We start from the raw sequence: 49,542 nt of genomic DNA, 5'->3' as shown, positions 1-49,542 counted from the left end.
TCGGCCCAATAGCGAATTGATTTTCGCTGTTGGAGAACGAAGGTTCACGGATAGCGAAGCTAGCTTCGCTGCAGCTCGCTGCGCTACACAAAGTACCGTCGAAGAACGAAGTTAGTTTCGCTAAAAAGCGAAGCAGGTTCGTTGTAAGGTGACGTGCTGCTGGGAGCTTGGGAAGAGCGAAGCAGGTTCGCAAATTAGCGAACCTAATTTCGCTGTAGACCTCTGAAGCGGGAAACGTCGGCCCAATAGCGAATTGATTTTCGCTGTTGGAGAACGAAGGTTCACGGATAGCGAAGCTAGCTTCGCTGCAGCTCGCTGCGCTACACAAAGTACCATCGAAGAGCGAAGTTACCTTCGCTAAAAAGCGAAGCAGGTTCGTTGTAGGGCAGTCTGCTGCTGGGAGCTTGATAAGAGCGAAGTTAGTTTCGCTAAAAAGCGAAGCAGGTTCGTTGTAGGGCGGTCTGCTGCTGGGATCTTGGCAAGAGCGAAGTTAGTTTCGCTAAAAAGCGAAGCAGGTTCGTTGTAGGGCGGTTTGCTGTTGGGGAGCTTGGCAAGAGCGAAGTTAGTTTCGCTAAAAAGCGAAGCAGGTTCGTTGTAGGGTGGCGAGCTGTTGGGAGCTTGGCAAGAGCGAATTTAGTTTCGCTAAAAAGCGAAGCAGGTTCGTTGCAGGGCAAGATGCTGCTGGGAGTTTGGCAATAGCGAAACAGGTTCGCAGTAGAGCAGCGTGCTGCTGCTGAATGACTAGCAGGTTCGCAAACAATAGAAAAAAAGCTGGAACACCTGTAAGGGGTGATTCCAGCTTTTTTTAACTAGCCAATCATAATTTTCCCTTCCGAATAGCGGTACAGCTCCTTTTCCCCAGGAGCGAGCGTGAAGGCGAGGGTGAGGGGCCCCAGACGGCCGATGAACATCATCGTAATGATGAGCACCTTGCCGAGCAGCGTCAGATGGGGCGTTAAGCCCATCGATAACCCTGTCGTGCCGAATGCTGAGGTGACCTCGAACAGCGCGGTCAATATTTCAACGTCCTCCGTGGCGCTTATTAACATCGTGAACAGGACGATGGCGGACAGCGCAACGATGGAGATCGTGAGCGCCTTGTGAACGCGGTCCTTTGCCAGTCTTCTTTTGAAAAAGACGACGTCCTCCTTGCCGCGGATCATTGTCATGACGGCACCGACGAGAATGGCGAAGGTCGTTACTTTAATACCGCCGCCCGCCGAGCCGGGCGAAGCTCCGATGAACATCAGCAGGACGATCAGAAACTGGGTCGCGCTCCGCATTGCGCCGATGTCGAGCGTACTTGCCCCGCCAGAACGCGGGGAGATCGATTGGAACAGCGAGCTGTAGAGCTTGCCGGTGATGCCGAGCGGCTCTAGCGTTCTAGCATTCGTAAATTCAAAGATGAAGATGAGAACCGCACCTGCGAGAAAAAGGATACCCGAAGTGGTCAGTACCACTTTGGAATGCAAGCTGAGCTTGCGAACCTTCGAGAAGTCCCACAGTTCTGCCAATACGATAAAACCGATGCCGCCGAGAAAGATCAGCATAATAATGACGAAGTTGACGATCGGATCGTCAACGTGGCCGACAAAGCTGGAGAATGGGCCATGCACCGTGCCTAATATGTCGAATCCAGCATTCGTAAACATGGAAATACTGTGGAAAATACCAAAGTAGAGCGCCTTGCCAAAGGGCATTGTCAGCGAAAACCGCATCGCGAGCAGCAGCGCGCCAACGATTTCGATGACGAATGCATAGACCAGCACTCGCCGGATAAACCGGACGATCCCTTCAAGAGAAGCCTGATTCATCGTCTCCTGAAGCAGCAGTCTTTCCCGCAAGGAAATACGTTTGCGGAAAGCGAGCGCGAGCATCGTTGCCATCGTCATAAAGCCAAGGCCGCCAATCTGCATCAGTGTTAATATAACGACTTGTCCGAAAATCGTAAAATGGGTGGCCGTATCCACGACGACAAGGCCGGTCACACATACCGCCGAAGTGGCGGTGAACAGAGCGTCGATGAACGGAGTGCGCATTCCATCGGTGCTTGCGGCAGGAAGCGAGAGCAGTATCGAGCCGATACTTATAATAAGAATGAAGCCCAGTGTTAAAAATTGAGGCGGCGTTATTTTAAGCAAAATTGCTTTTGTCTTAGTCAATGTAATTCTCCTTTTATCCAATAAAAAAGACGCATTGCGCCAGATTGAAATGTTCACTTTATTATCTGGTATAATTAGGTTAGATGCAACCGAGATTAACGCTGACCGCATGGTTTGCAGGACAGTCGTTCCAGAAGGGAAGTAAGCTTGATGAGAACAAGATATATCGCAACGATTTCGCTGGCCGCTATGGGTGCGGGATTTATTGCCACCAAATATTTTCTGCCGGATACAGGCTGGGTCAGAATGCTCGAAAGCGGCTTTGAGGCCGGGCTTGTCGGCGGTATTGCCGATTGGTTCGCGGTGACTGCTTTATTCCGCCATCCGTTTGGCATTCCGATTCCGCATACGTCGCTGCTGCTCAAAAACCGCAATAAAATCGTAAATTCGCTTATTTCAGCAATGGAGAACGAGCTGCTGAACAAGGACAGCATCAGCCGCAAGCTTAGCGAGCTAAAGCTGTTCAACGGCCTGGCGTCTTCAGTTGTCCGGCTCATCGGCAAACGAAAAACGAGGCTGAGTCTCGTCCAATTCGCGCAAACCTCGTTGGACCGGCTGCCTTTGGAGCGTTTTAGCGGCATTATACGCGGACTGGTTGCCGATTATGTGCGGAAACAGGACATTCGGCCGATCGTGCAGAAGCTGACCGATAAGTTTGCTCATGACGGCTGGGATGAGAAAGCGCTCGATTATTTGCTTGACGAGGGCAAGCAGTGGGTGTCAAAGCGGGAAACAGAGCAATTGCTCGGCAAATTAGCCCATAGCAAGCTGGAGGAGCTGCAGGTTGGCGGCTTTATGGGATTTGCAGTACAAGCGTTTATCGGATTTATGAGTGCGGAAAAGCTCGGTCCAATGGTGCAAAATATGCTGCTCTCCGCTATTCGCGACTTGAGCCAGCCTGGCAGCGAGAACAGGACCAAGCTGTTGAACGAAGTGAAATCCGCAGCCGAGAAGCTGCATGAGAATGAAGCGCTCATGGAGCAGCTTAAGCAATGGCTGGAGAGCGGGGCTGACAGCGTGGAGCTGGAGCGGTTTATTCACCTGCGCCTGGAAGAGCTGCGTCAATTGCTGTTGGACAAGCTGGAGGAAGAATATAGCGGGGGCGGCCGCTCTGTGGTGAAGGGCGTCCGTTACTTGACGGATCGCGCCAAGGAGAAGGAAGAGCTGCTTCAGCAATGGGAGCGGACCATTCTCGATTATACGGTTCAGCTTATTGAACGCAATCATTATCGGATTGGCATGCTCGTTCGCGACAACTTGGATAAAATGGATGATAAATCGCTCGTCGAAATGCTGGAGCAAAAAATCGGCAATGACTTGCAGTGGATTCGCGTTAACGGCGCGATCTGCGGCTTCGCCGTCGGAATTGTGCTGTCCTTCTTCTAAGAAACCGTGTATAATTCAAAGCATTCAGGTATGAAAAAAGTGTTGTATAAAATATGTCATGCCGTATATTTATACATTTTTCAGCTTGAAAACAAAACGCAGCCATGGCGAGCTGATTCACAGCTTTGAGGAGCATACGTATGATCTGGGCATCGGTCTTGGCGTATACGACATTCACAGCCCTCGCGTACCGGCGGTTGCTGAGATGACGAACATGATCGGACGCGCGCTGAAGGTGCTGGATCCGGAGCTGTTCTGGATTAACCCGGACTGCGGATTGAAAACACGCGGCATCGACGAGACTGTAGCATCGCTGCGTACGATGATTGAAGCGACGGAAATCGTCAGATCGCAATTCGAACAGGCTAAAGCAGGCGTATAATAGATAAAAAGACTTGCCGATTCGCGAAGATTTAATCGTGAATCCGGCAAGTCTTTTTTATAATAACCTATTCGAAATGGACGAATTGTTCGGGATGCAGACGAATATATCGGGTAATTACGTTCCAGGTAGACGCTTCTACATAAAAATGATAAAAATGGCTCATCTCGGCATGAAGCGTAGGATCCGTCTCCATATCCTGCAGCGAGACGCCGAAGTTTGCCAGGCTTCGAGGATGATTCCGCTGCCTAAGCGATTGTTCTGTACGTTCCAGCAGAGCAAGCATTTCAGAATCATCGAAATACTTGAGGCTTTGCAGCAGCCCCTTCCACCTCAAAGGCTGGGCCATATAATAGGCCGTCCACCAGTAATAGTCAGCTTCAGACTTGATGGCATGCAGATAATGCGTTCGGAAGACGAACAGCGCTTTTTGACCTGAAGTCAGAAGCGGGTACAGCTCAGAGGAGAAATCTCCTCCCCGGCTTTCAATCTCCTTGTAAGCCGTAATTAATGGCTTAAAGCAAGCGGATGCCAGGCTTTCATCGTCATATGAGACCCAAAAGTCTGTTTGTTTATTGCTGTCAACAATACAATATCACTCCTTCTCTTTCATTATACGTAAAATAAAGAGCCGATAGAAGAGATATGCAAGATTAGCTTCTTCAGGTTTATAATGTAGCTATACCTATTATGGGACACACGAATTACAGGGGGAACAAACTTGGCTCCATTATTGAGCATGAATCAGATAAGTAAACGAAGGCCGGATAAAGCAGGGGAATGGCTGTTTCAAGGAGTCACGGCTGGCATAGATAAAGGGGAGCGCATTGCGCTGTTGGGAGCTTCAGGCACGGGAAAAAGCACGCTGCTGCGTATTGCCGCCTTGCTGGAATCGTTTGATGAAGGCGAGCTTCAATTGGAGGGCAAGGCACAGCGATCCTTTAAACCGGAGGAATGGCGAAAAAAAATCAGCTACGTCGCGCAGGCGCCAGTTATGCTCGCCGGGACTGTGGAACAGAATTTACGAACAGCCAGCATGCTGCATGGCACGCCGTTTGACGAACAGCTAGCCCGCCGCTATATGGCCGAGGCGGAGCTTGGACATTTAGCTTGGACAAAGCCTGCCGCTGAGCTGTCTGGAGGAGAGAAGCAGCGGACTGCGCTAGTCCGATCCTTGCTGCTGCGCCCCTCAATGCTTTTACTGGATGAGACAACTTCTTCCTTAGATCCAACTAGTAAAGAAGCAGTGGAGCAGATGCTTAACCGATTGGCAGAGCGTGAAGGAACTGCGATGGCCTGGATTACGCATGATATGGAGCAAAGCCGGTCAGTCAGCGATCAGATTTGGTTCATGAGCGAGGGAAAGCTGTTGGAACGTGGAGATACGAAAGCTTTTTTTCAAGGACCATCTACCGAGCAGGCACGGCGCTTTATTCAAAAGCCTCTTGAAAGAGAGGCGAATGGGGATGAGTAATTTAGCTCTGGCGAGTACGCTTGTTTTTGTCGCCATTACTGCTTTTTTGTCCATCTGGAAAAAGCTTGGCTTGGAGAAGGACATCCTTATCGGAACGGTCCGCTCCGCGCTGCAGCTTCTTTTTATCGGCTATGTACTGCATTTCATATTCGATACGCAGAATCCGTTGTTTATCATTCTTATATTAGTGTGTATGATTGGCGTCGCGTCATGGAATGCAGGGTCGCGAGCCAGGGAGATCCGTGGCATTCGCCTTCGAATTGCGATAACGCTGGCTTGTACGGAAGGGCTGACGATGGCGCTGCTGCTCGGATTCTCCATTATAGAGCCTACGCCTCAATATATCATTCCGGTGAGCGGTATCGTTATCGGAAGCTCGATGATTGTAGCCGGCATCTACTTGAATCAGATGAAACGCGAGCTTGAATCGTCGCGCGGCGAGGTCGAGACGCTGCTGGCGCTTGGGGCAACAGCCCGGCAAGCGATTCAGGGAGCCGTCAAACGGTCTGTCCGCTCCAGCATGATTCCGACGATTGACGGAATGAAAACGGTCGGACTCGTTCAACTGCCCGGAATGATGACAGGCATGATCGTGGCCGGAGCCGATCCGATCGAAGCGGTCCGTTATCAGATGCTGATTATGTTTGTACTCGCATCATCCGCAGCATTAACGGCAATATTGTTAAGCCAAATCAGCTATCGCTTATGGTTTACGAAGGATGTGCGGCTTGTGCCAAACCCGCAGCAGGAAACGAAGCGGGCTTAGCACGGGATATCAGTTTCTTTCTTCCAGAAACTTTCGGATTTTTTCCTTCGTTACCCCGTCATCTAGCGGAATGTGAATGGAAATTTTCAAATCCGGCTTGTCCTGCGGCTGGAACGAAATATAGTCGAATGCCAGCTCGCCAACAACCGGATGCTGCATAATTTTATGTGCCTGGGTATAGTCCAAGACGTCATGCTGTTCCCAGTAAGCCCGAAATTCCTCGCTGATCCCGGACAAGTCTCTGACCTGCTCGCCCCACCAAGGATCGTCGCCGTAACGGGCATAATCAGCACGGAATTGGGCGACGGTCCGGCGAGCATGCTCTTCCCATTCCGTTCCCTTTAATTTGCGGAAGTCGTCGTTTGTAAAGGTATACCATAGCAAATTCCGCTGTTGTTCAGACATCTTGTTTAGATCGCCATTCAGTATGCAGCTGGCCTCATTCCAAGCCACGATATTCATTCTGGCATCCATGGCACATGCAGGACTCAATCCCTGCGAATCCAGAAACCGCTGTAATACCGCACTCACTTTACTTTGCGCCCGTGATTGTTCGGGCGGAGGCTGCCGGTGTGCAAGCAGGAACATATGCTTGCGCTCCGCCGCGTCTAATTGAAGGGCAATCGCCAATCCTTCAAGCACTTCTGTTGACACATGAATCGAACGGCCCTGCTCCAGATAGGTGTACCACTCCAAGCTGACTCCGGCAAGCATGGCAACCTCTCCGCGCCGCAAGCCGGGTGTTCGCCTGCGGCCGGCCTCGGGAAGCCCGGCTTGCTTAGGTGTTAAACGTTCTCTGCGATTGCGGAGAAAATGGGCTAATTCGCTATATCGGTTTATTTCATTTTTGGCCAAATTCCAATCCTCCTGTTCATGAGCGGAAGAAGGTAGGAGTCGTAATACCAGTATAACCAGACACCTTCTTGATGCGTTTTTTCAGCTATACAATAGCTTATGTGAAGACGCCGTATAAATCAATTACACAAGAAGGAGAATGGATATGAAACAGGATTCCAACACGATTCTCATAACAGGAGGCGCGAGCGGCATTGGCCTGGCGCTTGCCTCGAGATGGATAAAGGCTGGCAATAAAGTAATCATCGTCGGACGAAGAGAGGACAAGCTGGCGGAGGCTAAGACGCTTTATCCAGAGCTTTATACGTATCGGTTCGATGTGTCCAAGGAAGAAGAGCGCATTGCACTGTTCGAACAGATTACACTGGAGCATCCTGATGTTAATGTTCTGCTTAATAACGCCGGTGTTATGCGGTTTATAACTGTCGATGGAGGGGAGCCTTGGAAGGATACAGAGGTTGAGCTGACAACAAATCTGGCGGCGCCGATTCATCTGGCCGCTCTATTTACGCCACATTTGAAAAACAATGAGCAATCGGTCATCCTGAATGTTACTTCCGGTTTGTCCCATGTGCCTATCGCGTCTGCTCCTGTTTATAGTGCCACTAAAGCGGCGCTTCATTCATTCACGCTGACGCTTCGGCATCAGCTGGCTCCGTATGGCGTTCAAGTCATTGAGATTTGTCCTCCGCATACGAATACCGATTTGGGGATACCTGGAGCCAACACCGCGGGCGTGCCGCTCGACGAGTTTGCAGATGCCGTTATGGAAAGCCTCGCGCAAGGCGAAGAAGAGATTACGTATGGCTGGTCCAAGCTTACCTCACAAGGTTCCCGCGCGGAACGTGATGAAATGTTCAAGCAGTTGAATAGCGCACAGCACGTCTAATGGATGATGAAGCCGGGCTGGTGTCCCTTTAAGGGCGCCAGCCCGGCTTTTTTGTGAAATGAATTTATGCGAGCAAGCACTTGTTAGATCATGTGCGCATAAAGCTTTTTGAGCGTGTCCAACGCTTTTTTCTCAAGGTGCATAATACCGCTAATGAGCTCGATGCAACGCTCTTTTTCCTTCAGTTCGCGTACGGGAGGCTCAGAGTAAGGATACATAGTCTCTAGTATCGAATAATTCGCAGCAATTTGGTTGTAGATGGCGATGCTGTCATCGAGCAATGAGGGATCTAATGCCGGAAGCTTTTCTTGCGCTTCAGTCAGAAATTGCACTGCATAACGTCTGGCTTCCCCTAATACTTCTATGAACAAGCTGAAGTAATAGGCGTCCACTTCGCCTGCTTTCAAGGAGGCCAGCCATTTCTGATAAGCCTTATGGCCAACGGTGTATGTTTTCCCGGCCGTGGTGTATTGCTCCTCATTATTTAAGCGGATGGCGTACGCCAACGTTTCCTTGAATGCAATATAGGGATCGGCAGCCGGAGCAGACGTTGCCCAGTGCAAAGAAATCAGTCTGTCTACAGGAAGGGGAGAGATTTCTGCTTTATCCCGGGATTGGACACAATTTATGCAGGTGCAGCGGCCAAAACCCAGATCAGTCCATGGGATGACGTTTTCTGCGAGCTTTTCTCCGGTATGCCACGAATCGGTATAGTAGCCGGCTTCATCATAAGCGGTAATGAGGGAAGTCTGATTGTTAATGTCCAGATTTTTGGCGAAGACAGGCTTTCCGGCATGGATGGCGAGTTTCGCCTTTTCCCACATCTCCTTCTGAAGCTGCAGCAAATGCTCACCGTTGGCATATTGATGAAGACCTTGAATATCGATTCCAATATTTCGTACTAGCCGAAAAACATCAGGTTCTACCTCACCGCCGTTTGGTTCTTTCAAGTTTTCGTCCAAAATATGCAGAAAAGCGTTGCCTGTTATGCCATACAGCCATGCGGTAGAAACATCGATGCGATAATAGTCTGCTGCTGATTTAACGGCGCCGACCAGAGAAGCATCCAATCCGCTGAATTTGTAGTCTTTCAGAGATTGAACGGCATGAATGTTGGTTTTATAGCGATCTGGCATAAAAGACACCTCCAATTTTTAGTAATCATTTCTACATTCTAGACGAAACCCCTCTATTGTATAGTTTATATCTTTCTGCCGCTCGTATGGCGAAGAGTAACGCCCCAGAATAGAAGAGCCATGCCGCTGACAGCTGCGCCAAGCCAGCAAACGCCGTGCCATCCGAAACTTCCGTATACAAGGGTCGAAGCGATGGAGCCTGTCGCGCTGCCTATCGAATAGAAAATCATATAACCTGCAGTCAGCCTGCTGCGTGCTTCCGGCCGAATGGACAGAATCATGCTTTGATTCGTAACGTGGACGGCTTGAACGGCAAGATCGAGCAAGATTATGCCTGCCACAAGTGCGAAAAGTGATTGAACGGCGAAACTGATCGGCAGCCAGGAAACGAGCAGCAGACTTAGTGCAACTCCGGTTGTCCACTGGCCATGCCCGCTGTCTGCAAGGCGTCCGGCTCGCGCAGCTGCAAGTGCGCCTGCCGCCCCGGCCAGACCAAACGCGCCGATTGCCGTATGGGAGAGTGAAAGCGGCGGACTGCTCAGCGGAAGCACAAGAGAAGTCCATAAAATGCTGAACGCACTGAAAATAAAGAAGGCCAATGCAGCGCGGATGCGCAGCACCTTTTCTTGCACGAATAGCAGCAGCACCGAATGGATAAGCCGCCAATAAGGCAATGCTTCCTGTTGACGTACTTGCTCGCTATTGGGCAATATCCGGAACAGAGTCACTGCCATAATAAGTGTAAGCAATGCGGATACGAGATAGACGGCACGCCAGCCTGCTAGGTCTGTCAAGGTGCCGGCAAATGTTCTGGCAAGCAATATCCCGATGACGATGCCGCTTGTCACAATTCCAACTACACGTCCGCGTTCAACGGGAGAAGCTAAGCTGGCAGCAAACGCAACGAGCGTCTGCGTGACAACCGCAAGCAGACCGACGGCTGCGACGCCAGCAAATAAGAAGGCTGCGTTGGGCGCGAGACCGACGGCGAGCAGAGCCGCAACGGACAAGAGCATTTGCCCGGAGATCAGCTTGCGCCGATCCAGCTTGTCGCCTAGCGGAACAAGCAGCAGCAAACCTAGCGCATAGCAGATTTGCGTAGCGGTGATTACGATACCCATGGATGAAGGCGCAAGGCTGAACTCGTTCGACATCGTGTCCAGCAATGGCTGTGCATAATAAATACTAGCTACGGACAAGCCGGCAGCTACAGCGAATAAAAAGGCAGTGAATCCGGATACAGCAGACACCGGTTCGGCACTTGATTGCGCGGGTTTTTCGAGCATGCTAAGGAAAACCTCCTATTTTTATACTGATTGGTACATAACAACTATTCGATAAATATATAGCGCATAATGATCTCATGTCAACTGTTTGACAATGAACGTGCTTATTCGTAGTATTTATATATACCTTTCAGTATGAAAAGAGGGATGGGAATGGTACGTCCACGGGAATTTGACGAGGAGAAGGCGCTGACTGCCGCAATGCAGCAGTTTTGGGAGAAGGGCTATGAGGCAACTTCCCTTACTGACCTGACTTCCAGTATGGGCATTCAACGGCCGAGCTTATATTCCGCATTTGGAGATAAAAAACAGCTGTTCGAAATGGCATTTCGCAAATATACGCAAAATCATGCTGCATCCATTCGGGCTAGTCTTCAGAAGCATACGTCGGTAAGGGCAGCGTTTCGCACGTTTTTTGAAAGCTTGGCGGATGAAGCTTATGAGCAAGCTCCGAGCAGGGGATGCTTCTGCATCAATACGATGGTCGAGCTTTCGCCCCATGATGAGAAGTTCGAAATTTTGACGCGGGAGCACCAGATGTACTTGTCCGTTATTTTTCAGGAGACGATTGAGCGCGGCATACGATCAGGGGAGCTGGATGAGACTGTAAACGCCAAGCAGACCGCTCAGTCGCTGATCATTCAGTTGATCGGGCTTACGGTTTTTTTGAAATCCCGGCCGGATCGTTCATTCGTTGCGAGTGCCATAGACACTGCGCTGAGCTTGATTAAGCCGGCTGAGAGCGAGGGATAATGTGGGGCTGTGCGGGGAATTGCTGTGCGTTTTGGCTCGAGCTGCCGTTCTTGATTCCATAGTCCTCACCGCATTGCGCTGAGTGATGGATTGAAGCTGCGAAAAGTCATCCCGAGCTCAAAACGCTTCGCGCATCCTAGGGTATGTAGCCGACCGTCAAGGAACCGTGTGAGTTGGCTGTGCGGGAATCACTGTGCGTTTTGGCTCGAGCTGCCGTTCTTGATTCCATTGTCCTCATCGCAATGCGCTGAGTGATGAATTGAATCTGCGAAAAGTCATCCCGAGCTCAAAACGCTCCGCTCATTCCAGGTAAGCACAGACGGTCAAGGAACCGTGTGAGTTGGCTGTGCGGGAATCGCTGCGCGTTTTGGCTCGAGCTGCCGTTCTTGATTCCATTGTCCTCATCGCATTGCGCTGAGTAATGGATAGAATCTGCGAAAAGTCATCCCGAGCTCAAAACACTCCGCTCATCCCAGGGTATGCAACTGGCCGTCATAGGAACAATTTCGAGGTTGATGCCGGTTGCAACGAATCAAAATGTAAAAGTGCAGGTTGGAGGCCGTGTTTTCGGAGATTTTAAGCATCAAAATGTAAAAGTGCAGTTTGATTGGCCCAAAAAGCCCCGATTAGGTGAAATGGAGCGATTTCAACTGCACTTTTGCATTTTGAATGCTGTTTTGGAGCTTTTGAGCGAAAACAACATGCACTTTTACATTTTGTTTACTCAAATGGTGCCGCAGCAAGCGGATAGCATGATTTATTAATAGTTCCGTTAGGCAAATGGAATCGTGTTGGCGATGTGAAGCAGCCATTCGCGATCGCTATGTTCAGCCCGCAGTTCATATTGCACAGCTCTTGAAGTCTGGGGAACTTCCATTGCCCAGATTAGCTGCCGCACCTCGTCGTTTTGCAAGTAAACGGCCTCCTGGCCATGGATGAGCAAACGCTCGATCGTTTGCTGTTCCATATCGGGCACATGGATCCGGCTTTTTGTCGTTCCGAACAAGCGGCATTCAAAGTTTCTGTCCGCTTGATCATACAGCAGTCTTGCCCCGACTATATTCTTATTTGGACGAAGATCGCGAACGACGACGGGCTTACTTTGCTGCTCACTTTCGGCTATCATTTCTTCAATTTCTTCTTCCGTTACATCATCGAAGCCGTAATAGACTTCAATGCGGCGAATTTCAGCTTCGACTGGCAGTGGAGGATTCCATGGTGCAGCCTCCTCGAACAGCTGCTCCAAGCTATGAGGCCAGAGGACAGCTGCATAGTTTGTTTGCTGGCTGACGGTACGATCGCCCTGAGCAGCGATATAAATCGCTTTTCCCATACCTGGCTTCAATTGCTGGATGATGGCATCCATCGGATCATCGGGCTGGAAGGTGTCGACGCGTACGGATGCCAGGACCTCGCCGTTGCCGTTGCGCATTTCGATTTGCTCCATAATTTTACGCTTCAATTGAGCTGGAGGCAGTATAGTTTCCGCCTTCGATTTCATCCGATTGATCCAAGCTTCCTCGCCAACATTTTCGAAATGATTCATATCGATTTCCCCTCCAATTTTTTTCTCATTTGCACAAGCGCCTGATTTAATCTGGACTTGACCGTCCCGACCGGAATAGCCAGCGCATCGGCAATTTCCTGCTGCGACAAGTCGTTGATGTAACGAAGCACAAGCACTTCCTTCAGCTTCACGGGAAGATTGTGCAATTCATCCATGACGGAATCATCTTGCGCTTCGCCAACAGAGACATCATTGTAAGCTGCAAGCGGTGTTGTATGCTGCTCTCGCTGCTTTTGCTCCTTCCGGTATTCCTTCCATCTTCTCCTCCTATGGGCGTGAAGCTGACGAATCGTAATGCCATACAGCCAGCCCTGCAAGCTGCGGGAATGATCGTATTTGTCCAAATTTCGATAAAGCTCCAAATATACATTTTGCGCAATATCCTCGGCATCGGTATGGCTGCCGCTCAAATAGTATAAAGTGCGGTACACTTCGTTGACCGTTTCGTTATAAAGCTGTTCGAAGGCTTCCTCCTGTCCGTTCAGCGCCAAGCCGACAAGCTCAGATATCGTTGTAACCGCCACAAATAACTCCCTCCTTTATCGCTATTTACTCTATTTGGCCATTTTTCTGAAAATCGTTCGTTTTCTTTTATTTTATTTCAAAATCCATACAAATGGGAAAATTTTACCTGTATAATAGTAGCTCTGCATCTTTACGAGATTGATATCCAATAGAGGAGGAAGTCTATGTTTCCCGATTTATCGGTTCATCCTGATTTTGTAAGCGGGCAAAGCATGCCCTGGTGTAAACAGTTGGCAGTAAGGACTGGAAAGTATGAATACCCATGGACGGCGAATGTGGAGGGGCAGGCGGCGGAGACGGTCTTGACTGAAAAACTCGCTTCTGCCGTACATGGCAGAGTACTTGATGTCGGCTGCGGGCATGGTGAGTACACGAACCGCTGGTCGGAGCAAGCGGTGGAGGTCACCGGTTACGATATGACAGAAGGCTTTATTCGGACAGCCAACGAACGGTATCGAAGCGCTAATGTCCGGTATGTAGTAGGCTCAACCAAGCAGGGGCTTCCGTTTCCTGATCATTATTTCGACGTTGCTTACACAAAGAAGGGACCAACAAGCTGGTATGAGGAAGGGAATCGGGTTGTCCGGCCTGGAGGCTCGCTAATTATGCTCCATCCGGGCGACGGTAATGGAGAAGGCGGTGAATTGGGGGAGGTGTTTCCCGGCTTATTCGCCGGACCTGCACCAGGTACGCCTACGCTGGATCGCATTCAAGAGCGGCTGGCGGTTAGCGGACTTACTGACATCCGAATGACGGTGTTGAAGGAGCTGGTATGGCTGCCTGCGGCTGAGGATATTTTGGCGTTGTTATGTTTTGGTCAAAGCGACAGTTTCTCGCAATATGTAAGGGAAACATGCTTCAAAGCTATTCAGACGCAGTTCGATAAGCATGCGGAGGCTCGGGGGATTAAGACGACCGGATTTTATTACTTTATTGAAGCAAAGGCATCAGCTAAATAGAATCGCATCATTTACAGATGAAGCCGCCTCGCATTTTCGTGAGGCGGCTTCATCTATGATCCAGACTAGGGGGACAGCTAGTATAAGGACAAATAAAAGACCGATTGACGGAATAGCTCGGCATATCCGGCCTGTGAAGGCTGATGTGATTCAGGATGGGACTGGCCGCGGCATACTTGGCGTACAGCGTCATCGAAGAGACTGCGCAGCTCGGGATTTCTGACGTTCTCCGAACGGGGAGAGCCTGCAGCGGTATGCAGGTTGACCCAGCCCATATAGTGAGGTGCAGAAGAGCACCAAGCGTTCCAGTCCGCAGGCTGCTCCTTCTGCTGAATGAATAGCTCGCCCCACCCGATGCCGATATTAGTTGATAAGCGCATATAGGCGCGATAACCGGATTCAGCCGGGATGATAAACAACTCGATGTGAAGCACTTTTAATGTTGACGGCAGCTGCTGAATGTCGGGCAGCGGTTCCGTTCCTTTGTATACTACAGTTATCATTTTGCAATTCTCTCCTTGATTTCGCTTACGGAGTTAGCTGACGGATTCGGGATAGAGAGCTTCCCTACAGACGTGCGCATTGCGCTTTCGTCCGATTCACCCCGTGCCCTACGATCATCGCATCTTATGACGATGAACGCAAGCGTTGGTTCCCCCGTTTCTGTCCGATCAGAATTCAGCGATAGATGTATGAGCCATGTTCTGGCATGGCGTTCATATTAAACCGGAATCGTCACGTTGTAAAATAACAGACGGGCGATATTGCCCTTCTTTTCGGCAAATTGCCAATATACCTGCCATTATCCTCGTAAAATACGCTTCTTTCTTTGAAATTCTCATTATGGCTTCCGTAATCGCATGCAATTAAAAGCAGGTTGATCAGTGACGGGAGCCACTATGTTATCCCTAGCGTCTAGTTTTTGAAAAGGAGAGAAAGAACGAGATAAATCGATTATTTTCAAGAAGTAACATTATGTAAGCGTTATAACCTATCCTTTTCCCTCGAATTTTCAACCTATTTGCACCCGCTATCGCTTTACACAAATATTGGCTGGGAGTATGATTCGATTCATGGTTACGTAATTTGTTTCCAATGCTGCACTTGCTGAGTTCCCGTTCATTGCAACGGGAAGCGGGGGAACCACAGCGGGATAACTCCAGTATTCTGGAATTTCCCGTTTATCGCGGCGCTGCGATCCGATGTGAGAGTCGGAGGACGGCGTTGCAGGGGTGAATCATCGACCGAAAGCCATGGACTTCGGCTGATGTAGGGCAACTCTCACTGCCCGAATCCGACAGCTAACCTCGTAAGCTTATAGTTGAGAGAGGCGACAATCAACGCGATGACTTTGTCATGGCTTGTTGGCCGCGTAAATCCAGCATACCCTTTAGCGCCTAATGAAGGCGGAAGGATGTATGCCGTTTGCGCTGTCCAAGCGATGTTCTTAAGAAGCCGCGGGTGAGCACCTCTGCTCCCTGCCGGCTTCTTTTTTGTTGCCTTTTTTCCTTGCGATTTCATAAACAGGAGGCATTTTTAGAAAATGGAAACGATCGCGGTAGCCGGTTTTAACGAAATTAGCGTTAATTTTATTCGTCAGCTGCTCTACCGTCAGCTTCCTTTCATCGTGTTGACCAACAGCAAGCTGGAGGCAAAACGTATAACGGAGGTCGTAGATACATCTCTAGTCAAGGTTCTGAGGGTTCGAACAACCGCCAGAGCGTGGAGTATCCCGGAGCTGCCGATTGCAAAAGTATATATTTTCGAAAGCAGTCTTCCGCTAAGCTGCCGCTATTTAAGATATTGCAGGTCCCATTGGGCCAGTGCCCATATTTGCGTAATTACGACTCACTGGCATCCGAAGGCGATCTATAAAGCGCTTGGAGCGGATGGGATTGTTTACACGCAAGGGGAAGAGGTCGGTTTTTTGCTTTCTTTTGCGGAACAAGCGCCAGACTTATAGGACAGGAGGCTATATTCATGATGGATTTCTATATGGTTGTACTGCTGCTGGGCGTGTTCGCTATGCTGGCAGGTTTTCTGGCTTGGTGCGCTGGAACGGTCGACGGCAAAGGAGGAGAGGGAAGGTGATTCTTATTGCCATTGTTACTCTGCTGATGTTCCTGTACCTTGTTTATGCTTTGTTGAATCCCGAGAAGTTTTAGCCTAGGAGGCCATATCGATGGAAATTGTTCAAATAGCGGTCGTGGTCGTGATTCTTATCGCATTAGTCAAACCGCTAGGCACTTATGTATATCACGTATTTTCGAATGAAGCCAATTGGACGGATAAGCTGTTTGGGCCGTTTGAACGGCTGCTTTATAAGCTGATCGGGCTGAAAAACCGGGACGGCATGAGCTGGAAAAAGTATGCGTTCAGTTTTATCGTGACCAACGCGGCTCTGACGGCGGCAGGCTACTTGCTGCTGCGGCTTCAGCGGCTGCTTCCGTTTAATCCTAACGGGATGGACGGAATGGAGCCCACGTTAACATTTAATACGGTAATCAGTTTTATAACCAATACGAATCTGCAGCATTACAGCGGCGAAAGCGCGCTTTCTTACTTTTCGCAAATGGCTGTCATCATGATGATGATGTTTACATCGGCGGCAACCGGCTTTTCAGTCGCGATTGCGTTCATTCGCGGATTAACGAGCAGAGGCAGAACGATCGGACATTTTTTCGAGGATTTCGTCAAAGCGCATACGCGTATTTTGCTGCCGGCATCCTTCGTTATTACGCTGGTGCTGGTTGCGCTGCAAGTTCCGCAGACGCTTGAGCCGACGCTGACCGTTAAGACGCTGGAGGGAGCGTCTCAGCAGATCGCGATCGGGCCGGTCGCCTCGCTGGAATCAATCAAGCATTTGGGTACAAATGGCGGCGGGTTTTTCGGCGTCAACTCGGCGCATCCGTTCGAGAATCCGAATCCGCTGACTAACGTGATCGAGATTTTGTCCATGTGGGCATTGCCGGCCGCGCTGCCTTATACGTTTGGCCGATTTGCCAGGAGCAAAAAGCAAGGCTGGGTCATTTTCTCGGCGATGATGGTGCTGTTTCTCATTTGTTTAACGACAGTCTACACCGCAGAGAAAGCCGGCAATCCCATCTTTAACAGTCTTGGCATCGATGCGTCTCAGGGCAGTATGGAAGGCAAGGAGGTCCGGTTTGGCATTGCAGGGTCGGCCTTGTTTACAGCTGTAACAACAGCCGCAACGACCGGATCGGTCAACAACATGCATGATACGCTGACGCCAATTGGAGGCCTCGTTCCGATGGCGGAAATGATGCTCAATGTCATTTTTGGCGGCAAGGGCGTGGGGTTAATCAATATGCTGATGTACGCCATTCTTGCGGTTTTCCTATGCGGCTTGATGGTGGGACGGACACCGGAGTTTTTGGGGAGGAAAATCGAGCCCAGAGAAGTGAAGCTGATTGCCGTCGCCATACTGGCCCATCCTTTCGTCATATTGGCTCCGACGGCGCTTGCTCTAATGACTGGCGCCGGCCAGGCAGGCATTACGAATCCGGGCTTTCATGGAATTAGCCAGGTGCTGTATGAATACGCATCTTCGGCGGCAAACAACGGCTCAGGCTTCGAAGGCCTTAGCGATAATACAACGTTCTGGAATATAAGTACGGGGCTGGTCATGCTGCTTGGCCGCTATATTTCGATTATCGCGATGCTGGCTGTGGCGGGATCACTGCTGCGCAAGAAGCCTGTACCGGATACGCTTGGGACATTTCGGACCGACAATGCCTTGTTCACAGGCTTGCTGGTCGGCACGGTATTGTTAATTGGCGCTTTAACTTTTATGCCGGCGGTCGCACTTGGACCCATTGCCGAGTATTTAACAATCCGTTAACGGATGAGGTGGATACAATGATGACGAATAACCGACAGAAACGATTACTGACGGCAGATGCCGTTCAGCGTGCTTTGAAGGAAAGCTTGCTTAAACTCAATCCGGTTACGATGCTGAAAAATCCGGTCATGTTCGTCGTAGAGATTTGCACCGTTATCGTCTTGCTAATGACAGTATTTCCGGACTACTTCCATTCCAGAGATCGTATAGGCTTTAATTTGACCGTATTTTTAATTTTGCTGTTTACCGTTTTATTTGCGAATTTTGCGGAAGCTTTGGCGGAAGGCCGGGGTAAAGCGCAAGCTGACTCCCTCAAGAAGACGAAGCAGCAAGTGATGGCAAATAAGCTGGCCGAGGGCAGCGGCATTCACGTCATAAAATCCACGGAGCTGCACAGGGGCGACTTGGTCATCGCGTCGCAAGGCGAGATGATTCCTTGCGACGGGGAAGTGGTCGAGGGCACCGCTTCCGTGGATGAATCAGCGATTACAGGCGAATCGGCACCCGTTATTAAAGAGGCGGGCGGCGATTTCAGTTCGGTAACGGGAGGGACGCGGGTTGTTAGCGACTGGATCAAAATCAGAGTGATCAGCGAGCCTGGGGAATCGTTTATCGATCGGATGATTTTGCTGGTGGAAGGAGCCAAACGGCAAAAAACGCCAAATGAAATTGCGCTTGGCACGCTCCTGACCAGCCTGACGCTTATTTTTCTAATCGTCGTCGTTACGCTGGAGCCGATTGCCAGCTTCGTCGGCATCGAGCTTGAAGTGCCGGTGCTGATTGCGTTGCTCGTCTGTCTCATTCCGACAACGATTGGCGGCCTGTTGTCAGCAATCGGAATAGCCGGAATGGACCGGGTCGCGCAGTACAATGTACTGGCCATGTCGGGGAAAGCGGTGGAAACAGCCGGCGATATCAATACAATGATTTTGGATAAGACAGGAACGATCACCTTCGGCAATCGGATGGCCAGCGAGTTCGTGACGGCAGGCAGTCAGGTGAACAGCGAGGAGCTGTTCCAATGGGCCGCTATTAGCTCATGGAAGGACGAAACGCCGGAGGGACGTTCTGTACTCGACTATATGAAACGCAACGGGTTTTCATTCGATACGCTTGGGGCGGAGAAAGGCGAGTTTATTCCGTTCCGGGCGGAGACAAGGATGAGCGGCATCGACTTGCCGGACGGGCGGCAGGTGCGCAAAGGCGCAGTGGATGCCGTGCGCGGCTGGGTGCTGTCGCAAGGCGGAACGGTTCCCGAAGATTTATCCCGAAAAGTCGAAGCCATCGCATCAGCCGGAGGTACACCGCTCGCTGTTGCTGTAGATAAAGAGATCGTTGGGCTTATTTATTTGAAGGATACCGTCAAGCCCGGAATGAGGGACAGATTCGAACAACTGCGGCGCATGGGGATCAAGACGATTATGTGTACCGGTGACAATCCGCTTACGGCTGCGACTATCGCCCGGGAAGCCGGGGTAGACGGCTTTATTGCTGAAAGTACGCCGGAGGATAAAATCAAGGTGATCCGCAGGGAGCAAGCGGAGGGCAAGCTGGTTGCGATGACCGGCGACGGCACGAATGATGCGCCGGCGCTGGCTCAGGCAGATGTTGGCATTGCCATGAACAGCGGCACGGCTGCTGCTAAAGAGGCGGCCAATATGGTGGATCTGGATTCCGATCCGTCCAAGATCATTGAGGTGGTCGCCATCGGCAAACAACTGCTGATGACGCGAGGCGCATTGACGACCTTTAGCATCGCTAACGATATTGCGAAATACTTCGCAATCATTCCGGCGATGTTCATGATTGTTATTCCGCAAATGAACGCGTTGAACGTGATGAAGCTGGGCTCGCCGTATTCGGCTATATTGTCGGCGTTGATTTTCAACGCAATCATTATACCGCTTCTGATTCCGTTGGCGATGAAAGGTGTCGCCTATAAGCCGATGAGCGGCTCCCGCCTACTGGGCCGCAATTTGCTCATCTACGGACTGGGCGGTATGATCGCGCCATTTATCGGCATTAAACTGATTGACCTTGTCGTGCATATCTGGGTGTAACGTAAAAATAGAAAGGATGATTGTTATATGCGTACCGATGCATTGCCAGCAGCTGCTAATAATGAATCAAAGTCTGGCGGTTCTATCATGTGGCAGGCTTTGCGGTCAAGCCTCGTATTTATCGTATTATGCGGAATGATTTATCCGCTTGTCAGTACAGGAGCAGCCCAGCTGCTCTTTCCTGAGGAGGCTGGCGGCAGTCTGGTGAGGGATGGAAACGGGCAAATTGTCGGATCTGCCTTAATCGGCCAGCCGTTTAAGGATCCGAAATATTTTCAAGGCAGAGTCTCAAGCATTGATTATAATGCGGCTGGTTCAGGCTCGAACAACTACGCGCCATCGAATCCGGCTCTGCTGGACCGGACGAAAGCTTCTATTTCACAATGGAAGACGGATAATCCCGATGTTCCCGTCGAACAATTGCCGATTGCGCTAATCACCAATTCAGGATCGGGACTCGATCCGCATATTACACCGCAATCGGCAGCCGTGCAAATTCCGCGAATCAGCAAGCTGACCGGCTTGGATGAAGCCGAATTGAAGCTGCTGGTGGAAGCCAATACAGAGGGGCGCTCGCTGGGGCTATTCGGAGAGCTTCGAGTCAATGTTCTAAAGCTGAATTTACAGTTGGCGGAGAGGCTTGGCGGCAAGTCGGCGGCATCGAATGTGAAAGGCTGATCCCGCTAGAAGAAGGCGGTCTCTATCTATAGAAGGAAAACACCGGAGAAAGCACGGTACAACTGCCCATAAAGCCCGTTCGGCTTGGTCTCACCAAGGCGTATTACCCGGCATACGATAATGCAAGCATCCCGATTGCATATCGCGGCGAAGCGGACTGAGCGAGCCGAGCTTGCGAAAACGAACCCGAAAGGAGCTCGGATGGCCGATGGGCAGAGAGTTTATCGAGTTATTCGATAATTGGTCGGAAGATTACGATCAGACGGTGGCGGGGCATGACGAGCAGTATCGCGAGGTATTTGAGCATTATGATCATATTTTGCAGACGGTTGCTTCCCGCAGTCATGGAACAGTCGTCGAATTCGGCGTCGGAACCGGCAATTTAACGGAAAAGCTAATTGCACTCGGCAGGGTAGTGTACGGAGTGGAGCCGTCATCCGGCATGCGCAGCCAAATCGCCAAGCGGGGCCTTGCCTTTACGCTGCTGGACGGGGATTTTATTCAATTTCCATCCATCAGCGAGCCTGTTGATTCAATTGTCAGCACGTATGCGTTTCACCATCTGACCGATGAGGAAAAGGAAGCGGCGATTTCGCTTTATGGCAAGCTTCTGAGCAGCGGCGGAAAAATCGTATTTGCAGACACCGTCTACCGCGATGCTGGTGAACGTGAGCTTATTCATGCATCAGCCCGGGAGGCCGGCTATAACAACCTGCTCTACGATCTGCAGACGGAATACTATACGACGATTGAGGCGCTGCAAGCGATGCTGGAGCGCAATGGCTTCAGCGTAACCTTCAATAGGCTTAACCGCTATGTGTGGCTGATCGACGCGACGAAAAACGGTTAATGGAGGAGCTGTCCAATGGCATACTACCGCAATGTCCAGCAAATCGTCGGCAACACGCCGCTCCTCGAGCTTACCCGCTATCCGCTGCCTAATAATGTAAGGCTGTTCGCCAAGCTGGAGTTTCTGAATCCTGGCGGCAGCGTTAAGGATCGTCTTGGCCTGCAGCTGCTGGAGCAAGCTTTTCATAACGGCAGCCTTAAACCGGGCGGGACGGTTATTGAGCCGACAGCGGGCAATACAGGCATCGGCCTGGCGCTGGCGGCAATCGGCCGGGGCGTCTCTGTTATTTTCGTCGTACCCGAGAAATTCAGCACCGAGAAGCAGCAGCTGATGAAGGCGCTGGGAGCTGTTGTCGTCAACACGCCTACGGAACAAGGCATACTTGGCGCGATCCGGAAAGCAGAGCAGTTAACCGCAGAAATCCCTGGCGGTTACTCGCCGGCTCAGTTCTCCAATCCGGCAAATCCGTCAACGTACTATGAGACGCTGGCCCCGGAGATTTGGCGGGATTTGAACGGACAATTGGATATCTTCGTGGCTGGGGCCGGTTCCGGCGGCACCTTTATGGGCTCGGCCGTGTATTTCAAGGATCAAGACCCGCAGATTCGAACAGTCATTGTTGAGCCGGAAGGATCAATACTTGGCGGCGGCAAGCCGGGCCCTCATAAAACCGAAGGCATCGGCGTCGAGAAGCTGGGGCCTTTCATGGATACGTCGTATTTCGACGAGGTACGCACCATTTCGGACGAGGATGCCTTTCTGCGGGTAAAGGAGCTTGCTCTGCTGGAGGGGCTGCTTGTGGGCAGCTCTTCCGGCGCTGCGATGCAAGCCGCTCTGCTGGAGGCGGAGAGTGCGAAGCCTGGCAGCCGGATTGTCACGATATTCCCGGATGGCAGCGACCGTTATTTGAGTAAAAAAATATATGAAGGAGGATCGGAATGAGAAAGCGGACAGAGCTAATTCACGGCGGCATCTTTGGCGATCCTCATACCGGCGCAGTCAGCGTTCCTATCTATCAAACGAGCACGTACGAGCAGGAAGAGATCGGCGTGCATAAAGGCTACGAATATTCCCGAACCGGCAATCCGACCCGCCATGCGCTGGAGGCGCTGATCCGTGATTTGGAGGATGGCGAGAGAGGGTTCGCCTTTGCATCGGGGATGGCGGCGATTACGGCGGTGCTGATGCTGCTCAGCAGCGGCGATCATCTGCTGGTGAACGATGATGTATATGGCGGTACGTACCGGATTGCGACCAAAGTAACCAATCGGCTTGGCATCGAAGCGAGCTTCGTCGATACCGCAAATCTGAATGCGCTGGAGGAGGCGGTTCGGCCTCATACCAAGGCGCTGCTGCTGGAGACACCGACCAATCCGCTGCTCAAATTAACGGATATCGCTGCCGTGGCCGCGTGGGCGAAAGCCCGCGGGCTTCTGCTGATTGTCGATAATACGTTCAGCACGCCTTACTGGCAAAATCCGATTCCGCTTGGCGCGGATATCGTCGTCCATTCGGCAACCAAATATTTGGGCGGGCATAGCGATGTGGTCGCCGGACTCGCTGTTGTTAATGATAGCGGGCTGGGTGAACGACTTCATTTTATTCAAAATGCGACAGGCGGCGTGCTTGGTCCTCAAGACTCTTGGCTGCTGCTGCGAGGGATGAAGACGTTAGGCTTGCGAATGGAGGCTCATGAGCGGAATGCGAAGGAGCTTGCAGCTATGCTGTCCGCTCATCCGGCTGTCAGGGCGATTCATTATCCGGGTCTGGAAAGCCATCCCCAGCATGAGCTTGCGAGGCGGCAAGCCCGCGGCTTCGGCGGAATGATCGCATTTGACGTCGGAAGCGGGAAGAAGGCGGCTGACGTCATTCGCAAGCTGCGCTATTTTACACTTGCTGAAAGTCTTGGCGCTGTGGAAAGCCTGATCTCGATTCCCGCCCGGATGACGCATGCATCCATTCCGAAGGAACGGCGGGAGGCGCTCGGCATCTCTGACGGTCTGATTCGTATTTCTGCCGGCATAGAGGACAGTGAGGATCTGATTGAGGATTTGGCGAACGGCTTGGCTGATTAATTGCGAAAATATTAGGGAAGAAGCCTGCGTCACGAATTGAACGCAGGCTTCTTCATGATGGCGGGGCAATTAATGTGTTCGGCGCTATAATTTTTGAATAGCCTCTTAGGCACTCTCTTTTCTCAATTCGTTGCGCTAATGCGCCGGATACAGCCAGGATACCCATAGGGCCAGCAGAACGAGCGTAAATACTAGCGTAGGCGGGATGACGAGGGCGGTTACCTTCACATAATCCTTCCATCCGATTTTCACCTTATACTGCTTGAGGATGTGCATCCAGATGAGGGATGCAAGCGTGCCGATTGGAAGCAGCAGCGAACCGATATCACTGCCGATGACGCTGGCCAAGTAGGAGATTTTCAGCGTAAGGGGATCTAGTCCCATCTGCGTTAGTGTGAGCGTTCCGACCATTAATGCCGGGTGGTTGTTGAACAAGGTAGACATTGCGGATAGAAGTCCGCCCATCATCAGGCTTGCGCTCATCAAATCACCTGACACGAGCGGCTCAAAGACAGAAACAAGCTTCTCGGTAAGCCCGATATTATTCAAGCCGTAAATGATGACGTACATGCCGAATGCAAAAATAAGAATATGCCAAGGGATTTTTGCCAAAATATCTTTCGGCGGCATTTTCAAATAAACCCAGCGCCAGCCAAGCAGCAGCAGCGAGCCTAGAACAGCGACCCACTCGATTGGAATATGCACATAGGATGCTCCGAATAAGCTTAACCGGACGGCAAATACGAATAGGAGTATGGATTGCATGAATCGGGTTGTGTAACGCGGGTCAGGTTCCGATTGGAGCGATCTGCTTAAAGGATGGCTGCCCCGTATCGATACAGTGCGGGGAATTTGCCTTGGCAGCTGGCGATAGAAGCAAAGAAAGAGCAGCGTAACGAGAAACAGCAAGCCGATTGTGGCTGGGACAAACATCATCATCGTATGCATGTACAAATCCATATGAACGATTTTGAGTGCGATGAGATTGACGATATTGCTGACGCCGATAGGTGCGCTGGATGCAGTGGCGACTAATGCACCCGACAGCAAATAGGGGATTTTTTGATGATTTTTAAGTCCCAGGTGCTGGAGCATAATGAGAAGTATCGGTGTTGTAATCAGGATGCTGCCGTCATTATTAAAGAAGAGGGTCATGAGAAAGCAGATAAGGTTGACGTACCAGAATAACCGGATGCCTGAGCCGCGAGCCCGCATAGCAAGTCCTTCTGCGGCCCATACGAAGAAGCCGAAGCTCTCCAGGACGATAGCCATTACAATGGTTGCCATTATCGTAATGGCTGCACCGCTGATCGTCTCCGTAATTTGCAGAAGATCGGGCCAGGTCACGGCGCCGCCGGCCAGGACAACGATTGCGCCGAATGTAGCGGGTATCGCTTCATTCAGTCCTCTTGGCCGCCATAAAATAAGGACAATCGTAAAAATAAAAGCAAACAGGGTCAACAGGACAGTAGCGGATAGCAACAAATAAGGATCACCTCAATTTCGATCTGACTGTCTGAATATCCGGAAGTTTTATTCGCCGACGGCCGAAGGCTGATGGGCCTCGAATCTCTCTCTGTCGTAGTAGATAGCGGACTGAACTGGCGGTTTGGCGACAGGCTGCTCTGCCGGATTCATCAGTGCGGCGGACGGCTTTAGCAAGAAATATAAGGCTAAGCCTGCTAGGGAAATGATTGAAAAGATGATAAGCATGGATACGGACTCCTTTCATTCAACCTTCATCTGTCTAGCATCTATCACTAGCAGATATTGATAGGATATATGTATGTGCCGGAATGATAGAGAGTGCTGGGTATTTGCTGCATCGGGCTGGAATTCCGCAGGGCAGCTGCATAAAGAGGCATAACAAAAAGAGCTTTCTGAATTGCCGCCACAATAAAAGCAGCGATTCAGGAAGCTCTGGCATATGTTGGCTTGAAGCCTTATTAAGGACAATGATGCTCCGGCTGCTCTTCGATCCAGTCCTGCGACCATCTTTGAATTTCCCGGACGATCGGCTCTAGAGCGAGCCCCTTCTCGGTTAAGGAATATTCAATCCGGACGGGAATTTCAGGGTAGACCATTCTCGCAACGATGCCTTCATTCTCCAAATCCTTGAAACGTTCGGACAGCAGCCTTCCGCTGATCGGAAGAGCGGCTTGGACGGTACAGAACCGTTGAGGCCCGGATAACAGCTGATAAATGATTAAGCCGATCCATCGTTTGCCGATAAGGTCCATTCCCTTCTGCAACCGTGGACAAAGATCGGATTGCTCCATTTCAATCACCTCGTTTAAGTCCCATTATTATATCTTTAATATCTATTTTATACAAGCAAACTTAAATATTGTCCATAACTTGACGTTACTTAATTTCGATTATATAATTAGTTACTATTAGTAAGTGAATTAAGGGAGGGAGCTTCAATGTCGCCTTTATTTTTAGCGCACGGATCACCGATGCTGGCTGTAGAAGACAATGATTATACCGCTTTTCTGCGCGATGCTGGAGCTAAGCTGCAGCCTGCTGCGATCGTAATATTTACTGCGCATTGGGAAACAGATGTTACAACAATCAGCTCGAAAGACGATATATATGATACGATCTATGATTTTCACGGTTTTCCTGATGAATTGTATCAAGTGAAATACAATGCGCAAGGCTCTACCCAAATTGCAGAGCTTGTGAGACAATTATTGGAGACGGAAGGCATACCTTCCGGTTTCGATACAGAGCGTGGTCTGGATCACGGATCGTGGACGATTTTGTCTAAAATGTTCCCGGAAGCCGACATTCCCGTCGTGCAAGTGTCCGTTAATCCATATTTACCTGCAGAAGAACAGTATCGCATAGGCAAAGCGCTGCGCGAATTGGCCGGACGCAACATATTATTAATCGGCAGCGGTGTGACTGTGCACAACCTGCGGGCTCTTAGATGGGGTCAGAAGGAAGCGGAGCCTTGGGCTGTCCAATTTGACGATTGGCTCATTGCAAAGCTGGAGCAGCATGCGCTCGAAGATTTATTTCATTACGAGAGCCTTGCGCCGAATGCAAAAGCCGCCGTTCCGCGTGCCGAACATTTTGTACCGTTTTATATTGCGCTGGGCGCCGGTCAACCGGATACTGCGCCGACCATTATCCATAGAAGCTACGAGATGGGTACGTTAAGCTATCTTTCATTCCAATTCTAAACTTTATACGGCTAAGAAGGTGCAATCAATGAACAAAAAAGACGTCATTTCAGTATTGAAAAATAAGATACGAACAATTGAAGACCCCGCTTATGATTTGCATGTAGTGGGGCCGATTCAACTGCCAGTGGAGCTTGACGGTCAGACTAAAGTGTTTCAATGGTACAGCTGGCTTCGCAAGGAGAAGCGCGAGAACGGCAGCACTGAAACGGCTGAAGAGCTTATCGGCAGCTTGAAGGATTTCCATTATGCCGATTTGCAGCAGTCCAGTGTGCTCGTATATGGCGATTTCGAGCATAGTCCTGAAGCGCTGATCCGGATGCATAGCATTTGCCACACCGGCGATATATTCGGCAGCCAGCGCTGCGATTGCGGCTTTCAATTGAAGCAGTCGATGCGAATGATTACGGAGCATGGCGCAGGGGCGCTGTTCTATCTGGCGAATCATGAGGGCCGGGGCATCGGATTGTTCAGCAAAGCAATGGCTTACCTGCTTCAAGAGGAAGGGCTCGATACGGTAGAAGCCAACGTTGCACTCGGTTTCGCGGATGATTCCCGTAACTATGAGGAGGCTATCGCGGTGCTGAAGCTTTTGCGTGAAGCCCCTGTTTCCCTCATTACGAACAATCCCCGCAAGGTGGATGCCATGCGTGAGGCGGGAATGAACATCAGCTCCCGTTTGCCGCTTTGGGGCGAGGCGACCGTATACAACGAGAAGTATTTATCCACAAAAATTGCTAAATCCGGCCATTTCGAGCGGATTTTAGCCAATAAGTGATAAAAAACCGGGGATTTCCCGGTTTTTTTTATTGTTTCGGCCATTTAGCAGCGAAACTTCCTAACGACTAATTCGTCTAATGGTTATGTTCAACTTGGCATACACTAGGAAGACGGAAGGTTGGGTGGACGATGGGCAAACGACAAAGCGCCGGATTAACTTACCGGCTTGCAGCTTTGATCACTATAGCAGTTCTAATAATGGCAATAACCGCGGCATGCGGGAAGAAAGAGGAGAATAGCCGGCTCCAGCAGGACGGCAATGCCAAAGAAGCAGCTTCCAAGAAGGAAGGGGAGGGGCAGGATGACCTGCTCAACAAATTCCGTACTACGGTGAAGCAGGCCAAGGAAGCGGCGGATATCGTCTCCTTTTTAAATGAGAATATGGGCAAAGCCGGACAATCTAACGCGGATATTATGATCCGCGAATTAAATGCGTTCTATCAGACCGATCTTCCCCGGACGCAGGATCAGTTTTTCCAGCCCAATGTGCAGGAGATTTTGCTTGCCGGCGAACAGCCGATTACGGCAGCAAATGCGGCTTCCTTTGAAGACAAAGCAGTAAGACAGCTTGTCGTGACGAAGCTGTCCGGCGGCTATCGGCTGGAACAGGTAGAAGGAACGATTCTCCCGATTGTCGATTATGCGATGCAGCAGAAGTTCAGCGCTTATTTATCTGATGCATTGAAGCAATATGTGGCGTTGAAAGCGGTAGAATCGAGCAAGCCGGCGGCCAAGGACGCTGGACTCGTCATTTCATGGGACGACCTTGCGGAGCGTGCCGTAATGGCGGAAACCTTCGTCTTCGACTTTCCCGATTCCCCGGAGCGGGCTGAGGTACAGCAGCTGTACACGGACAGTTATTTGCCGATGTACATTTACGGGCTGAATAATACCCCTATATTCGATTACGATACTTACAAGCTGAAGCCTGAAACCAAAGCCAGCTACGAGAAGCTGCAGGTTGACCACCCGAATACGGTAACGGCGGAAACGGTGAAGCGTTTTCTTGCAGTGCTTGCCGGAACGGGGGGACGGGTTTATGAAAATAAGGAAGGCATGCAGACCAAAATCGCAGCCGTACAGCGGTTCCACGAGCGCTTTCAAGCGGATGCCAGATCTCAGCTGGAATCGAAGTAACAGGCAGGATTGAGACCAAAAAACGACAAAATTATTTTGCGTTATTGTTTTTTTTCAAGTATGATGAGTGTTAAAAGCCATTGAGATCCAGAACGAGAAGGAGTAAGCGAATGAATTCGAAAACTAGCCATTGTAAGATTGTAGATTGCACGATTCGCGACGGCGGACTTGTTAACAATTGGGATTTCAGCGTTGAGTTCGTTCAACATTTGTACGCTTCGTTGAATGAAGCAGGCGTCGATTATATGGAAATCGGCTACAAAAACTCGCCTAAGCTGCTGAAGGGTGCCGAATCGGCAGGCCCTTGGCGGTTTCTGGACGACAACTTCCTGAAGGAAGTAATTCCGAACAAAGGCAGCACGAAGCTGTCCGCACTGGTCGATATCGGCCGCGTTGACGAGAATGACATTTTGCCGCGCAGCGAAAGCCTGCTGGACCTTATTCGCGTTGCTTGCTACATTCAAGATGTAGACAAGGCGCTCGAATTGGTTAAAGTGTTCCATGACAGAGGTTATGAAACGACGCTGAACATTATGGCGCTTTCCAACGTAATGGACAACCAGCTGCTTGAAGCTTTCGAACTGATTGCAGCAAGCGTCGTTGATGTTGTCTATATCGTAGACTCCTACGGCAGCTTGAAGCCTAACGACTTCAGCTATCTGGTGGACAAATTCCGCACGCACCTGCCGAACAAACGCCTTGGCGTGCATACGCACAACAACATGCAGCTTGCTTTCGCCAACACGCTGATCGCTGCGGAGAACGGCGTAGAACTGCTTGACGCATCTGTATACGGCATGGGCCGCGCAGCAGGCAACTGCAACACGGAGCTGCTCGTTGCTGATCTGAAAAACCCGAAATATAACGTGCGTCCTGTTCTCGACATGATCGAGAAATACATGATTCCGCTTCGCGAGAAAGAAGAGTGGGGCTACATCATTCCGTACATGATTACGGGCATTTTGGACGAGCATCCTCGTTCCGCTATGGCGCTGCGTGATTCCGAAGACAAAGACAAATGCGTAGAGTTCTACGACCGTTTGACGACACCTGAGGTTGCGCACAGCAAGTAATCCCCTTATAAAATAAAGAGCTCCTCCGCCCGCTTGCTGCTGCAAGAGGCGGAGGAGCTTTTTGCTGTAGTATGACGGAGCTCACCCGCTTGGCATATTGCTTCTGGGCTCACTGCGTGCTGCTACTTTAACGTTTTGGTCATCGTAACGTGGGGAATGCCTTCCTCCATGAAAATATCCGAGACGGTCTCGTACCCCAGTCCGGCATAAAAGGCTTCGGCATGCGTCTGGCCGTTCAGCTTCGCTTGTGTAAGCCCCATTTCTTTCGCTTCTGCTTCCAGTGCTTCCGTAATGGCTTTGCCAAGGCCATGTCCCCGATGGGAGGCAAGCACGCAGATCCGCTCCAGCTTGGCGATACCATTTACCGGTCTTACCCGTCCTGTAGCGGCAGGTTGTCCATCGAACAGCACTAATAGATGACGGGCAGCCGAGCCGATTTCATCAAATTCATCGTATTCTTTGTCCGCATCTACGCCTTGCTCATCGACAAAAACCTGCTTCCGGATTTGAAACGCGGCGTTCCGGTCCTCTTCATTGCTAATTAATCTCGCTGTAATTGCCATGCAGTCCATCATCCTTCTTCCAGGTTATTAGTTTTACTATTCGTGAAGCTATCCTTCCTGCAGCAAGCCGTCTCCGCGTATCGCAGCAGCATGGTGCTGCTCATTCGGATGCAAATAGGCGATGCCCTCAAAGCGACGTCCGTCCCGGGCAGTGGCCCGTAAATAAACTTGAATATTTTCGCTTTGGCCAAACCAGCCGAGCAGCCCGCTGTCGGTAATTCCGTCTACATTCGCATACCAGAGCCGGGAGCCGTAATCGGATACGATTACGAGTTCGGCGCTTGTGAAGGCCAATTGTTCTGTACGCTGTTCAAATTCGATCGTAATTGCTGCCAAATCAATGGTTTCCATCTTCGCTAACCTCCAATGCCTGATTCGATTTTAATGCGAGGAATTGTTTAATGCAACAATTGACAGCCCTTCTTCGTTAATATGGGAAAAGATAGAGGGGGTAGAAAAAAATGTTCATTTCTGCTATCTATACGGTTTGGAAGCATCGAAAGGCCGCCAGCTTTGCGCTGCTTGCCGCGATGCTTATTTTCATGTCGGCCTGCTCCAGCGATAATAACGCCTCGGATTCCGCTGGGCGGAATAAAGGAGCGGATTCGCCGACGGCATATAAGGGCGAGGAATCATCTTCTACGCGTAAGGAGGCTTTTGACGATGCGGCGGCTTCCGAGCCAAAGCCGGATAGGGACCGTGCTGAGAACGAGAGACGGCGCGGCACACAGCAGAATGAAGTTCAGGTGCAAGCCGGCCAGCTTACAGCAGGGGAATGGGATGATCTTGCCGCATGGGGACCGTTCGGCAATTTGTTGAACAGCCGGGAAGGCGATGAGAACCGCAACTATTGGCGTTTCCGTTCGTTCGACCGCCTTGAAGTCGAAGTAACCGCGAGCGGCCGGGCGGTAGCTGATGCGACCGTTCGTTTGAAGGGACAGCAGCAGACAGAATGGACGGCCAAAACGAATGCGGCAGGCAAAGCTTATTTATTTGCCGGTCTGTTCGATAGCAGACGAACTGAAAGCCGCAAACGGATGGAGGACAAAAAAGCTGCCGGCAGCAATAGGGCTGTCGACAGCTACACCAATAACGGCGGTCTATACGAGGTTGAGGTCAGTCATGGAAACTTAAGCAAAAAAATGAAAAATATCCGATTGTCCGAGCAAGGCTCGCTGAAGGTTAGTCTGGACGGGGAGCCGGAAAAGTCCAATAACTTAGATATTATGTTCGTTATCGATTCGACGGGCTCGATGCAGGATGAGCTTGATTATTTGGCGGCAGAGCTGAAGGATGTGGTGGGCCGGGTAGGACAGGAGCATGCCAACCAGCTGGCGATTCGGATTAGTACGAATTTTTACCGAGACGTTCATGATGATTACGTTGTAAAGCCATACCCGTTCACGAACAATATCGATAAGGCGATCGGGCAAATTGCTTCGCAAAAAGCGAAGGGCGGCGGCGATTACCCAGAGGCGGTGGAGCAAGCGCTGCGTGACGCCGTACGGGAGCATGACTGGAGTGATGAGGCCAGAGCCCGCCTCATGTTCCTCGTGCTGGATGCTCCGCCGCATCATGAATCGCAAATTATAGATGAGCTGCAGGATCTTATTGGCGAAGCAGCTTCGCAAGGCATTCGAATCATCCCGGTTGTATCAAGCGGAACCGATGTGCAGACGGAATATTTAATGCGGTTTATGGCGGTATCTACGGGCGGCACCTATTTGTTTTTGACGGATGACAGCGGCATCGGCGGGGAGCATCTGGAGCCGGCTGCGGGCGAATACGAAGTGAAGCTGCTGAATGATTTGCTCGTCGAGACGATCAATCGTTACGTGCAGTAAGGTGAGTCCGGAGGTCGGGGGGGACAGGGGAAGGAATAACGCCCTTATGTCGCCAAACTATTGAGACAGTAAGGAGGACGAACCAAGCAGCAAGGCTGTACGGAGAACAAAACGAACGGCAAGATCGGCAAGGCTGTCTGTGAACAAACCAAACGACAAAAAATCGTCAAGACTGTATGTGAACCAACCAAATGGCAAGATCGGCAAGGCTGTATGGAGAACGTACCAAACGGCAAGATCGGCAAGACTGTATGTGAACGAACCAAACGGCAAAATCGGCAAGGCTGTATGTGAACGAACCAAGCGGTAAGATCGGCAAGGCTGTATGGAGAACGTACCAAATGGCAAAATCGTCAAGACTGTGGCGAAAACGGATCAAAATGTAAATCTGCATGTTGGAAGCCGGAATTTCGGTGATTTGTCGCATCAAAATGCAAATATGCAGTTTGATTGGCCTAAATAGGCGAAATCGAGTAAATTCGGGTGATTCCAAATGTACTTTTACATTTTGAACGCTCATATGGAGCTTTTGACGCCAATCAGCCTGCACTTTTGCATTTTGATTCTTGTTTAGCTCAGGAAGGCAAGCTGCGTTTATGTAGTGCCTCACTATATAGCTAGATCATGTTCAGGCTTGTAACCCGGCTGAGTAATGGTGCAGCTTTCCGGCTTACTTAGGACGATTCCCAGTATTACTACATGTGCGGTAATGCCTTTAAGCGGCGTTATCGCTTTTTTGTGGTTCGGGCAGCAGTAGCGGCGGCCGCTCGTTTCTTTTAGAATGTTAATAGACAAGAAGCGCGGAGGTGTGGGCCATGCAGTTTGAATTGATGCCGTTAGGCGACCGTGCGATCGTACTGCGATTGTCTCAAAACAAAGGCACGGAGGAATGGCGTGCAATGGCTGCTGCTGCCGCGATAGTGGAACGTGAAGCGTCCACATGGATCGTCGATGCCGTTCCGGCTTATGACACGTTAACGGTTATTTATGATCCATTACGGCTCCTTGCAGTGGCGGAGCGTCAGAACGGGGAGACGGCTTACCGTATGGCGGAATGGCTGCTGAGTGATCTGATCGGCAGCCGGACAGGCAAGGATGATTGGGATCGTGAGCAGCCGTTCCAAACGATTCAAATCCCGGTCCGCTATGGGGACGAGTATGGGCCGGATTTGGAGGAAGCTGCGGAAAGATCGGGTTTATCGGCGCAACAATTTATTGAACATCATGCAGCCGCCCCCTATACAGTGGCGATGATCGGTTTTATGCCCGGTTTTCCTTATTTGAGCGGACTGCCGGAGCAGCTGGCGCAGCCAAGGAAAGCAGTGCCGAGGGCGGCTGTGCCTGCCGGTTCTGTAGGCATTGCCGGCGGGCAGACGGGTATTTATCCGCAATCAACGCCTGGCGGATGGCAGTTGATCGGCCGGACATCGGTCAAGCTGTATGATATTAATCGGGAGCCTCCCGTCTTGCTGAAGGCTGGTGACCATGTTCATTTTGTGCCGGTAGACCGGCTGGAAGAGGAAGTTGAGACGGCAGCTGCCGGTAATGTGATTGTCGAGAAGCATCTCGGACTGGATGAAGGTACAGATAGTGTGATCGTCGAGAAGCGTCTCGGACTGGATGAAGGTACAGATAGTGTGATTGCCGAGAAGCATCTCGGACCGGATGAAGATGCACCGGCGCCTTTTGTGGCGATAGAGCGTCCGGGCATGTGGACGGCCATACAGCATACGGGAGAAGCGGGTCTTCGTGCTTACGGAATTCCAGCGGGAGGCGCGATGGACCGGTATGCGCTGCGGGTGGCTAATCTGCTGACGGGCAATGAGCCTTCTGCAGCGGGTTTGGAGCTGACGTTAGCCGGACCGGAGCTTGTATTCGGCGCCGACCAATTAATCGCCATCTGCGGAGCGCCCATGTCGCCAACGATAGATGGCGAGGAGCTGCCGATGTGGCGGCCCATATGGATACGAAGCGGGGCAGTGCTCCGCTTCGGTCATGCAAGCAGCGGCTGCCGCGCGTATGTAGCGGCGGCCGGGGGCTTGGAGGCAAGGCGGGCGAATGTTGGCCGCCGCCTTGCCGCAGGCGATCGCGTGCCGATGCAAGGCGGCGCGGAGCTTTCAAGCTGGGCCGCGGCTTGGGCAGCGGCACTGGCGGAGAAGGCAGGCAGCCGGAATTGGGCGGCTGCCTGCTGGTTTGCGCAGCCGAGTGCATACGGCGGCGGAGCCAGTGAAGACGGCATCGTGCTGCGCGCGATGCCGGGCAGTGAATACGGGCAGTTCAGCGAAGCTGCCCGTGAGCTGTTCTTCCGGGAGCGGTATCGCGTCGCTCCCGCCTCGAACCGGATGGGGTGCCGCCTGGAGGGCGCCCCGCTGGAGAGAACAGCCCGTGCGGAGCTGCTGTCGCACGGGGTAACGCCCGGCACTGTGCAGGTGCCGCAGGGCGGTGCGCCGATCGTTCTGGCTGCCGACTGCCAGACGACCGGCGGCTATCCGAAAATCGCGCATGTCGCAAACGTCGACATGCCGCTGCTGGCACAAGCGCGCCCCGGCGATTGGCTAACCTTCAAGCACATTACACTTGAAGAAGCGCAGCAACTGGACCTGGAGGTCGAGCGGGAGTTGCAGCTGCTTGCGGCTAGCATTCGCAGCCGGCTGCCGCTCGCATGAAACCAGAAGCGAGGGGAGTAAGATGATAGTGAATGGAAAGTCTGTCGATTTGAATTGTGATTTTGGCGAAGGGTATGGAGCATACAGTTTCGGCCAGGATGCTGAGTTGCTGAAATACATTACCAGCGTGAACATTGCCTGCGGCTTTCATGCGGGCGATCCGCATACGATGCGCCGGGCAGTAGAGATGTCACTAGCAGCCGGAGCAGCAATTGGCGCCCATCCCGGATTGCCGGACCGCCTTGGCTTCGGAAGAAGGGAAATGGCGGTAACGCCTGAGGAAGCCTATGATTTTACCGTTTATCAGATCGGTGCTCTCTCTGCGTTTGTTCGTGCGGCGGGAGGAAGGCTTCAGCATGTCAAGCCGCATGGCGCCTTATACCATATGGCGAACAGCAATTCTGCCATTGCCGAAGCAATTGTCAGGGCAGCTGCAGCGACAGGGGATTCGCTTATGATATACGGACAGTCCGGCAGTCTGCTGCTGGAAGCAGCGCAGCGGGAAGGGCTGGCTGTCGCTTCGGAGGTGTTCGCGGATCGCGGTTACGAACGGGACAGCAGCCTGATGGCCCGGAGCAAGCCTGGCGCTCTAATTGCGGATGTGAAGCAGGCCGCTGAACATGCGGTTGCTATGGTGAAGAACGGCTATGCTTTAACCGTCGACGGGGAAAAGGCCCCCGTTCAGGCGGACACGATATGCCTGCATGGCGACGGGCCGCATGCCGTGCAATTTGCCTCACAGATTCGCGAAGCTTTGCTTAAGGCGGATATTCGCGTAGAAGCGTTGGGCAAGAAATGAATACCGCTAACCCATTGCAAAAAGAAATAGCCTTCAATTCCGCAACAGTAAGCGGATTTGAAGGCTATTTCTTTTTTTCGTTAAGGCTCATCGTTCTCCGATTCGTAGGCAATTAAAGAGATCGGGGAGCCGATCTGTTCGGTTAACTTCTGCTCCAGCTTGCGAATCGCTTCAAGCGCATCCGCCCGGTCGCCTAGCTCGGCGATTTTGAAGCTGCTGTCCAGCATGCCGCCATTCCTCCTTCATCCGCTTGTTCTTCTCATCATTTACGCAACGGGACTATCTTATACAGCGGATGAAGGCTGGACTAATTAGGCTTGCAGCAGAGAAGGCGTGATACCGTATCCCAGTCCCGAATCCTGGGGAGCGATGGATTTAAGCTCGATCGTCAAAAGAGACTCGTTGCTATCGATTGTAAGGGGGTCAATTGTTCCTTGGAAGAATAGCATATTGACATATTCATTGATATTAATCGTTCCTTCATCAATGTTCTGAAGATTCATCTTTTTTTCGATCAGCATATCGATTTCCGGTTGGAGCAGCTGCTGGGTAATGGCCGTGAAAGGATCCATCTTCCAAAATGTATTGATCGCTTCAATCTTTCCAGCGAAGGTCGGAATATAGTGGCGGTCATAAATATGTTTCCAGCATTCAACCGGAATTGACACGGATACCGCCACTTTTTTTACTCCGTGTCCGATTTCGACCTCTTGCTTATTATTTTTCTGTTTTTCTTTTTTGTTTTTGGTATAGACAGGAACCATGATTTCCCATTCAAAGCTTTTCTCGTCCAGGTTTGCAGGATAACTGTCTTTCTTCTGGCCTAGCCCAGAAGGTTTAGCGTCCAACCATTCGGCAGACACCTTTTTGACTTTCTTTTCAGTCGTATCCCCATCCTGTTTGTAATCGTACCAAATAGAGGAATCGAATACAGGCGCAGGCCCTTCTTGGATTTCTGTCAGGCATGCTGTAATTTCATCAAGTGTTGCTGCGATAATATTATCCAAACCTTCGTCATAGCTGTCGATGGCCTCCTGATGATTCAGAATTGGTAGCAATGCGAGCCGGCGGATGAGGGCATCCAATTTCATAATAGACAAGCTTCGCTTAGTCTGCATAGACTTGTTGCCAACCATCTCGATTTGCGGATCAAAGTCTGATCCGGGATTTCCAGTTGTCAGCTGATATCCTGGGGTTATATTGTTTTTTAAATTTAGAAGCGTATTCGTTAACTCACTATCGCTAGCAGGCAGAACAGCAGTGAAGTCATTGAATTTTTCTTTAGTCTGCTTGAATTGAGTATCACGCGGACGAACCATTTCCCCGATACTTTCTACAGTTTCAGCGAGCTTTTTCATCATGTCTTGAGAAACGGAATGATCCAGCTGCATTTTAGCGTTGCCGGAAGTGGTTCGGGATTGTTCCAGACGTTTGGTGTTATCTGAATCCATTCCCTTAAACAGCTGCGCGGAGCCGGCTGGCGCAGGGACATCGGCGAGCTCCCTCGAAGAGACGCCTGTTCCGCTTCTGGCGGCTGAAGCCCCCATACGGTCTGCTTCGCTTTCCAGTGACGGATTATCGTTCACATCAACATCGCCCATCTGGGTAGTGGGCTTTACCCGACCTTGTTTTTGCTGGACTACATGCCAGGCTTCATGGGGCAAGTGCTTCTCTTGGCCAGGAGCGACATGGATTTGACTGCCTTGAGCGTAAGCCAGCGCGTTGAGCTGTGAAGGCTTGGAAGAATTATAGTGAACCTTGACATCGTCCATAGACATGCCGGAGAGCTGCTCTACGCCTGATTTTAACTGATCCGGCAAGCCTGTCCGGTTAGGAGCGGTTTGCGGAGGTGCTGATGCGGAGACCTGTGTCTGCATCAGCTGTGCAACGGCGCGGTTGCCGGCCGTTTGCTGGAGCTGAGCGATCCGGGAGGAAGACATAGGGACGCTTGCTCCGCTTGGAGATGCTTTTTTCTGAATGACCGGACTCGCTTGCTGCGATGTCTTCTGTTTCCTCGATATTCGTTGATGCAAGGCAAATCCTCCCTTTCCCTTTGCTAATACGCCTTATGATCGGTTAAAAATGCTTGTCTCATTGTAGCATAGAATGGATAAAAATGGCTGAATTTCATTGAAGCAACTTTCACAATACCGTAATTGTTCTTTCCGAACCGGTCTAGTACACTGGAGGGTAATAATGGGGGAAGCGGCAGGAGGAGAATGCATGTCTTATAAGTGGCTGAAATTTCTTATTTTGTGGATCCCGACGGTTACAATCGGGCTGTGGGAATATACCCGTCATGCTTTTTTACTGGAATATATATCGATGGATCTCGGCAATCTGCTGGCTCCGCTGCTCGTGTTGATTGTGACGCTGACGTTATTGCGGGGACTCTTCGCAAAGCTTGAGCAGACACAGGAAGCGCTGCAGCGCGAGCGGTTGGTGAAAGCTTCGCTGGAGCAGAGGGAGCAACTGGGGCGCGAGCTGCATGACGGCATCTCGCAGTCGCTGTTTCTGCTGTCGGTTCAGATGGATCGTCTGGAGCATGCGGAATCAGAGGAAGCCGCGCTGCAAAAAAGAGAGCAAATCCGCGGCACCATAAAGCATGTCTACGAGGATGTCAGGCAGTCGATCGCCAATTTGCAGTCGATTCCCGCAGCGGATGACGTCTCCTGGAATCAGGCAATTCATACACTTGCCGAGGAAATGCGGCAGACGAGCGGGATGAAGGTCGTTATCGATTGGCGGCTGGGTGAAGGGCTGCTGTCGAGCAAGCACAAAATTGAGCTGCTGGCCATTATCAGAGAAGCGTTAATGAATATCCGCAAGCATGCGAATGCGAGCGTTGCCAGCGTCATTTGCACTGAAGCGGCAGGACAGCCGTCCGGGAGCGGCAGCACATTCCGCTGCCTCATCCGGGATAACGGGATGGGGACCAGCCAGAGCAGTCTGGAGGGAAAAGGGAAATACGGAGTCCGGATGATGCGCGACCGCGCAGAACGAATGGGCTGGACGCTGCGGATAACGGGTCGGACTGGAGAAGGCACGGAAGTTGAAATAACGAATGAAAGCGAGGCTGGACAATGACGAACGGCAGTACGATGAAAATAAGGGTGTTTTTAATCGATGATCACCCCCATGGACGCGAAGGCATGCGGGAGATCGTCGGCAGCGATCCTTCCTTCGAAATCGCCGGCGAGGCGGCCAGCGGTGAGGAGGCGATTGCGAGAATTGACGATGTGCTGCCGGACCTTGTCCTTATGGACATTAATATGCCGGGCATGGGCGGGCTGGAAGCGACGCAGCGGCTCAAATTTTTGCACCCGGCTCTGAAAATCGTCATGGTGACCGTATCCGACGACATCACGAATTTGTTCGAGGCAATCAAGCGAGGAGCCCAGGGCTACTTGCTCAAAAATTTAGCACCATCCGCTTGGCTCGAATATTTGCGGGCGGTTGCAGTAGACGAGGCGCCGATGTCGAAGGAGCTGGCCTTCCGGCTGCTGCAGGAGTTTTCTGCCCGGGGAGGAGCTGGCGGAGGCGGCATTCCACAAAGCGGACAGCCGTCCCGGTCCGGCGGAGAGTCCACGATGACGACGCCATTGACTGAAAGGGAGAAGGAGATTTTGGAGCGTGTCGTTACCGGCGAATCCAATCGCGAGATTGCGGCTGCTTTCGGGTTATCCGAGCATACGGTCAAAAATCATTTGAAAAATATTTTGCAAAAGCTGCACCTGGACAACCGTGTCCAATTAACCCGCTACGCTTTCGAAAAAGGGCTTTTTCAACGGCCTTGACCGGCGCTGATGCCTTTATCTGGGCTTTTTCGACAAAAGCGGCAGGATTCATCTCTTTTCCGTAGAATAGTTACATCATTCGGACAGGATTGCTGTCATTTAACGGCCGGACATATTTACGAGAGTCACTGCCGGAGCAAGCTGACAGCTGGATGAGGCGGGGCCCGGCTCCGAACTTTTTATGCAGGAGGGTTGCGGATGTCGAACGCTTGGCAATTTCCGATTGCCCGGGAAATTCAGCTGCACAACCGGGTGGACGAGCTGGAGCGGTTAAATGAATGGCTGGAAGCGGTTGGCGAGGAGGCAGGCTGGCCTCCACGGGCTAAGCTCGATTTGTCGCTGGCCTGTGAGGAACTGATCGTCAATATCGTCAACTATGGTTTTCCCGAGGGCGGAGAGCATTTTATCTCTGTGAGCGTATCTGCATCTCCGCAGGCTGCCGAGGTAAAGATCGAGGATGCGGGCGTGCCGTTTAATCCGTTGGAAGAAGCAGACCCGGACATGTCGCTGGAGCTGGAGGACCGGAATATCGGGGGCCTTGGCATTTTTTTTGTCAAACAATTGATGGACGACATCCACTACGAGCGGACGGATGAACGCAATCGTTTTCGGATGAACAAGACGTTCAGCTACATAAACAAGAAGACGAACAATGGCAAGCAGGAGGACAATGCAGATGAATATCGAGACGCAGGACATTAACGGCATTACCGTTTTGCCGCTTGAGGGCAGACTGGACGGAAACAACGCTTCGGTGGCGGAGCAGGCTTTTTTGCAGCAGGTAGCGGAAGGGAAGCAGCAATTTATTTTCGATTTTAGCGGATTGCAATATATAAGCAGTGCAGGGCTTCGCGTCATTCTCGTGGCAGCCAAGAAGCTCAGGGCTTCCAAAGGCCGAATGATCTGTGCGAGCCTGGGCGAGCAAGTGCTGGATGTGTTTGAAATGTCCGGATTTACGAACATTCTAGAGATGGCTGCGACACGCGAGGAAGCGCTCGATAAATTCGGAGCCGGCGCATAGGCCGGAGAGAAGAAAGGGGGAGCGGCTTTGGCGATTGCAGGGTGGATCGCAGGCGCTTTAGGTCTCGGAGCTGCTGCGGCGCTGTGGGCGAGAAACCGGCGGCTGGCTGCGCAAGTCAAGCAGTCGGACATGCTGTTCGAGCTTAGCTCTCAGATGTATTCAGCTACGTTGAAGCAGGAGCTGCTGCAGCAAGGAGCAGAGGCTGTCAGACAGCTTGTTCATGCGGAGAAGGCGGCAATAACGCTTGCGGGTGAAACGGACGGCGGCGGTTTGGCCGAGCATGGGGTCATATCCGTACCGCTTACAGCGAGGGGGCGCCAGATCGGCACGCTTCAAGCGGCGGGCAAAAGAGGCGGTTCAGCATTGACAGCAGCCGATCGCGAATTGCTGGTCAAGCTTTCGGGACCGCTTGCTCTTGCGCTGGACAATGCGCTGCTGCATGAAGTATCGGAAGAGTCCGTTAATGAGCTTCAATTGGCTACCGCATTAAAGGAAAGGCTGGAGAGCGAGCTTCAGATTGCGGGAAGCATTCAGCTCAGCTTCTTGCCCACAACGATGCCGTCGGCGAACGAGCCGTTCGACGTTTGCGCGCTGTTGAAATCGGCAAAAGAGGTCGGCGGCGATTTTTATAATTTTTTCAAAATCGATGACGACCATTTGTTCTTCACACTTGGCGACGTTTCTGATAAAGGGATACCGGCCGCGCTGTTCATGGCGATGACGCTGTCGCTGCTCAAAGGGAAAATGCATCCCGAGCTGTCGCCCGGCGAGCTGCTGAAAAAAGTAAATGACGAGCTTTGTCTCGACAACGCTCAGTTGTTTGCAACGATCGTATGCGGCGTGCTGCAAATCTCGACCGGCGAAGCGGTTCTGAGCGACGGGGGGCATTGTACGCCATATGTCGTGAAGGCTAACGGCGAGGTGCTTCCAATCCGGCTTGCCAAGGGCATTCCGCTGGGCTCTTTTCCGGATTTTACTTATAAGGACGTTCAATTGCAGCTTGAACGCGGCGATAAGCTTGTTATTTATACTGACGGCATTACAGAAGCTGAAAATGCGCGTCAGGAGCAATATTCGACCGGGCGGCTGCAGCAATTTTTAACGCAGACGAAGGACTATTCCAGTGCAGAAATTATCGATGCTTTATTGATGGATGTCTTTATGTTTGCTGACGGGGCGCCTCAGTCCGACGATATCGCAGTTCTCTGTCTTACGCGCCGCTAAGCGCATATGCTACAAGGCAAAGGTGAGCAATGATGCCCAAATACTATAATAGATTGCAATACATACAAGATCAGTTATCCATTACCGAGCGGGGAATCCGGCTGCTGCTGCATCATTTCGAGAGCAGAGAAACAGCGGGCGATTCCTCGCTTGTTTTGCGCGGACTCGTAATTACTCCGGCAGATATTGAAAGAACGCTTGAAATGGAGCATGGCCCCGGCTCGTATGACCCGCTGGAGCAATTTCGCCTAGAGCGCATTCATGATGAGCGAATGATCGCTGAAGCGGTATCCGAAAGCCTGGAAGCAGGATTAAAGCTTCCGCTGGCCCAGCTGGCTCAGCGGTTTAAGCTGAGTGTATGGGAGCTTCGCTGTGTCGTACTGCTTCTTGCTGCCGAAATCGACTCCCGCTGGGAGAGCTGGTTCGGTTATTTGAATGATGATGTGACGCTGCGTATGCCGACGGCGGAGCTTGCTCTGAGCATGCTGGGCGACAGGCCTGAAGATGAAGCCTCCAGCCGGCAGTTTCTTGGGGAAGGGTCGGTTCTTCGGCGCTATTTGCTCCAGCAAACCGATAGTCCGCCGGGAAGAAGCTCCCTGCGCCAGATCTTGAAGCTGGACGCTAGAATCGTCGGCTATCTGCTGGAGACGGAGCGTTTGGACAAAAGGCTGTCCGATTGTGCGGCATTGACGGAAGAAGGCGATACGCTGCCGTCAATGCTTGTCGGGGGCGAGCGGCTGGAAGGATTGGCTGTTGTTGTCCGCCGCGAGAGAGGGCAAGGGGAGGAAGACAGGGGCATGCCTGGCGTCTATGATGAGCAGGCACTCCCGTTTCTGCAGATCGCCGGGCCTCAAGGCGCAGGTAAAAAGCTGATCGCCCGCCATTTGGCGCGCGCGCTGAAGCAGCCGCTGCTGCTAGTCCGTCTGGATGGACTGCTTGCTGCTGGTGACAAGCTTCGCGACAAGCTGCAGCTGCTTATTCGCGAGGCCGTTCTTACCGGAGCTGTATTGGCCTTCGAGGAGGCGAAGACGGTTAAAACGGACGAGGATCAGAGCGGCGGCATGTTTCGTGAAATAAGATGGATGCTGGACGAGTATATGGAAATGGCTGACGAGCCGGCGGTGCTGTGGCTGACCCGTGAGGAGAGGCGCAGCGAGCAGCTTCCGCTGCCGGAAGGCGCGGGACTGCTGAACATTGCATTGACGGTTCCGGATGCCGATCAGCGGCTGCTGCTATGGACCCAAGCGGCAAACGGGGGCGTCGACTTGCCTGTGCTTGCGGAGCTGGCGGACAAATACAAATTCACTCCCGGTCAAATTGAAGGAACGATGCGCCAGGCAAGGCGGGGAGCTGCTCTAGGCGGCGGCCGTTCGCTAACCCTACGGGATATCGACGAAGCGTCCCGCAATCATGTCAGCCATAGGCTCTCCGAGCTGGCTGATAGGCTGAAGCCATCCAGAGCCTGGGACGATCTCGTACTGCCTGAAGAGCCGTTTGCGCTGCTGAAGGAAGCTTGCAGCCGTTACCGGAATGGCGAGACTGTATACAGCCGCTGGGGATTTGGACAAAAGCTTCCTTACGGCCGCGGGCTCAGCATGCTGTTTGCCGGCCCTCCCGGCACAGGCAAGACGATGGCGGCGGAGGTAGTCGCGAAGGAGCTGGGGCTGGAGCTGTACCGTATCGATCTGTCCCGCGTTGTCAGCAAATATATCGGCGAGACGGAGAAAAATCTGCGAGAGCTGTTTGCGGAAGCGGAGAACAGCGGGTCGATTCTGTTTTTTGATGAGGGCGATGCGCTGTTTGGCAAACGGACGGAGGTCAAGGATTCCCATGACCGTTACGCCAATATGGAAGCCGCCTATCTTCTTCAGCGAATTGAAGCTTTTGACGGCGTATCCATTCTAGCGACGAACTTGCAGCAGAACATGGACGAGGCGTTCATGCGCAGAATGCAGACGATCATTCAGTTTCCGTTTCCCGACAAAGAAGGCCGCGAGCATATTTTCAGAGGATTGCTGCCCAAAGGGGCTCCGCTGGACCCCGGACTCGATCTGTCCTTCCTCGCTGATAGAATTGAAGTATCAGGCGGCCATATCAAAAATATTGTGCTGTCGGCTGCCTTTCTGGCGGCGGGTGAAGGCATGCCGATCGGCATGAGCCATATGATACGAGCGTCCAGGCAGGAACTGCAAAAAATGGGGAAAATTATCGTAAAAGAGAGCTTTGAACCCTATCTATAGCACGCTAGGGGAGCTTATTTCTCACAGTCTATCAATATTGGATAAAACTTGACATTTTCTGATAAATTTTCGTAGTCATTTTTTAGCAAAAACAGTATAATAGTCTCGTTGTTCGATCGGTTTAAGCAGGATGGAGGAGGATCTAGATGGCAGGGTATACGGTGATTGCAGATACGGGTGCCAGTTTGTTGCGTTTGCTTCGGGAAAGCATGACGCCAGACCCGGTTCCAAGGCCGGAATTAATCGGTCTGGCATCGCCCCGCGACGCGGGTGACCTCTCGTTGTCTCTCTTCCTGCTTAATGTGACGGAGAACGGAGAGGCTCGCCGCACGAAGATGCAGGATCGCGGAGGGCTGCTGCAATTTCCCCCTCTGACCGTTGATCTTTACTTTATGGTCACGGCACATTCCAATGCGGACCGTTTGACAAGGTCGCTGGACGAGCATCGGATACTAGGAAAAGCGATGCAGATTCTGTATGACAACTCGGTTTTGCGGGCTCCCTTTCTCGAGGGGGCGCTGGCGGAGAGCGGCGAAACCGTTCGAATCTCTCATGTCAGCATGGAAAACGATGAGCTTATGAAGCTGTGGCAGTTCGGTGATTTGTCGTACAAGCTTTCAGTAGTCTACCGAGTCGGCCCTGTGCTGCTTGATTCCAACCGGACGAAGGCCGTATCGCGAGTGGTGGAGCGGCATATTACGATTCAGGACAAGGACGGTGGGCCGGCTTGAGCGGACTGCGCAACCGAATGATTACCCGCTGTTCGCTGGTTGTCCGGCTGGTCGATGTATGGACGAGAAAAACGCCGGGAGCGCAGGAAGTATCCGTATCGCTTGAAGGGTATGTCAAACGGCCTATCCGGAAAGAGGATGGAAGCTATCTGTTTCTCGATGTGGAGACAGATTCCGCATTTCTGGAGGTGCGCTCGACGCATTACTTGCCAGTCCGGCAGGAGCTGCTGCTGAGCGTCTTGAATCCAATCTCGCCGATCGTTACTATTCCTCTTCTTCCATCAGGATTCTATCCGCAACCAAGCGGCTCTACAGGCTTGCGAAGCCGGGTGCTGGATGCCTCAGGCAGTCCTGCTGCCGATGCGCTTATTACGGCCTATGCAACGGATGAAGCTGCGGCAAGAGGACGATTGTCGCAAGAGCTTGCAGAGCCGGGTGATACTTGGCTGAAAGCAGGCTCTTGGCAAGGAGCCAGTACAGCGGGGGAAACGTTTCTCCTTCGCGGCCGTGAGGCGGAAGAACTGGTGCAATTGGCTGAATTAGCGCCAGGCGGCATGATCCGGCTGGAGAAGCCGATAAGTAATGCTTACCGAAGGGGTGCGCTTCTGCTGCCTGCCGTCTCGACGCGCAGCGGCTCGGAAGGCACGGTCATCCTGCCGTTCCGCGGCACGCTTCCTTCGAAATTCGGGGTTGCCATTCGGGCAGCCCTGGGTCAAGCCGCCGGTACTGCAGACTGGACCGCAATAGCGGGAGAAGTTGCGGCAATGCCGGACATTACGATTTCCAACTAGCTTTATTAATTATTGGTCTTGGGGTCGATGAAGGCCGGGAGCCGAAAGGCCAACGTCAATAGTCGCCTAATACATATATTGTTTCAGAGAGGAGATCACAAATGGCTGAGTATTTGTCGCCAGGCGTCTACGTGGAGGAATTTGAAAGCGGCTCGAAGCCGTTGGAAGGTGTCAGCACAAGCACCGCTGGCTTTATCGGACTTGCGGCGAGAGGTCCTGTTGAAGGGCTTCCGCAGCTCATTACGAGCCCTGCTGATTTTACGCGTGTCTACGGCGGTTATTTGTCGGAGAACGCTTTCGGTTCCTATCGCTATCTGGCTTATGCGGTCAACCAGTTTTTCCTGAACGGCGGCTCGCGCCTGTTCGTTACGCGTGTAGCTCCTTCCGATGCGAAAGCGGCGTCGAACGAGGGCGGGGCCGTATTGTCTGCTTCCGCTAAAAATCCGGGAGCTTGGGGCAACCAGGTCCGCATCATCGTTACACCGTCCAGCAAAGCGAAAACGCCAATTCTTGAAGCGCTGGAGGGCAACCGCTACCGCGTGAAAAACGGTTCCGGCTTCCATGCTGGCGATGTTGTCGTATTTACAAGCGGTGAGGACAAGCAGGTTAACCGCGTCGTATCCGTTCAGGATCAGACGATCGAGCTGTCACAAGCATTGACAGGTGAAGTTGCCGATACCGCACTTGTGCCAAGCAAGTGGCTGAGCACGAGCGAGTTCACGCTGACTGTTGTCTACGGCAGTGAAGCTGAGACCTTCGAGAAGGCTTCCTTGAATCCGGAAGCGCCGAATTTCGTGGACAAGCTGGTTGAACGTTCTTCCTTGATCAATCTCCATGCCAGTGCGGTTTCTGAAGGCAGCGTAACGCCGTTTGAGCAAATCGCTGGCGCAGATGCGGCAACCTACGAAATTATTCTCTCTGGCGGCAGCGACGGTTCCGCAGCTGCGTTATCGCCGGCCGACTTTATTGGCGAAGACAATGGCCCGGGCAAAAGAACCGGCATCCAGTCGTTTATCGACAACGATGTCGTCAGCATTATCGCAATCCCTGGCGTAACCGATCCTAATGTGCAGCTGTCTCTTGTTGCCCATTGCGAAAGCCTCGGCAGCCGCTTTGCGATTCTGGATCTTCCGCGCGAAGCGACGAAGGTTCAAGACGTTCTGGCGCATCGCGACCTGTTCGACTCCAGCTACTGCGCGCTGTACAACCCATGGCTGCAGGTATTTGATCCGCTGGACAAACGCAATATTTTCATCCCGCCATCCGGCACAATCGCAGGCATCTACTCCCGTTCCGACACGACTCGCGGCGTGCAGAAAGCGCCTGCCAACGAGACGCTTCGCGGCGTAGTCGGCCTGGACGTGCAATATAACAACGGCGAACAGGACATTCTCAATCCTGCGGGCGTCAACCTGATCCGCGCATTTTCGGGACAGGGAATCCGCGTATGGGGCGCACGTACTTGCTCCTCCAACACGCTCTGGAAATATATCAACGTACGCCGGCTGTTTATTTTCCTGGAAGAGTCGATTAAGAACGGCTCCAACTGGGTCGTATTTGAACCTAACACCGAGCAGCTGTGGGCGCGCGTTCAACGGACGATCGACGCATTCCTGACTCGCGTGTGGCGTGACGGAGCGCTTGCAGGCTCAAGCCCGGCGGAAGCGTTCTACATCAATATCGGTCCTTCGACGATGACGCAGGACGATATCGACAACGGCAGACTGATCGTCGTGATCGGTGTGGCGCCGGTGAAGCCGGCAGAGTTTGTCGTATTCCGCATTACGCAGAAGACCGGCTCGGAATAGCAATCGGGTAAGCGTCTGACGAAATCATGAATTCATTATGATGGATGAAGAGCTTCCACTTTGAATAACGGAAGGGGATAACTATGCCTGGAGATCGTGTAGATCCATACCGCAATTTTAGGTTTCGCGTTGAACTGGAAGGATTGGAGCAGGCCGGATTTAGCGAAGTGTCCGGATTTGAGGCGACGCTTGACGTTATCGAGTATCGCGAAGGCAATGAAGTGACGACTCCGCGCAAGCTGCCGGGTCTGGTGAAATACGGCAACATTACACTCAAATGGGGCACCTCTGAATCGATGGAGCTTTACGAGTGGCTGCAGGAATGCGTGGAAGGCACGATTGAGCGCAAGACGATTACGATCATCGCGCTTGACGAGGAAGGCGAGGATGTTGCAACTTGGCAGGTTATCGAAGCATGGCCTGTGAAGTATTCAGCGCCTACCTTTAACGGTATGGGCAATGAGGTGGCATTCGAGCTGATCGAATTTGCTCACGAGGGCATGACGCGTACGGCATAGCTAGCAGGCTGGAGAACAAGGGCGCAGCGGAATTATCATTCCGCGCTGCTCTTGTTTTCCGCTTTATAAATGGTAGACATACATAGCGTTTTGAGAGAAGGAACGGAGGTATTGACGATGGCGTTTCAGACGGAATATGAATTTGAGCTGCCGAGAGGCTTTGTCGATGATAACGGCAATTTGCACCGGCGCGGCGTTATGCGGCTGGCAACCGCTGCAGATGAAATACTGCCAATGAAGGACCCGCGCGTACAGTCAAATCCCAGCTATTTGACCATCATTTTGATGGCTCGCGTCATTACCCGGCTTGGCGATCTGAGGCATATCGATACGAAGCTGATTGAGAAGTTGTTCACGGCTGATCTTGCTTATCTGCAAAATCTGTATCGCCAAATCAATGATTTGGAGGCGCCGAAGGTGCTGACTGCATGTCCTAAATGTGAGCATGAATATGAGGTGTCTATCGATTTTTTGTCCTTAATGGAGGCGCTCTCCTAGGGTATCCGGCAGACCGGATTTACGAGGAGGTCGGCTTCATCGCCTATTATTTCCACTGGTCCCATGACGACATTATGAACATGGAGCATGCTGAGCGGCGGCGCTGGTGCGAAGAGATATCGCGGATCAACCGGAAAATGAATGACGAGACGACGGAGAAGCCCAACGTCTTTGACGTGTTTAACAAAAGGAGGTAGCGGCGGATGGCAGGAACGGGATCCCGCCAGACGGGGCGAATCTACAAAATCGCTTCCGCTTACAAGTTCTGGATCGAGTTGGACGGCATGTTTGTCGCCGGGTTTACCGAGGCGTCCGGGCTGGAGGCGGAGACAGAAATTGAGGAGTATCGCGAAGGCGGACTAAACGGCTTTGTGCATCGGCTTCCGAAAGGAACCCGCTATCCGAATATCTTGCTCAAGCGAGGCATGACGCAATCGGCTATTTTATGGTCTTGGTATGAGAGTACGATGAACGGTGCCATACAGCGCAAGCATGGTTCAATCGTGCTGCAGGCGCCAGACGGAAGCGAGTTTGGGCGTTGGAACTTTACGGATGCATATCCGGTGAAGTGGTCCGGGCCGCAGCTGAACGCGAGCACAAGCGACGTTGCCTTTGAGACGATCGAGATTGCGCATAACGGCTTGAAGGGTGTTTTTAAGCGTTAGCTGGGGAGCGGGCTGAGGGAGAGTCTGGTAGGGCTCCTGTCTGAGCATGTGGAATGAGCAGTTAATGGTGTTAATACTTGCTGAAACGTATTGGATGAGCAGGTATGGCGGCTAACACTAACTAGAATCACGAGCTATATCAATTAAAATGCAAAAGTGCATGCTGTTTTGGTGAAAAGGGCTGAAAAAGGGGATCAAAATGTAAAAGTACATTTTAAAACGCCGAAAATGGCGAAAATGGCGCGAAATTAGGCAAACAAAATGTATTTTTGCAGGTTGAGGGCAGAAATGAGCTAAATCGTGCTGAACAAACTGTATTTTTACATTTTGTTCGGTTGCAGAACGGCAGTTTGGCATAAGGAGGATGCGCTGGTGAAACGAAAGGCGGAGACAGGCAAGCAGCATGGCAAGCAAGCAGGCACAGCCACGTCTGTACAGCCGTTTGCCGGCAGCATCATGAGTAAATATAAGGGCGGGAGTAAAGATTCTTTCGGCCGCATTTCATTGTCTCATAGGCTCAAGCAGCAGCAG

The 49,542-nt window shown here is 51.7% G+C and carries 52 protein-coding genes, 1 pseudogene and 2 riboswitches (1 of these 55 cut by a window edge); of the genes and pseudogenes, 38 read left to right on the top strand and 15 right to left on the bottom strand.

Going from position 1 to position 49,542, the window contains the following annotated elements:
* Positions 1-809 precede the first annotated feature (809 nt).
* Positions 810-2,162: a TrkH family potassium uptake protein gene (locus ACFVVF_RS11045; RefSeq protein ID WP_387808360.1), complete on the bottom strand. Its 1,353-nt coding sequence runs from the start codon at positions 2,160-2,162 to the stop codon at positions 810-812.
* Between the two features lie 150 nt (positions 2,163-2,312).
* On the opposite strand from ACFVVF_RS11045, the gene ACFVVF_RS11040 reads away from it, so the two are divergent.
* Both ACFVVF_RS11040 and ACFVVF_RS11035 read left to right on the top strand, forming a co-directional pair.
* The gene (locus ACFVVF_RS11040; RefSeq protein WP_387808357.1) at positions 2,313-3,548 is read left to right on the top strand and encodes a DUF445 domain-containing protein; all 1,236 of its coding nucleotides are present in this window, start codon (positions 2,313-2,315) and stop codon (positions 3,546-3,548) included.
* 82 nt (positions 3,549-3,630) lie between these two features.
* Positions 3,631-3,930: pseudogene (locus tag ACFVVF_RS11035) on the top strand (5-methyltetrahydropteroyltriglutamate--homocysteine S-methyltransferase); the annotation flags it as partial.
* 67 nt (positions 3,931-3,997) lie between these two features.
* On the opposite strand, the gene ACFVVF_RS11030 reads toward ACFVVF_RS11035, so the two are convergent.
* On the bottom strand, positions 3,998-4,279 hold the full coding sequence (locus tag ACFVVF_RS11030) for a hypothetical protein (protein ID WP_387808354.1): 282 nt from the start codon (positions 4,277-4,279) through the stop codon (positions 3,998-4,000).
* Between the two features lie 372 nt (positions 4,280-4,651).
* Here ACFVVF_RS11030 and ACFVVF_RS11025 point away from each other — a divergent pair, with 372 nt between their 5' ends.
* Together ACFVVF_RS11025 and ACFVVF_RS11020 are read left to right on the top strand one after the other, a co-directional pair.
* Entirely contained in the window at positions 4,652-5,404 is a 753-nt protein-coding gene (locus ACFVVF_RS11025) for an ABC transporter ATP-binding protein (RefSeq protein ID WP_387808351.1), read from the top strand.
* Positions 5,397-6,170, top strand: coding sequence for an ABC transporter permease (locus ACFVVF_RS11020; RefSeq protein WP_387808348.1), 774 nt, complete (start codon positions 5,397-5,399; stop codon positions 6,168-6,170). Before ACFVVF_RS11025 ends, ACFVVF_RS11020 begins: the two co-directional genes overlap by 8 nt.
* 9 nt (positions 6,171-6,179) lie before the next feature.
* On the opposite strand, the gene ACFVVF_RS11015 is transcribed toward ACFVVF_RS11020, so the two are convergent.
* Positions 6,180-7,025 carry a helix-turn-helix transcriptional regulator gene (locus tag ACFVVF_RS11015; RefSeq protein ID WP_387808347.1) on the bottom strand — a complete coding sequence of 282 codons (846 nt, stop codon included), beginning with the start codon at positions 7,023-7,025 and terminating at the stop codon, positions 6,180-6,182.
* Positions 7,026-7,170: 145 nt separating this feature from the next.
* Between ACFVVF_RS11015 and ACFVVF_RS11010 the strand changes: the two genes are divergently transcribed.
* Entirely contained in the window at positions 7,171-7,914 is a 744-nt protein-coding gene (locus ACFVVF_RS11010) for an SDR family oxidoreductase (RefSeq protein ID WP_387808345.1), read from the top strand.
* Positions 7,915-7,997: 83 nt separating this feature from the next.
* Here the strand turns inward: ACFVVF_RS11010 and ACFVVF_RS11005 are convergent, their stop codons facing one another.
* Positions 7,998-9,050, bottom strand: coding sequence for a hypothetical protein (locus ACFVVF_RS11005; RefSeq protein WP_387808343.1), 1,053 nt, complete (start codon positions 9,048-9,050; stop codon positions 7,998-8,000).
* 65 nt (positions 9,051-9,115) lie between these two features.
* A complete protein-coding gene (locus tag ACFVVF_RS11000) occupies positions 9,116-10,336 on the bottom strand; it encodes an MFS transporter (RefSeq protein ID WP_387808341.1) in 1,221 nt (406 codons plus the stop codon).
* A 153-nt stretch (positions 10,337-10,489) separates the two neighbouring features.
* Between ACFVVF_RS11000 and ACFVVF_RS10995 the strand changes: the two genes are divergently transcribed.
* Positions 10,490-11,089: a TetR/AcrR family transcriptional regulator gene (locus tag ACFVVF_RS10995; RefSeq protein ID WP_387808338.1), complete on the top strand. Its 600-nt coding sequence runs from the start codon at positions 10,490-10,492 to the stop codon at positions 11,087-11,089.
* Between the two features lie 515 nt (positions 11,090-11,604).
* The gene (locus ACFVVF_RS10990) at positions 11,605-11,853 is read left to right on the top strand and encodes a hypothetical protein (protein ID WP_387808336.1); all 249 of its coding nucleotides are present in this window, start codon (positions 11,605-11,607) and stop codon (positions 11,851-11,853) included.
* Positions 11,854-11,861: 8 nt separating this feature from the next.
* Here ACFVVF_RS10990 and ACFVVF_RS10985 read toward each other — a convergent pair whose 3' ends face one another.
* Complete coding sequence (locus ACFVVF_RS10985) at positions 11,862-12,635, bottom strand: hypothetical protein (RefSeq protein WP_387808333.1); 774 nt, start codon at positions 12,633-12,635, stop codon at positions 11,862-11,864.
* Positions 12,632-13,180, bottom strand: a complete 549-nt coding sequence (locus tag ACFVVF_RS10980; protein WP_387808331.1) for an RNA polymerase sigma factor — start codon at positions 13,178-13,180, stop codon at positions 12,632-12,634. Before ACFVVF_RS10980 ends, ACFVVF_RS10985 begins: the two co-directional genes overlap by 4 nt.
* Positions 13,181-13,345: 165 nt before the next feature.
* Between ACFVVF_RS10980 and ACFVVF_RS10975 the strand changes: the two genes are divergently transcribed.
* Positions 13,346-14,140, top strand: a complete 795-nt coding sequence (locus ACFVVF_RS10975) for a class I SAM-dependent methyltransferase (protein ID WP_387808328.1) — start codon at positions 13,346-13,348, stop codon at positions 14,138-14,140.
* Positions 14,141-14,217: 77 nt separating this feature from the next.
* Here ACFVVF_RS10975 and ACFVVF_RS10970 read toward each other — a convergent pair whose 3' ends face one another.
* Positions 14,218-14,643 (bottom strand): hypothetical protein, encoded by a 426-nt coding sequence (locus ACFVVF_RS10970; RefSeq protein WP_387808326.1) that lies wholly within the window; start codon positions 14,641-14,643, stop codon positions 14,218-14,220.
* 7 nt (positions 14,644-14,650) lie between these two features.
* Positions 14,651-14,834, bottom strand: a riboswitch (cyclic di-AMP (ydaO/yuaA leader).
* 401 nt (positions 14,835-15,235) lie between these two features.
* A riboswitch (cyclic di-AMP (ydaO/yuaA leader) is annotated at positions 15,236-15,471 on the top strand.
* A 212-nt stretch (positions 15,472-15,683) separates the two neighbouring features.
* Here ACFVVF_RS10970 and ACFVVF_RS10965 point away from each other — a divergent pair.
* The 8 genes from ACFVVF_RS10965 (at position 15,684) to ACFVVF_RS10930 (ending at position 23,665) form a co-directional block, all read left to right on the top strand.
* Entirely contained in the window at positions 15,684-16,103 is a 420-nt protein-coding gene (locus tag ACFVVF_RS10965; RefSeq protein WP_387808325.1) for a hypothetical protein, read from the top strand.
* 85 nt (positions 16,104-16,188) lie between these two features.
* Positions 16,189-16,305 (top strand): K(+)-transporting ATPase subunit F, encoded by a 117-nt coding sequence (gene kdpF / locus ACFVVF_RS10960; protein ID WP_387809027.1) that lies wholly within the window; start codon positions 16,189-16,191, stop codon positions 16,303-16,305.
* 17 nt (positions 16,306-16,322) lie between these two features.
* Positions 16,323-18,002: a potassium-transporting ATPase subunit KdpA gene (kdpA, locus tag ACFVVF_RS10955; RefSeq protein WP_387808322.1), complete on the top strand. Its 1,680-nt coding sequence runs from the start codon at positions 16,323-16,325 to the stop codon at positions 18,000-18,002.
* 20 nt (positions 18,003-18,022) lie between these two features.
* A complete protein-coding gene (gene kdpB / locus ACFVVF_RS10950; RefSeq protein ID WP_387809024.1) occupies positions 18,023-20,062 on the top strand; it encodes a potassium-transporting ATPase subunit KdpB in 2,040 nt (679 codons plus the stop codon).
* Between the two features lie 27 nt (positions 20,063-20,089).
* Positions 20,090-20,740 carry a potassium-transporting ATPase subunit KdpC gene (gene kdpC / locus ACFVVF_RS10945; protein ID WP_387808320.1) on the top strand — a complete coding sequence of 217 codons (651 nt, stop codon included), beginning with the start codon at positions 20,090-20,092 and terminating at the stop codon, positions 20,738-20,740.
* 208 nt (positions 20,741-20,948) lie between these two features.
* Complete coding sequence (locus ACFVVF_RS10940; RefSeq protein ID WP_387808317.1) at positions 20,949-21,590, top strand: class I SAM-dependent DNA methyltransferase; 642 nt, start codon at positions 20,949-20,951, stop codon at positions 21,588-21,590.
* Positions 21,591-21,605: 15 nt separating this feature from the next.
* Positions 21,606-22,532, top strand: coding sequence for a PLP-dependent cysteine synthase family protein (locus ACFVVF_RS10935; RefSeq protein WP_387808314.1), 927 nt, complete (start codon positions 21,606-21,608; stop codon positions 22,530-22,532).
* Positions 22,529-23,665 carry a bifunctional cystathionine gamma-lyase/homocysteine desulfhydrase gene (locus tag ACFVVF_RS10930; protein ID WP_387808311.1) on the top strand — a complete coding sequence of 379 codons (1,137 nt, stop codon included), beginning with the start codon at positions 22,529-22,531 and terminating at the stop codon, positions 23,663-23,665. The genes ACFVVF_RS10935 and ACFVVF_RS10930 overlap by 4 nt, the downstream gene beginning before the upstream one ends.
* A 135-nt stretch (positions 23,666-23,800) precedes the next feature.
* Here ACFVVF_RS10930 and ACFVVF_RS10925 read toward each other — a convergent pair whose 3' ends face one another.
* The 3 genes from ACFVVF_RS10925 to ACFVVF_RS10915 all read right to left on the bottom strand — a co-directional run bounded on the left by ACFVVF_RS10925 (position 23,801) and on the right by ACFVVF_RS10915 (position 25,944).
* Complete coding sequence (locus ACFVVF_RS10925) at positions 23,801-25,147, bottom strand: arsenic transporter (RefSeq protein WP_387809021.1); 1,347 nt, start codon at positions 25,145-25,147, stop codon at positions 23,801-23,803.
* A gap of 51 nt (positions 25,148-25,198) precedes the next feature.
* Positions 25,199-25,378: a hypothetical protein gene (locus ACFVVF_RS10920; RefSeq protein ID WP_387808308.1), complete on the bottom strand. Its 180-nt coding sequence runs from the start codon at positions 25,376-25,378 to the stop codon at positions 25,199-25,201.
* Between the two features lie 233 nt (positions 25,379-25,611).
* The gene (locus ACFVVF_RS10915) at positions 25,612-25,944 is read right to left on the bottom strand and encodes a winged helix-turn-helix transcriptional regulator (protein WP_387808306.1); all 333 of its coding nucleotides are present in this window, start codon (positions 25,942-25,944) and stop codon (positions 25,612-25,614) included.
* A 147-nt stretch (positions 25,945-26,091) separates the two neighbouring features.
* Here ACFVVF_RS10915 and ACFVVF_RS10910 point away from each other — a divergent pair, with 147 nt between their 5' ends.
* The 4 genes from ACFVVF_RS10910 (at position 26,092) to ACFVVF_RS10895 (ending at position 29,846) form a co-directional block, all read left to right on the top strand.
* Positions 26,092-26,856, top strand: coding sequence for a dioxygenase family protein (locus ACFVVF_RS10910; protein WP_387808303.1), 765 nt, complete (start codon positions 26,092-26,094; stop codon positions 26,854-26,856).
* Positions 26,857-26,884: 28 nt separating this feature from the next.
* Positions 26,885-27,634, top strand: coding sequence for a GTP cyclohydrolase II (locus ACFVVF_RS10905; protein WP_387808300.1), 750 nt, complete (start codon positions 26,885-26,887; stop codon positions 27,632-27,634).
* A gap of 131 nt (positions 27,635-27,765) precedes the next feature.
* The gene (locus ACFVVF_RS10900; protein ID WP_387808297.1) at positions 27,766-28,773 is read left to right on the top strand and encodes a hypothetical protein; all 1,008 of its coding nucleotides are present in this window, start codon (positions 27,766-27,768) and stop codon (positions 28,771-28,773) included.
* A 110-nt stretch (positions 28,774-28,883) separates the two neighbouring features.
* Positions 28,884-29,846 carry an aldolase catalytic domain-containing protein gene (locus ACFVVF_RS10895; protein WP_387808294.1) on the top strand — a complete coding sequence of 321 codons (963 nt, stop codon included), beginning with the start codon at positions 28,884-28,886 and terminating at the stop codon, positions 29,844-29,846.
* Between the two features lie 122 nt (positions 29,847-29,968).
* Here ACFVVF_RS10895 and ACFVVF_RS10890 read toward each other — a convergent pair whose 3' ends face one another.
* A complete protein-coding gene (locus ACFVVF_RS10890) occupies positions 29,969-30,403 on the bottom strand; it encodes a GNAT family N-acetyltransferase (RefSeq protein WP_387809018.1) in 435 nt (144 codons plus the stop codon).
* A 54-nt stretch (positions 30,404-30,457) separates the two neighbouring features.
* Positions 30,458-30,760, bottom strand: a complete 303-nt coding sequence (locus ACFVVF_RS10885) for a hypothetical protein (protein ID WP_387808291.1) — start codon at positions 30,758-30,760, stop codon at positions 30,458-30,460.
* Between the two features lie 110 nt (positions 30,761-30,870).
* Here ACFVVF_RS10885 and ACFVVF_RS10880 point away from each other — a divergent pair, with 110 nt between their 5' ends.
* From ACFVVF_RS10880 to ACFVVF_RS10865, 4 genes are all read left to right on the top strand, one after another.
* Positions 30,871-32,253 carry a VWA domain-containing protein gene (locus ACFVVF_RS10880; protein WP_387808288.1) on the top strand — a complete coding sequence of 461 codons (1,383 nt, stop codon included), beginning with the start codon at positions 30,871-30,873 and terminating at the stop codon, positions 32,251-32,253.
* Between the two features lie 139 nt (positions 32,254-32,392).
* Positions 32,393-32,563: a hypothetical protein gene (locus tag ACFVVF_RS10875; RefSeq protein WP_387808285.1), complete on the top strand. Its 171-nt coding sequence runs from the start codon at positions 32,393-32,395 to the stop codon at positions 32,561-32,563.
* Positions 32,564-33,068: 505 nt separating this feature from the next.
* The gene (gene pxpB / locus ACFVVF_RS10870) at positions 33,069-34,919 is read left to right on the top strand and encodes a 5-oxoprolinase subunit PxpB (RefSeq protein WP_387808282.1); all 1,851 of its coding nucleotides are present in this window, start codon (positions 33,069-33,071) and stop codon (positions 34,917-34,919) included.
* A gap of 22 nt (positions 34,920-34,941) precedes the next feature.
* On the top strand, positions 34,942-35,718 hold the full coding sequence (locus tag ACFVVF_RS10865; RefSeq protein ID WP_387808279.1) for a LamB/YcsF family protein: 777 nt from the start codon (positions 34,942-34,944) through the stop codon (positions 35,716-35,718).
* 80 nt (positions 35,719-35,798) lie between these two features.
* On the opposite strand, the gene ACFVVF_RS10860 is transcribed toward ACFVVF_RS10865, so the two are convergent.
* Both ACFVVF_RS10860 and ACFVVF_RS10855 read right to left on the bottom strand, forming a co-directional pair.
* Positions 35,799-35,945, bottom strand: a complete 147-nt coding sequence (locus tag ACFVVF_RS10860; RefSeq protein WP_387808277.1) for a hypothetical protein — start codon at positions 35,943-35,945, stop codon at positions 35,799-35,801.
* A gap of 84 nt (positions 35,946-36,029) precedes the next feature.
* The gene (locus ACFVVF_RS10855) at positions 36,030-37,538 is read right to left on the bottom strand and encodes an eCIS core domain-containing protein (RefSeq protein ID WP_387808274.1); all 1,509 of its coding nucleotides are present in this window, start codon (positions 37,536-37,538) and stop codon (positions 36,030-36,032) included.
* A gap of 403 nt (positions 37,539-37,941) precedes the next feature.
* Here ACFVVF_RS10855 and ACFVVF_RS10850 point away from each other — a divergent pair, with 403 nt between their 5' ends.
* From ACFVVF_RS10850 to ACFVVF_RS10785, 14 genes are all read left to right on the top strand, one after another.
* Positions 37,942-38,805 (top strand): sensor histidine kinase, encoded by an 864-nt coding sequence (locus ACFVVF_RS10850; protein WP_387808271.1) that lies wholly within the window; start codon positions 37,942-37,944, stop codon positions 38,803-38,805.
* On the top strand, positions 38,802-39,515 hold the full coding sequence (locus tag ACFVVF_RS10845) for a response regulator (protein ID WP_387808268.1): 714 nt from the start codon (positions 38,802-38,804) through the stop codon (positions 39,513-39,515). The genes ACFVVF_RS10850 and ACFVVF_RS10845 overlap by 4 nt, the downstream gene beginning before the upstream one ends.
* 198 nt (positions 39,516-39,713) lie before the next feature.
* Positions 39,714-40,217 (top strand): ATP-binding protein, encoded by a 504-nt coding sequence (locus tag ACFVVF_RS10840; protein ID WP_387808265.1) that lies wholly within the window; start codon positions 39,714-39,716, stop codon positions 40,215-40,217.
* Entirely contained in the window at positions 40,192-40,536 is a 345-nt protein-coding gene (locus ACFVVF_RS10835; protein WP_387808262.1) for an STAS domain-containing protein, read from the top strand. The genes ACFVVF_RS10840 and ACFVVF_RS10835 overlap by 26 nt, the downstream gene beginning before the upstream one ends.
* A 27-nt stretch (positions 40,537-40,563) precedes the next feature.
* Positions 40,564-41,760, top strand: a complete 1,197-nt coding sequence (locus tag ACFVVF_RS10830) for a PP2C family protein-serine/threonine phosphatase (protein ID WP_387808259.1) — start codon at positions 40,564-40,566, stop codon at positions 41,758-41,760.
* Between the two features lie 29 nt (positions 41,761-41,789).
* Positions 41,790-44,000 (top strand): ATP-binding protein, encoded by a 2,211-nt coding sequence (locus tag ACFVVF_RS10825; RefSeq protein WP_387808256.1) that lies wholly within the window; start codon positions 41,790-41,792, stop codon positions 43,998-44,000.
* 146 nt (positions 44,001-44,146) lie between these two features.
* Positions 44,147-44,731 (top strand): Pvc16 family protein, encoded by a 585-nt coding sequence (locus ACFVVF_RS10820; RefSeq protein ID WP_387808253.1) that lies wholly within the window; start codon positions 44,147-44,149, stop codon positions 44,729-44,731.
* Positions 44,728-45,522 carry a PALP domain-containing protein gene (locus ACFVVF_RS10815; protein WP_387808251.1) on the top strand — a complete coding sequence of 265 codons (795 nt, stop codon included), beginning with the start codon at positions 44,728-44,730 and terminating at the stop codon, positions 45,520-45,522. Before ACFVVF_RS10820 ends, ACFVVF_RS10815 begins: the two co-directional genes overlap by 4 nt.
* 101 nt (positions 45,523-45,623) lie before the next feature.
* Positions 45,624-47,330, top strand: a complete 1,707-nt coding sequence (locus ACFVVF_RS10810; protein WP_387808248.1) for a phage tail sheath subtilisin-like domain-containing protein — start codon at positions 45,624-45,626, stop codon at positions 47,328-47,330.
* Between the two features lie 83 nt (positions 47,331-47,413).
* The gene (locus tag ACFVVF_RS10805) at positions 47,414-47,848 is read left to right on the top strand and encodes a phage tail protein (RefSeq protein WP_042163920.1); all 435 of its coding nucleotides are present in this window, start codon (positions 47,414-47,416) and stop codon (positions 47,846-47,848) included.
* A gap of 117 nt (positions 47,849-47,965) precedes the next feature.
* Positions 47,966-48,346 carry a phage tail assembly protein gene (locus ACFVVF_RS10800; protein ID WP_387808246.1) on the top strand — a complete coding sequence of 127 codons (381 nt, stop codon included), beginning with the start codon at positions 47,966-47,968 and terminating at the stop codon, positions 48,344-48,346.
* 17 nt (positions 48,347-48,363) lie between these two features.
* Positions 48,364-48,543 (top strand): DUF6760 family protein, encoded by a 180-nt coding sequence (locus ACFVVF_RS10795; protein ID WP_387809015.1) that lies wholly within the window; start codon positions 48,364-48,366, stop codon positions 48,541-48,543.
* Between the two features lie 6 nt (positions 48,544-48,549).
* The gene (locus tag ACFVVF_RS10790) at positions 48,550-49,011 is read left to right on the top strand and encodes a phage tail protein (protein WP_387808244.1); all 462 of its coding nucleotides are present in this window, start codon (positions 48,550-48,552) and stop codon (positions 49,009-49,011) included.
* A 372-nt stretch (positions 49,012-49,383) separates the two neighbouring features.
* Positions 49,384-49,542, top strand: the 5' end (the start) of a protein-coding gene (locus ACFVVF_RS10785) for a hypothetical protein (protein WP_387808241.1). The gene runs 3,558 nt beyond the window's last position; only the first 159 of its 3,717 coding nucleotides appear in the window; its start codon is at positions 49,384-49,386; its stop codon lies off the right edge, out of view.

Source organism: Paenibacillus sp. NPDC058174 (assembly GCF_042883865.1).
Taxonomy (GTDB): domain Bacteria; phylum Bacillota; class Bacilli; order Paenibacillales; family Paenibacillaceae; genus Pristimantibacillus.
This window is presented reverse-complemented; position numbering and strand designations above follow the sequence as displayed.

What these genes read in the sequence shown, in the direction of transcription:
- ACFVVF_RS11040 (WP_387808357.1), top strand. Translation starts at nt 2,313, where the DNA reads ATGAGAACAAGATATATCGCAACGATTTCGCTGGCCGCTATGGGTGCG.
- ACFVVF_RS11030 (WP_387808354.1), bottom strand. Translation starts at nt 4,279, where the DNA reads ATGGCCCAGCCTTTGAGGTGGAAGGGGCTGCTGCAAAGCCTCAAGTAT.
- ACFVVF_RS11020 (WP_387808348.1), top strand. Translation starts at nt 5,397, where the DNA reads ATGAGTAATTTAGCTCTGGCGAGTACGCTTGTTTTTGTCGCCATTACT.
- ACFVVF_RS11010 (WP_387808345.1), top strand. Translation starts at nt 7,171, where the DNA reads ATGAAACAGGATTCCAACACGATTCTCATAACAGGAGGCGCGAGCGGC.
- ACFVVF_RS11005 (WP_387808343.1), bottom strand. Translation starts at nt 9,050, where the DNA reads ATGCCAGATCGCTATAAAACCAACATTCATGCCGTTCAATCTCTGAAA.
- ACFVVF_RS11000 (WP_387808341.1), bottom strand. Translation starts at nt 10,336, where the DNA reads ATGCTCGAAAAACCCGCGCAATCAAGTGCCGAACCGGTGTCTGCTGTA.
- ACFVVF_RS10995 (WP_387808338.1), top strand. Translation starts at nt 10,490, where the DNA reads ATGGTACGTCCACGGGAATTTGACGAGGAGAAGGCGCTGACTGCCGCA.
- ACFVVF_RS10990 (WP_387808336.1), top strand. Translation starts at nt 11,605, where the DNA reads ATGCCGGTTGCAACGAATCAAAATGTAAAAGTGCAGGTTGGAGGCCGT.
- ACFVVF_RS10985 (WP_387808333.1), bottom strand. Translation starts at nt 12,635, where the DNA reads ATGAATCATTTCGAAAATGTTGGCGAGGAAGCTTGGATCAATCGGATG.
- ACFVVF_RS10975 (WP_387808328.1), top strand. Translation starts at nt 13,346, where the DNA reads ATGTTTCCCGATTTATCGGTTCATCCTGATTTTGTAAGCGGGCAAAGC.
- ACFVVF_RS10970 (WP_387808326.1), bottom strand. Translation starts at nt 14,643, where the DNA reads ATGATAACTGTAGTATACAAAGGAACGGAACCGCTGCCCGACATTCAG.
- ACFVVF_RS10965 (WP_387808325.1), top strand. Translation starts at nt 15,684, where the DNA reads ATGGAAACGATCGCGGTAGCCGGTTTTAACGAAATTAGCGTTAATTTT.
- kdpA (WP_387808322.1), top strand. Translation starts at nt 16,323, where the DNA reads ATGGAAATTGTTCAAATAGCGGTCGTGGTCGTGATTCTTATCGCATTA.
- kdpB (WP_387809024.1), top strand. Translation starts at nt 18,023, where the DNA reads ATGACGAATAACCGACAGAAACGATTACTGACGGCAGATGCCGTTCAG.
- kdpC (WP_387808320.1), top strand. Translation starts at nt 20,090, where the DNA reads ATGCGTACCGATGCATTGCCAGCAGCTGCTAATAATGAATCAAAGTCT.
- ACFVVF_RS10940 (WP_387808317.1), top strand. Translation starts at nt 20,949, where the DNA reads ATGGGCAGAGAGTTTATCGAGTTATTCGATAATTGGTCGGAAGATTAC.
- ACFVVF_RS10935 (WP_387808314.1), top strand. Translation starts at nt 21,606, where the DNA reads ATGGCATACTACCGCAATGTCCAGCAAATCGTCGGCAACACGCCGCTC.
- ACFVVF_RS10930 (WP_387808311.1), top strand. Translation starts at nt 22,529, where the DNA reads ATGAGAAAGCGGACAGAGCTAATTCACGGCGGCATCTTTGGCGATCCT.
- ACFVVF_RS10920 (WP_387808308.1), bottom strand. Translation starts at nt 25,378, where the DNA reads ATGCTTATCATCTTTTCAATCATTTCCCTAGCAGGCTTAGCCTTATAT.
- ACFVVF_RS10915 (WP_387808306.1), bottom strand. Translation starts at nt 25,944, where the DNA reads ATGGAGCAATCCGATCTTTGTCCACGGTTGCAGAAGGGAATGGACCTT.
- ACFVVF_RS10910 (WP_387808303.1), top strand. Translation starts at nt 26,092, where the DNA reads ATGTCGCCTTTATTTTTAGCGCACGGATCACCGATGCTGGCTGTAGAA.
- ACFVVF_RS10905 (WP_387808300.1), top strand. Translation starts at nt 26,885, where the DNA reads ATGAACAAAAAAGACGTCATTTCAGTATTGAAAAATAAGATACGAACA.
- ACFVVF_RS10900 (WP_387808297.1), top strand. Translation starts at nt 27,766, where the DNA reads ATGGGCAAACGACAAAGCGCCGGATTAACTTACCGGCTTGCAGCTTTG.
- ACFVVF_RS10895 (WP_387808294.1), top strand. Translation starts at nt 28,884, where the DNA reads ATGAATTCGAAAACTAGCCATTGTAAGATTGTAGATTGCACGATTCGC.
- ACFVVF_RS10885 (WP_387808291.1), bottom strand. Translation starts at nt 30,760, where the DNA reads ATGGAAACCATTGATTTGGCAGCAATTACGATCGAATTTGAACAGCGT.
- ACFVVF_RS10880 (WP_387808288.1), top strand. Translation starts at nt 30,871, where the DNA reads ATGTTCATTTCTGCTATCTATACGGTTTGGAAGCATCGAAAGGCCGCC.
- pxpB (WP_387808282.1), top strand. Translation starts at nt 33,069, where the DNA reads ATGCAGTTTGAATTGATGCCGTTAGGCGACCGTGCGATCGTACTGCGA.
- ACFVVF_RS10865 (WP_387808279.1), top strand. Translation starts at nt 34,942, where the DNA reads ATGATAGTGAATGGAAAGTCTGTCGATTTGAATTGTGATTTTGGCGAA.
- ACFVVF_RS10860 (WP_387808277.1), bottom strand. Translation starts at nt 35,945, where the DNA reads ATGCTGGACAGCAGCTTCAAAATCGCCGAGCTAGGCGACCGGGCGGAT.
- ACFVVF_RS10850 (WP_387808271.1), top strand. Translation starts at nt 37,942, where the DNA reads ATGTCTTATAAGTGGCTGAAATTTCTTATTTTGTGGATCCCGACGGTT.
- ACFVVF_RS10845 (WP_387808268.1), top strand. Translation starts at nt 38,802, where the DNA reads ATGACGAACGGCAGTACGATGAAAATAAGGGTGTTTTTAATCGATGAT.
- ACFVVF_RS10840 (WP_387808265.1), top strand. Translation starts at nt 39,714, where the DNA reads ATGTCGAACGCTTGGCAATTTCCGATTGCCCGGGAAATTCAGCTGCAC.
- ACFVVF_RS10835 (WP_387808262.1), top strand. Translation starts at nt 40,192, where the DNA reads ATGAATATCGAGACGCAGGACATTAACGGCATTACCGTTTTGCCGCTT.
- ACFVVF_RS10825 (WP_387808256.1), top strand. Translation starts at nt 41,790, where the DNA reads ATGATGCCCAAATACTATAATAGATTGCAATACATACAAGATCAGTTA.
- ACFVVF_RS10820 (WP_387808253.1), top strand. Translation starts at nt 44,147, where the DNA reads ATGGCAGGGTATACGGTGATTGCAGATACGGGTGCCAGTTTGTTGCGT.
- ACFVVF_RS10810 (WP_387808248.1), top strand. Translation starts at nt 45,624, where the DNA reads ATGGCTGAGTATTTGTCGCCAGGCGTCTACGTGGAGGAATTTGAAAGC.
- ACFVVF_RS10805 (WP_042163920.1), top strand. Translation starts at nt 47,414, where the DNA reads ATGCCTGGAGATCGTGTAGATCCATACCGCAATTTTAGGTTTCGCGTT.
- ACFVVF_RS10800 (WP_387808246.1), top strand. Translation starts at nt 47,966, where the DNA reads ATGGCGTTTCAGACGGAATATGAATTTGAGCTGCCGAGAGGCTTTGTC.
- ACFVVF_RS10790 (WP_387808244.1), top strand. Translation starts at nt 48,550, where the DNA reads ATGGCAGGAACGGGATCCCGCCAGACGGGGCGAATCTACAAAATCGCT.